Origin of the sequence: Goodfellowiella coeruleoviolacea (genome assembly GCF_024171785.1) — a bacterium.
GTDB lineage: Bacteria > Actinomycetota > Actinomycetes > Mycobacteriales > Pseudonocardiaceae > Goodfellowiella > Goodfellowiella coeruleoviolacea.
In genome coordinates this window covers 455,295-511,169 of the sequence record NZ_JAMTCK010000004.1, presented here as the reverse complement: position 1 = coordinate 511,169, position 55,875 = coordinate 455,295, and the positions used below count along the sequence as shown (strand labels likewise).

Below are 55,875 nucleotides of genomic sequence, written 5' to 3'. Positions count from 1 at the left end.
CGGTTCGGGCACCAGCGTCAGGGTGGGCCCCATGCCGGCCAGCCGGGCGGCGGACAGCAGCACGTTGCGCCGCACCGGCCCCCACTGCGCCGGGTGGGTCAGCCGCACCTCGTCCAGTGGCGCGCCGCCCAACTGCCTGGCGGTCTCCTCGTGCACCCTGGTCAGCACCGCGGCCAGGGCGTCGGTGACCGGGACGACCTTGTCGCCGAGCAGCAGCGCGCCCTCGTCCACGCGGCGCTTCGGGTTGGGCTCGAACCGGGCCGGGTCCAGCCGGGCCCTGCGCTCGGCGTCCCGGCCGACCACGATGGTGGTGTCCTCGGCAGCGAACACGGCGGACGGCATGGTGGCCGAACCGTCGACCTCGATCACCCTCGGCGGCCGACCGTGTGCGGACAGCACCGCGACGGTGTTGGAAGTGCCCAGGTCAACCGATAGGACGCGCAACGTTCTCCCCTTGTCCCGCGCGCCGCGCCCGCGACGCCGCGTCGATGCTGCCATGCGTAGCCCGATCGGGGGAGGCCATCCCCTGAATTCCGCTGCTCGCAGCCGTTCGACGGGTATTCGACAGTGCTTTCCGAGACGTTGCGGTGAGGTTACGACCAACGGGGCATTGAGCCGGCCGGAAACGCGCTCTATGAAAAGAGTATGACAACGTTTTCATTTCTTTCATCACGGAGCAGGGCGGCCGCGGCCACGGCCGCGCTCGGCCTCGTCCTCGCGGGCGCCACCGCGGCGACCGCCGCCAGTCCCGCCGACTCGCCGTTCGCCGACGCCAAGCCGGTGGGCTACGCCGCGGTCAACGCCTCCGGCCAGAACGGCACCACCGGCGGGGCCGGCGGCACCACGGTGACCGTCAGCAACGCCAGCGACCTGCTCAAGTACGCCCAGAGTTCAAGTGCCTACGTCATCAACGTCTCCGGCACGATCACGCTGAGCGGCATGAACAAGGTCGCGTCCAACAAGACGATCGTGGGCGTGGGCTCGAACGCCACGATCACCGGCGGCGGGCTGAACCTCAGCACCGTGCAGAACGTGATCATCCGCAACCTCACGTTCACCAACGCCGCCGACGACTCGATCAACCTGCAGGAGTCCACCCACCACGTCTGGATCGACCACAACAACTTCACCAACGGCCACGACGGCCTGGTCGACATCAAGCGCGGTTCCGACTACGTGACCGTTTCCTGGAACCGTTTCTACAACCACGACAAGACCATGCTGCTGGGGCACAGCGACGACAACTCGTCGCAGGACCTGGGCCACCTGCGGGTCAGCTACCACCACAACTGGTTCCAGGGCACCACCCAGCGCCACCCCAGGGTGCGCTTCGCCGACCCGGTGCACGTGTACAACAACTACTACGACGGCGTCGGCTCGTACGGGGTCGCGTCCACGATGAACGCGGGCGTGCTCGTCGAGGGCAACTACTTCAAGAACGTCAAGAACCCGACCGTGATCCAGACCGGCGACAGCGACGAGGGCCGCCTGGTCGAGCGCAACAACGTCTACTCGGGCTCCGGCTCCCCGCAGACCAAGGGCAGCGTGGGCAACCCTGGCAGCTACTACTCGTACACACTGGACAGTGCGGCGAACATCCCGTCGATCGTCTCGGCGGGCGCCGGCGTTGGCAAGCTCTGACTCCGACCCCACCCACGCACGGCCCTGCCGGGCCCGACAACGCGCGGCAGGGCCGTGGCACGCGCCCGGTCAGTCACCCAGCGCGGTGACGAGTTCGCTGATCTGGCGGACCAGCCCGGCGGTGTCGGCTCCGGCCAGGGTCACCCAGTCGCCGCCCCCACTGGGCCGCCGGGTGAACAGGTACCGCCCCTCGGGGTTGTCGTAGAAGCTCACCACGTGGCCGGCGCGGGCCCGCGCCCCCGGCCGTGCCGTGCGCGCCACCCCGAACTGCCCGAACCGCACCACGTTGCCGAGCACCGCCGCCACCCGCTGAGCGTCCGCAGTGGACAGTCCGGTGCTCACCAGGTTGGCCGCGAGCCGAACCCGGTCCGACCCGGCCTGGGCCGCGGCCCGGTCGAGCTGCTCGGCCGGCATGGTCACCGACTTGCCCGGCCCGACCCGGTGCTCCGGCAACAGCGACACCGCCGCCCCGGCCAGCCCACTGGCCGCCACCGGCCGCAGTGTCAGCGCCTGCGCGTCCAACCTGGCCAGCACGCCGAACAGCCCGGCGGACGCTGCCAGCCCGGACACCCGGGGGCCGTGCGCGTCCAGGTGCAGCCGGGCGTCCACCTCCCACTCGGGCCGCGCCAGCGTGACCAGACACCGCTCCAACTCGGGCCGCCAGTCACCGGGCTGCCCAAACCCCTTGTCCCGCAGGGAACTCCACGCCTGGGCGCGCAACTGGGCGCGTTCGTCCCGGGTGTAGCCGTGCCCGTCGATGGCCAGCACGGTCGGCTTCGCGCCGAGGCCCAGGTTCTCCCAGAGAAAGTCGTACTCCAGCCAGGACAGCGTGAACTGACTGCTCATCGCTGCGGCTGCTCCCCGATCACCGGGGGCGCCACGCGCGTGTCGTCCAGCCAGAAGTCGTCGTGGCTGTCCTGCAGGTAGGCGGCCGAGCGGTGTTCCTTGTCCTCCTCGCCCTTGCCGCCGCGACCACCGGCGGCACCACCCATGGCACCGGCACCAGCCGCGCCCCTGGCACCCGCCGCCGCCCCGGTCGAGCCCGAGCCGGCCGCACCCGGCCGCGCCCCAGCCGCCTCGCCCAGTGCCCCGGCGACCGCCCCCGGCCCCCGCGTGCCAAGGCCACCACGCGCGTTCGACCCACCCTCCGGGCCAAGCCCAGCACCGAACCGACCGCCACCAACGCCAGTGCCCGCACCCGCTCGGCCGCCACCCACACCCGCACCGGCCCGACCACCGCCGATCCCGGCACCCGACCGACCGTCACCAACACCGCTCCCGCCGCGCACCGAACCACCAGTTCCGCCCGGGCCACCCACCGGGGACACCCCACCCGGCGGCAGGAACCCCGGCGGCACGGTCGGCGGTGGGGTGCCGACCGGAGGCACCACCGGTCCCGGCCGGTACGCCGGGTGGTCGATCAGCCCCGGCCGCACCGTGGACTGCTGCCAGTCGGACTGGTTGGTCTGGTCGGTACGCCCCGTGCCGGACCGCTGGGTGTCGCCGCCGTCCTGGTTCCCGCCCACCTGCGGCGGCTGGGCGATCCCGTCCGGCCGCCCGTCGTTGGGCTGGCCGGTGATGACCTTCTTCTGCTGCTCCCACTGCCGGGCGTAGTTCTCCCGCTCGGCGGAGAGCTGGTCCACGGTGCCGGTCCGCTGCCTGACCTCGTTGTGCTCCGGCTGCTGCGCACCACCGACCTCGGCAACGACCGTGGGCGGCGCGACGAACTGCCCCAGACCGGACGCGGCCGAGGCGGAGTTCGCCTGGTAGTCGTTGAGCACCCGCACGGCCTCGGCCTTGGCCTGCTGCGCGGCCCGCTCCTGCACGTCCTGGTCGGTCTGCCCACCGAGCAGGTGCGTGAACCCGGCCGGGATGCCGAAGAAGTCCGAGTTCGCCGTGGAGTCCACCGCCACCGGCTCCGGCACCGAGTTCTTCGCCGACGCGTAGTAGTCCACCAGCGCACTGTGCCCACTCTGGGTCGCACTACCAGCGGTGGCGGCGTCCGCCGCCCACTGCGCCAACGGGTTCATTCCCGACGCCATCGCGTCAGCCGCGGCCCCCTCCCACGAGGCCCCAGCCCGGGCGATCGCGGCCTTGGTCCGCTCCTCAGCACTGGCCATCAGCTCGGTGAACCGACGCCACGCGTCCGACGTCGCGACCGACCCCTGAACCCCCTTGGCATTCAGATTCGGCCTGCTGAGCGACCTGGTCGTGCCCTCACCATCGGTGCTCTCCGAGACGGTCCGCCCGTTGATCATGCCGTGCAACTGGGCGTGCGACCACGCGTCCCAGTTGTACTCCCCCACAGCCATGATTGCCCCCTTCTCTTGCTCAGTTTCCGTTCATCAGAGTGGTGACAGCGACCTCAGCCAGCTGATGCGCCAGCTCGCATCGCGGTGGAACTTGTGACTCGCGTCCCTTGTCGATGGATGCCACGGTCCGCAAATACTGACCATCGGCAACATCCACGATGACGTCACAACGCCCAGGATCCCGAGTATCTCCACGCTCAACAGCGGGAAACCCTTTTACGGGATCGACGTACTCAATCTTTTCCGAGGTTTCCGCCTCGGTCCAGTATTCAATCCCCTGCGAGGGATTCAAGTGGAGATCGAAGTAGCCGACATCATTGCTGTAGTAGCACTCAGGTCCACCGAAGTTCTCGTTTTCGCGAGCCTTGCCCTGCTTCTCAATGAAGAACTTTGCCCATTCCTGCTGCGGCAGCAGTTCACAGGGCTGCTTGCCGGAAAGCTTCAACTCCTGCGGCCGATTGGGTTTCGCCGAAGTAGCACTGGTCTTGGTAGTCGCACCAGTCGGCGTCGTCGCCGCACCGGGCGCCCCTCCACTGCATCCAGCCAGAGCAACGGCACCAAGCAGACTAACGCCAACTGCAAGAAATTTCTGCATACTCACGCCCCCTGAGTCCGGAAAGCGTTGGTATTGGCGTCCTCAACCAGGGCGTACTGCTTGGCCTGCTGCTCCAGCGAGTCGATCACGCCGTTCAACTGCGCCACATAATTACGCGCACATTCGACGGCCGTTTCCGCATTCTGCCCCACCGTGTCAGCCACGTCATAACTAACAGGATCGGCCCCCATCGGCTTCGCCGCCAAGTTTTCGCTCTCATCAAAAAGAAAATCACGCACCTCATCACGGAGCGTCTCGAACTCTTGTTTGAGCGTCAACACCTGATCGGGCGAGACCACCAGCTTGACCTGGCCACCGTAGGGCGCTGGACCCGCCGGCTGGCCCACATCCTGCCGCTGGCCCAGCCCGAGCAGCTGGTCGGCCGCGTTCTCGAAGAACGGCATGCATCCCCTCCGTAGTCACGTGGTCACGGGCACGGTAGTGCAACGGGGCGACGGTCCGGCCGGGGTTCCGGGGTAGTGCGATCACCATCACCCGGTGGGAGTAATCGCGTTCACCAGCGCGTTGATGGCGATCTCGGCCAGTTGACGCGCTACCACACACTTGGGTGGGAGCTTCGACTCAGCATCCGGCAGAGTACTCGCAGTGGCCAGCAGGAATTGGCCATCCGCAACATCCACGATGATGTCGCAACGCCCCTGGTCCCAACTTTCCGGGCGCTCCAACGCAGGAAATCCCTCAACCGGATCGGTGTAATATATTTTCTCCGCGGTGTCGGCTTGAGTCCAGTAGTTGATACCGTGCGCAACACTCAAGATGAAGCCGAATCCCCCAACATTCGTGTTGTACAGGCACTGCTCCGCGTTGAGCACATCCGTGTGGCTAAGCTTCCCGCCCTTTTCGATGAAGAACCTCGGCCAGTCCTGCCGCGACAGCAGGTCGCACGGCTGTTTGCCGTCGAGCGTGAGTTCCTGAGGCCTGGCCGGCTTCGGTGGCGCGCTGCTGAGCTTGGCGGTCACCTTCGGGATTACTGGGTTTCGGAGATCAGCGGTGGCACTACCGCAGGCGGTCAGGGTGGTGGTCGCGAGAACGATTGCGAAGAGGACAAGAACGCTTCGTCGATCGCTGGTGGGCAAGGGTCCCCCGGTGTGGGTTAGGGCATTAGAGGCCGAAAGTAGAAAAACCACGTGGCACCGGCGCATGTGGTCCAGCTTTTGGGGGAAACATGCGGACAGGCCATTGCCAGGAAGTGCGGGATCTCTACCGTCTCCCGCGTGGTCCACACGTGGAAGGGGGACGTCATGGGTGATGTGGCGTCAACGGTTCGGGGTCGGGAACTCGGTGCGGAACTGCGGGCATGTCGGAAGGCGCAGAAGCTCACCGGACCAACTATGGCCCACTTGCTCGGCTGGGACCCGAGCAAGGTGTCCCGGATGGAGTCGGGCAAGCTCGGGTTCAACGCACTGGACGTCAGCGCCTATCTGGCGGTGTGCCGGGTCACCGGCGAGCACCGGAAGCGGATTCTTGAGATGGTCACCCGGGCGAACGACGCCGATCTCCTGCGCACGCACCGAGGACGACTTCCCGATCAGCTGAAGGTGCTCATTCGGCACGAGTGGGACGCTGACGCCATCTTCAACTATGAGCCCTTTTATGTGCCCGGCTTGTTGCAGACGCCTGAGTACACCCGCGAACTGATGCGTGGTTCAGGAAGAGTGCGGGATGAGGACATCGAGCCGCGAGTCGCTGCCAGAATGGCCCAGAAGGAGATCATGCGCGGCGAGTTTCCCACGCCGTGCGCCTTTCTGATCCACGAGAATGCGCTGCGCTGCCAGACCGAGAACCCTGAGATCATGCGTGGCCAGTTGTTTCACCTGATCTTCATGGCCACCCGGCCCTGCGCCAACATTCGAGTGGTGACAACTGCGGTTGGCATGGGTGCCGCTCCGGACGCGTTCATGATTATGGATCTCCCGGACCGCAGGAGCGTGGTGCACCTCGAAGCGCTTGGGGCCAGCGTGTTCTTGGAGCAGAAGACTGACATCGCGTTCTACCGGAGTGAGTGGAAGCGGCTCGCCGGACTGGCATTGGACGAGGCAGAATCCAGGGTGTTTCTGGCCGCGCTGGCCAATGAGCTGGGCGCCCCCGGGAGGACTGAGGATGACCTGCCAGATTTTCTGGAGGAAGAGTAGCTACAGCGGCACCGAGACGAACTGCGTTGAGGTGGCGTTAGGCCCGGTCACGGTGTTGGTGCGGGACTCCAAGAACGTGGCCGGGCCGGTGCTGGGTTTCGCGTCGACCAGGTGGGGCGCGTTCCTCGCCTCGGTGAAGGAGGAACAGCACGCCGGGTGATCAGACGCGCAGGGCGGTGATGAGGCGGCGGAGTTCAGGGGCGGACAGGTCGTGGCGGATCTCGGTGCCGTGCAGGTCCAGCCACAGGTACCTGTCGCCTTCGTCGGTGGACAGGGCGTTGAGCAGGCGGTGGCCGGCGTGGACGTGCTGGATCGGCACGGCGCAGTGGTTGCCCTCCTCCAGGGTGGTGGCCAGGACCTGGGCGGCGCCGCGGTCGATGATCAGGGCGTGCCCGGACACGTGCAGCACCAGGTTGGCGCCGGTCGGGGAGGGTTCGACGTGGACCATGCGCGGGACGCTCGAACATGCGGCGTGGCCAAGCACACCCCGCGGGGGCGGAGATTGTCGGTGGGGTGGGTGAGTATGGGCGTGTGGACGTGCTCGACCTGTTCTCGCCGGCGACCAGACAGTGGTTCACCGGCGCTTTCGCCGCGCCGACCGACGCACAGGCCGGGGCGTGGCAGGCGGCCGCCCAGGGTGAGCACGCGCTGGTCATCGCGCCCACCGGGTCGGGCAAGACGCTGGCCGCGTTCCTGTGGGCACTGGACCAGCTGGCCAGCCAACCACCCCCGGACCAGCCGAAGCACCGCTGCCGCGTGCTGTACGTGTCGCCGCTGAAGGCGTTGGCGGTGGACGTGCAGCGCAACCTGCGGGCCCCGTTGGCCGGTATCCGCCAGGCCGCGCACCGGCTGGGCGTGGCCGAGCCGGACATCACCGTGGGCATGCGCACCGGCGACACCCCGGCTGACGAGCGCCGCTCGTTCGCCCGCCGGCCGCCGGACGTGCTGGTGACCACGCCCGAGTCGTTGTTCCTGCTGCTCACCTCGGCCGCGCGGGAGTCGCTGCGGGGCGTGCGGACCGTCATCGTCGACGAGGTGCACGCGGTGGCCGGCAGCAAGCGGGGCGCCCACCTGGCCCTGTCCCTGGACCGGTTGGACGCGCTGCTGGACCAGCCGGCGCAGCGCATCGGGCTGTCCGCCACGGTTCGGCCGGTGGAGGAGGTCAGCACGTTCCTGGCCGGGGGCCGGCCGGTGCGGGTGGTGCAGCCGGCCATCCCGAAGACGGTCGAGGTGCGGGTCGAGGTGCCGGTGCAGGACATGGCCGAGCTGGGTGGCGGCTCCGCTGCCCCGCCGCCCGCGGCCACGAGCTGGGCGGACCGGTTCGACGCGGCGGCCGAGCCGGATCCGGACGCGGAACTGGACCTCGGGGGCCCGCTGCCGGACCGGCAGGCGCGGCCGTCGATCTGGCCGTCGGTGGAGCGCCGGGTGCTCGACCTGGTCCAGGCGCACCGGTCCACGATCGTGTTCGCCAACTCGCGGCGGCTGGCCGAGAAGCTGACCGCGCGGCTGAACGAACTGGCGTTGGAGGACCAGGAGGCGGCCGGGCTGGTCGACACCGGCACGGGCGAGTCGCGGGAGCGGTTCCCGGCCGAGGCGATCGGTGAGTCCGGGGTGGCCAGGGGCGTGGCGCCGGTCGTGGCCAGGGCGCACCACGGGTCCATGTCCCGGGAGCAGCGCACCCAGGTGGAGGAGGAGCTGAAGTCCGGGCGGCTGCCGTGTGTGGTGGCCACCTCCTCGCTGGAGCTGGGCATCGACATGGGCGCGGTCGACCTGGTGGTGCAGGTGGAGGCGCCGCCCACGGTGGCGTCCGGGTTGCAGCGGGTCGGCCGGGCCGGCCACCAGGTGGGCGCGGTGTCGCGGGGCGTGATGTTCCCGAAGTTCCGGGGCGACCTGGTGTCCTGCGCGGTGGTGGCCGAGCGGATGCGCGACGGGGCGATCGAGGCGCTGCGGTATCCGCGCAACCCGCTGGACGTGCTGGCCCAGCACGTGGTGGCGATGGTGTCGGTCGAGCCGTGGGACGTGACCGAGCTGGCCAGCCTGGTGCGGCGGTCGGCGCCGTTCGCCGCGCTGCCCGACTCCGCGCTGCACGCGGTGCTGGACATGCTGGCCGGCCGGTACCCGAGCGAGGAGTTCGGCGAGCTGCGGGCCCGGATCACCTGGGACCGGATCACCGGCCAGCTGCGTGGCCGGCCCGGTGCCCAGCGGCTGGCGGTGACCTCGGGCGGCACCATCCCGGACCGGGGGCTGTTCACGGTGACCACCCCACCGGGTGAGAACGGCTCGGGTTCGCGCGTGGGCGAGTTGGACGAGGAGATGGTCTACGAGTCGCGGGTGGGCGACGTGTTCCTGCTGGGCACCTCGTCGTGGCGGGTGCAGGACATCACCCACGACCGCGTTGTCGTCGTGCCGGCCCCGGGGCAGCCGGCCCGGATGCCGTTCTGGAAGGGCGACGCGCCCGGTCGGCCGCTGGAGCTGGGCCGGGCGCTGGGTGCCTTCCTGCGGGAACTGGTCAGCCTGGACGGCGACCGGGCCAGGCAGCGGGCCGAGCAGGCGGGGCTGGACGAGTGGGCGTGCGACAACCTGCTCGCCTACCTGGCCGACCAGCAGGCCGCGACCAGGCACGTGCCCGACGACCGGACGATCCTGGTGGAGCGGTTCCGCGACGAGCTGGGCGACTGGCGGCTGGTGGTGCACTCGCCGTTCGGCGCGCAGGTCAACGCGCCGTGGGCGCTGGCCATCGCGGCCCGGCTGCGCGAGCAGCGGGGGGTGCAGGCGCAGGTCGCGCACTCCGACGACGGCATCGTGCTGCGGCTGCCCGACGCGGTGGACGCCGAGGGCGCCGAGGTGGTGGCGGGTGCCTCCGACGTGCTGCTGGACCCGGAGGAGGTCGAGCAGGTGGTGGTGGCCGAGGTGAGCGGATCCGCCCTGTTCGCGGCCAGGTTCCGGGAGTGCGCGGCCCGGTCGCTGCTGCTGCCCCGGCGCGATCCGAGGCGGCGCACCCCGCTGTGGCAGCAGCGCCAGCGCGCGGCGCAGCTGCTGTCGGTGGCCGCCCAGTACGAGCGGTTCCCGGTGGTGCTGGAGGCCATGCGGGAGTGCCTGCAGGACGTCTACGACGTGCCGGGGCTGCGCGAGCTGATGGCGGACGTGCGGGCGCGGCGGGTGCGGGTGGTGGAGGTGGAGACACCCACACCGTCGCCGTTCGCGCGCAGCCTGCTGTTCGGCTACGTCGGCATGTTCCTCTACGAGGCGGACGCGCCGCTGGCCGAGCGGCGGGCGGCGGCGCTGTCGCTGGACTCCACGCTGCTGGCCGAGTTGCTGGGCGCGGAGGCGATCCGGGAGCTGCTGGACCCGGAGGTGGTGGCCGAGGTCGAGGCGTCGCTGCAGCGGCTGACACCGGAGCGGCGGGTGCGCGACCTGGAGGGCGCGGCCGACCTGCTGCGGTTCGTGGGTGACCTGTCCGTGGCCGAGGCCGAGCAGCGCGGGGTCGACCCGGCGTGGCTGGACGAGCTGGTGGCGCAGCGCCGGGCGATCCGGGTGCGCGTCGCCGGCGAGCAGCGGGTGATCGCGATCGAGGACGCCGGCCGGGTGCGCGACGCGTTGGGGGTGGCCCTGCCGGTGGGTGTGCCCGAGGTGTTCACCGAGCCGGTCGCCGACCCCCTGGGTGAGCTGCTGTTCCGGTACGCGCGCACGCACGGGCCGTTCCCGGCGCTGGCCGCGGCCGAGCGGTTCGGGCTGGGCGTGGCCGTGGTCACCGCCGTGCTGGACCGGATGGTCGGCTCGGGTCGGCTGGTGCGGGGTGAGCTGCGGCCGGGCGGCACGCACACCGAGTACTGCGAGGCCGAGGTGCTGCGGCGGCTGCGGCGGGCCTCGCTGGCGCGGCTGCGGGCCGAGGTGGAGCCGGTGGAGCCGGCCGCGCTGGGCCGGTTCCTGCCCGGCTGGCACGGGGTGGGCCGGCGCCGGTCGCTGCGCTCGGTGCCCGGCGTGGACGACGTGCTGGCGGTGATCGAGCAGCTGGCGGGCGCGCCGCTGCCGGCCAGCGCGGTGGAGTCGCTGATCCTGCCGGCGCGGCTGCCCGGGTACTCGCCGGCGCTGCTGGACGAGCTGACCGCGTCCGGTGAGGTGACCTGGACCGGGTGCGGTGCGCTGGCCGGCGGCGACGGCTGGGTGGCGTTCGCGCCCACGGACGTGGCCGACCTGCTGCTGCCCGAGGTGGCCGAGTCCGCACCGGACACACCGCTGCACCGCGCGGTGCTGGCCGCGCTGGACGGCGGCGCGCTGTTCTTCCGCCAGGTCGTCGACCGGGCCGGCGCCGTGCTGCTGGCCGAGGACCCGGCCGCGGCCGCACCCGCCGACCAGGACGTGGTGGCGGCGCTGTGGGACCTGGTGTGGGCGGGGCTGGTCACCAACGACACGCTGGCGCCGCTGCGCGCGGTGGTGTCCGGTCGGGGTGCCACGCACAAGCCGCGGCGGAGCGCGCCCCGCGGCCGGTACGCGCGGCTGCGCGCGGGCCGACCGGCCATGCCCAGCCGCACCGGGCCGCCCACGGTGGCCGGCCGCTGGTCGCTGGCGGTGGATCGGGAGCTGGACGCGACACGGCGGGCGCACGCGCGCACCGAGGCGTTCCTGGAGCGGCACGGGGTGCTCACCAGGGGCGCGTTGGACACCGAGCGGGTCACCGGCGGGTTCAGCGGGGTGTACCGGGTGCTGCGGGCCATGGAGGAGTCCGGCCAGGTGGTCCGGGGTTACGTGGTGGAGGGGCTGGGCGCGGCCCAGTTCGCGGCGCGGGGCGCGGTGGACCGGCTGCGGGCGGTGAGCCGGGCCGCCGGCCAGGAGCGGCCCGAGTCGGTCGAGGCCGTGGTGTTGGCCGCGGCCGACCCGGCCCAGCCGTACGGCGCGGCCCTGCCGTGGCCGGCGCCGGTGGGTGGGACCAAGCACCGGCCGGCGCGCAAGGCCGGGGCGCTGGCCGTGCTGGTGGACGGGCTGGCCGTGCTGTACGTGGAGCGGGGCGGCCGGTCGCTGCTGTCGTTCACCGAGGACGAGCCCGCGCTGCGGGTCGCGGCCGAGGCGTTGACCGGTGCGGTGCGGGACGGCTGGCTGGGCCAGTTGGCGGTGCAGCGGGCCGACGGGGCGGAGGCGCTGACCTCCCGACTGGCCCAGGTGCTGCGGGACGCCGGGTTCCGGGCCACCCCCAAGGGGCTGCGGCTGCGCGCCTGACCGGGCGGGCCGGCTGGAGCGCGCCGCCCTGCTCAGCGAGCGACTGGCGGTTGCCGGTCGGGGTGTGCCGGTAAAGTCTCTGAGGATGCCCCAGGACCTGCCAGAAACCCGCGACGAGCAGGCGGCCCCCACGCACCCGATTCGGACCGCCCTGCTGGAACTGCTGCGCGACCGGGAAACGCTCACCTCGACCGAGGCGGCCCGCGAGTTGGGGTACAGCTCTGGGCTGTGCTCGTTCCACCTGCGCCAACTCGCCAGGTACGGCTACCTGGAGGAGGCCACGGGTGGGCGCGGCCGGGTGCGCCCGTGGCGGCTGCGCCAGGGGATGGCTGACCAGGTGGCCGCGGAGCTGGCCAGGGCCGACGCCGCGGCCGGCGGGACGGTCGCTGCCAAGGCGATGGACCCGGACGAGTTCGGCTCGCTGGCCAGGGAGCTGGAGGACGAGGGCTACCAGCGGTGGCTGCGCCACCGCGATCGCGCGCCGGACGAGTGGCGGCACGACGAGGCGTTCAGCGCGGTGCTGTTCCTCACCCCCGAGGAACTGGGCGAGGTGGCCGACCAGGTCCGCGCGATCTACGCCCGCTACGCCGACCGGGAGCACGACCCGGCGGCCAGGCCGGAGCGGGCTCGGCCGGTGGGCGCGGTGAGCCGCCTGTTCCCGCTGCTGCCGGCCGACGACACCGCCTGATCGGGGTGCGCCGGCCGGTGCGCTCGACCGCGTCGGCTGTGCGGGCTGGCCGAGGATCGTCAAGAGGGTCGGCGTTTTCCGGCCCGACCGCGCGGTCCAGGACGCGGATGACGGCCAGCGGGGTGGCCCGGGGCCCGGCGACGTAGCACGGTCAGCCCCAGGCCGACGCCGTGCCGTGCCGGCGGTGCGCGCGAGCAACCAGGATCGAGGCCAGCCCTCCGGATCCGGGCTCGACACCGTCACCGGAGCCGTTGGCGTGGGGCCAGTCCGGGGGGTCGCCCCGACGTCGATGCCTGGTGTTCCGGGTCGCGCTGATCCAGCAGCCGGCCACGGGCGGTGGCGGCGCCTGTCGTGGGCGCGGGTGCCTGCGGAAAGCACCGGTGGACAATCCGAAGATCATCTCCATATATTAATCGGAGACATACTCCGATTCATTCCCGCGTCTGCCCGTCGGGGTGGTCACCACTCGGGGCGGGTGACGTGTCAGCCACCCGAACTGACCCACCGTGGTCGATGGATTTCGGCACGACCGGCACCGACACCGTGAGGAGACACCCGCGTGAGCATTGGCATCTGGACCTTCGGACTGGACACCCAGCCGATCAACGAGGTCCGCGAGGCCGCCGCCGAGATCGAGGAACTCGGCTTCGCCATGCTGTGGTTCGGCGAGTACCCCGGTCGGGAGGCGATGACCCAGGCGGCCCTGCTGCTGGCCGCGACCCAGCGCCTGACGATCGCGACCGGAATCGCGCGAATGGACCGCCGCGACCCGGTGGGCGCCGCCGCGGCGCACCGCACGCTGTCCGAGGCGTACCCGGGCCGGTTCCTGCTCGGCCTTGGCGGACAAGCGATCGGCAACCGGCCGGTGGCGACGGTGCGCGACTACCTCGACGCGATGGACGAGGCCCCACTCGTCAACCCCGCTCCCGAGCAGCCCGCCCGCCGAGTGCTGGCCGCGCTCGGTCCGGGGATGCTCCGGCTGGCGGCGGAGCGGGCCGACGGCGCGCACACCTACTTCGTGCCGGTCGACCACACCGCGCGAGCGCGGGAGATCATGGGTTCCTCGGCGTTTTTGGGCGTGGAGCAGGCCGTGGTGCTGGAGCCGGACCCCGCGCGGGCCAGGCAGATCGCCCGGGAGCACGTCGGGGTCTACCTCCGGTTGGCCCCGCACCAGCAGGCCAACCTGCGCCGGCTCGGATTCACCGACGCCGATCTCGCCGACGGCGGCAGCGACCGGCTGGTCGAGTCCATTGTGGCCTTCGGTGGCGAGGAGGCGATCGCCGACCGTGTGCGCCAGCACCACCAGGCTGGCGCGGACCACGTCTGCCTGCAGGTGCTCGACGGGGCCGACGAGCGGTTGCCCCGGGCCGAGTGGCGGCGACTCGCCGACATCCTGCGGTGACGACCGGAGCCGGGCCGACAGCGCCAGCCGGGTTCGCCGGCCACGGCTCGGGAGTCGCGGTCTCGTCCATGTCCTTCGGCCCGGCGGTGAACGTCGGGCCGAGGCGGCGGACACCTCGCGGACGCTGTCCGGGAACCAGCGGTAGACAAGCGGAGTGTGCCTCCATATATTAACCGGAGAGACACTCCGAATCTTTCGGCACGGCTTCTCCGGGGGTTGTTCATGCGGCTTGACGTGGTGCGGTTGACCAGGCAGCGCCTTGGTCCGGTGGGTGTGTGGCTGTTCGGGGGCGACCCCACGCCGGTGCGGGAGGAACGCGAGGCTCTCGGCCGGCTGGAACGACTCGGCTACGGGTCGGCGTGGATGGGCGAGAGCCTGGGCGGCCGGGACGCGTTCGCCCGGTCCGGGGTCTTCCTCGCGGCCACCGAGCGCCTCGCGGTCGGCACCGGCATCGCCAACGTGTGGGCACGCCACCCGGTGACCGCGCAGGCGGCCGGCCGGACCCTGGCCGAGGCGCACCCGGGCCGGTTCGTGCTCGGCCTCGGCGTGGGGCACGCGTTCCAGGCCCAGCAGGTGGGCGAGAGCTTCCAGCGCCCACTGAGCCGCCTGCGCGACTACCTGTCCACAATGGACGAGGAGGCCGCGGCCAACCCACCGGCCGAGCCGTTCGCCCGGGTGCTGGCCGCCATCGGTCCGAAGATGCTGGAGCTGTCCCGGACGCACGCGGACGGCGCCCACCCGTTCTTCGCGCCGCTGGAGCACACCGCGTTCGCCCGCCAGATCCTCGGGCCGGACCGGTTGCTCATCCCGCACCAGGCGGTGCTGCTGGAATCCGACCCGGTCCGAGCGCGCGCCATCGCCCGGGAATCCGTGCGGCTCGCCATCACCCGGGGCGCGCCCGCCTACGCGCGGGCCTGGCAGCGGTTCGGCTACGCCGACGACATCGCCGACACCACCGACCGCCTGGTGGACGCGGCGGTCGCCTGGGGTGACGAGGAGGCGATCGCGCGGCGGGTGCGCGCGCAGCTCGACGCCGGCGCCGACCACGTGCTGGTCTCCCCCACCGGAACCGATCTGTCCGGTGTGGTCGACCAGCTCACCCGGCTGGCGCCGGCGCTGCGTGAGATCAGCCGCGACGACGCCGGCTGAGGCCACGCGGGCCGCGTGCGGTCACGCCGGCCCGGTGGCCGCGCCCCGGCGGTGCGGGGTGAGGGTCAGGCTGAGCAGCGCGCTGACCACCAGCGCCGCCGCCACGGTGAGCACGCTGACGGTGAACGCGCTGGCATAGCCACTGGCGTCCACGCCGGCGAAGAACACCGCGCCGAGCACGGCCACGCCCACCGACGCGCCGAACTGCTGCGCGGTGTTGTAGATGCCCGAGGCCGAGCCGGCGAACTCCGGTGGCGCGGCGGACAGGTACAGGGTGGCCAGGGCCGGGAACACCAGGTTGATCCCGGCCCCGGCGACGAGCAGCCCGGGCACCAGCGACCACACGCCGGCCGCGCCCTCGGCCTGGGCCGGGCCGAGCAGGCCGAGCGTGCCCACCGCGACGAGCAGGCAGCCGACCAGCACGGTGCCGCGACCGAACCGGGTGGTGAGGCGCCCCACGACGATCGCGGTGACCAGGCTGCCCGCGCAGAACACGATGGTGATCAGCCCGGCGGCCAGCGGGCCGTGACCCTGCCCGTCCTGCAGCCACAGCGAGAACACCAGCAGGAACCCGTTGAAGCCGGCGAAGGACAGCAGCATCACGGCCAGCCCGGCGACGATGTTCCTGCGCCGCAGCAGCCCCAGTGGCAGCAGCGCGCCGGCCCGCCAGGACGGTCGGCGGTGCTCGGCCGCGGCCAGCCCCACCACCGCGAGCACCCCGGCGGCCAGGCAGGCCCACGTCCACGCCGGCCACCCGTAGGCGCGGCCCTCCAGCAGCGGGAACACGATCGCGACCAGTCCGGCGGTGAGCGTGCCGGCCGCCAGCCAGCGCGGGCGGACCGCGTCGGCGACCCGGCTCTCCGGCACCAGCCAGCTCCCCAGCACCACCAGCACCGCGGTGACCGGCACGCTGACCAGGAACACGCTCCGCCAGCCGAGCGCGCCGAGGTCGGCGGTGACCAGTCCCCCGCCCAGGACCAGGCCGGCCGACTGGGCGAACGGGCCGGCGATGCCGAACACGCCGAAGACGGTGGCCCGCTCCCGGCCGTGGAAGATGCCGTGCAGGATGCTGATCACCTGCGGCGCGATCAGCGCGGCGCCCAGCCCCTGCACGGCGCGCGCCGCGATCAGCGCGGTCGGGTCGGGCGCGAGGCCGGCCGCCAGCGCGGCCAACCCGAGCACGGCGGTGCCGACCAGGAAGACGCGCTTGCGGCCGCACAGGTCGCCCAGCCGGGCGGCGGTGATCAGCGCGGCGGCGAAGGCCAGCAGGTAGGCGGCGGAGAACCACTCCACCTGGGTGGGGCTGGCGGTCAGCCCGCGCTGGACGGCGGGCAGGGCGACGGTGACGATGGTGGCGTTGAGCAGGTCCAGCATGAAGGCCGCGGTCAGCACGGCCATCGCGGCCCACCTGCGGGGATGCTCAGCGCGCTGTCCGGAGTGGACAGAATCGGCGGCAGTGGTGCCGGTACCCGCCGGGGGCGCCTGGTCGGTGGTCATGGCCGGGTGCCCTCGACCACGAGCAGGCGCAGCTCGATCGCGCCCTGCCGGGCCACCCTGGCCCGCTCGTACTCGGGCGAGGCGTACCACGCGTGGGCCCGGTCGCGGTCGGGGAACTCCAGCACGGTGATCACCCGGGGCGCGGGCCACGCGCCCTCGACCACCTCGGGCACCTGGCCCCGCACCAGGTAGCGGCCACCGTGGGCGGCGATGGACGCCTCGGCGAGCACCCGGTACTCGCGGGCGCGCTCCTCGTCCAGCACCTCGGAATCAACGAACACGTAGGCAGGCATGTCTGCTCCGGTGGGGATCGACCACAAGGGATTGTCTTCGGCGTGTAAATCGGAAACGCCGTGTACTTCTGACACGCTGGAGAGTAGTGCAACGGGGTAGAGTGTCAAGGGTGTCGTCAGCGACAGCGAGTCAGCCGGTGAGCCGGCGGGAGCGACTTCGGGCCGAGACCACCCGGGAGATCACCGCGATCGCCCTGAAGCAGCTGGCCACCGAGGGACCGGGCGGTCTCTCACTGCGCGGGATCGCCCGCGAGATGGGCATGACCGCGCGCGCCATCTACAGCTACTTCGCCACCCGCGACGAGCTGGTCACCGCGTTGATCCGGGACGTGAGCACCTCGCTGGCCAACGCGCTGGAGACCGCCGTCCATGCCGTGCCGGCCGGTGATCCGGGCGCCGGGCTGCTGGCCTGGGGCGAGGCCCTGCGGGAGTGGGCCCTGGCCAACCCCGAGGGCTTCCGGCTGATCTACGGCGACGCGGTGCCCGGCTACCAGCCACCCGAGGACGGGCCGGCCGACCAGGCCGCGCGGCGCATCTGCGGCGGGCTCAACCGGCTGGTCGCCGCGGCCTGCCCACCCGCGGCCGCGAGCGCTGACAGCGCGCGGGCCGGCACCGCCGACTGGTCGCCGTTCCCGCCGAGCTACGTCGCCAAGGTGCGGGCAGAGGTCCCGGACCTCGCACCGGAGGTGGCCGCGCTCGCCCTGCGGGTCTGGGGCCGGATGCACGGCCTGGTGGGCCTGGAGATCCACGGCCACCTGCGTCCGGTGTACACCGACCCGGCCGCGCTCTACCGCGCCGAGCTGCGCGAACTCGTCCGGTCCCTGACCACGCCGACCGGCTGAGCACAGCGCCCCTGGCCAGCGCGGGCTGATGCGGTCAGCGCGGGGTGAGCCGGTCAGCGCGGGGTGAGCACGCAGAACTCGTTGCCCTCCGGGTCGGCCAGCACCCGCCAGGACACCGCACCCTGGCCGATGTCCACCGGCACCGCGCCCAGCGCGCACAACCGGTCCACCTCGGCGGCCAGATCACCGCCGGGGGTGGGGGCGAGGTCGAGGTGCACCCGGTTCTTGCCGCGCTTGGCGCCGCTGTCGGCCACGAACTCCAGCCACGGCCCCACCCCGGAACTCGGCCGCACCGAGGCGAACTCGGCCTGGCTGTCCACCACGGCCCACCCGGTGGCCCCGGCCCAGAACTCCGCGAGCGCGCCGGGCCGCACCGCGTCGACCACCACGGCGGCGAGCGCGCCGGTGTGCTGGTAGACCGGGCGCGGCTCCAGCACGCAGAACTCGTTGCCCTGCGGGTCGGCCAACACCACCCAGGGCAGCTCCCGGCGCTGGCCGATGTCGGCCGGCTCGGCACCCAGCCGCCCGGCCCGCTCGACCAGGTCGCGCTGGTGCGCCGCGGACGTGCTGGCCAGGTCGAGGTGGACGCGGTTCTTGCCCGCCTTGGCGTCGGCCACCGGCACGAAGGTCAACTTCAGCGTCGAGCCGGGGATGTCGGTGGCGCGCACGGTCACCTGGTCCTCGGCGACGTGCTCCACCCGCCAGCCCAGCAGGTCGGCCCAGAACCGGGCGAGCGGCACGGGGTCGGCCGCGTCGACCACGATGTCCACCAGTCGGGTAGCCATGACCGGACGATACCGCCGGGTGCCCGGACCGGGCCCCCGAAATATCGCGCCCGCCCACGCGACCAGCGGGCGGGCGGTCAGCGGGTGGCCAGCCGGAGCAGGGCCCACAGCTGGGCCACGGCGTCGTCGTCGCCGGTGACGTGGACCGCCCGGTTGGGCAACCGGCCCCACAGCCACAGGTACACGTCCATCGGCGAACCCGAGACCTCGGCGTCCACCCACTCCCCCGCGCCCGACCCAGGACCCTGACCGTCCACATCGGATCGGTCCACATCGGACTGATCGGTGCCACCGGGCCGATCGGCGCCGCCGCCGACGCGGACCTGGCCGGCCTCGGGCGCGGCGCGCCAGCCCGCGGTGCCGTCCGGACCGCCCCGCGCCACCCACACCCGGCCGCCGGTGCGCACGGCCACCGAACCGCGCCGCGGCCCGGTCACGCCCAGCACCGCCAGCCGGTGGGTGAACCACAGCGACAGCACCTCGTCCACCCCGTCCAGCGCCACGTCGTCGGCCACCGGCGCCAGCGGCTGGCCGAGCGCGGACTGCACGTCCACCCGGTGCACCGTGGTCTCGTGCACCAGGCGCCGCCGCCAGAAGCCGTAGTTCGCCTCGGTCGGCCACCACGTCGGGCACGGCTCGTCCGGTTCGTGCGCGGCCAGTTCGGCCAGCAGCCGCCTGGCTCCCGAGCGCAGGAAGTCGGTGAGGCTCTCGTCCGGGCGCGGGTCCTCCCGCCAGGTGCGCGGCCGGTAGCCGTCGCGCAGCCAGGCCAGCACCATCCGGTAGGAGCTGGCCACGTGGCGGACGGTCTCGCCGACGGTCAGGCCGGGGCAGCTGGGCACGGCCAGGTCCGGGTCCTGGTCGTGCGCGCACGCGGCCAGCAGTTCGCTCTCGACGCCCAGCACGTCCAGCAGGCGCCCGGGGTCGACCAGCGCGTGACCGCGGGCAGCGCCACTACCGTTGTTCATGGCCGGGACCTCCGGGCAACGCTGGGTCTGCTCGCTCGCTGTGGCCGGCGGTGTTCCCCTCGGCCCCGTTCCCGCTGGTCTCGCCTCCCACCCTCGCGCCCGTCACCCGGACTGGCGAGCCTGGTGGTGGGGTGCTTCCCCCACCCCACCACCAGGCCCAGTGATCGAACTAATGTTCGAACACCTTCAGATTTACCATGCTCACGGGCATCTCTCAACCTGCTGTGGGGGCTGTCGCACGGGTGGGTGACCACACGTGGTCTGATGAGCCGCGCCCCTCCCTGATCAGCCGGACGGGCGAAGATGCGGTACAAGGAGTTCCCGTGAGTCCACTCAACCACGCCGGGATGCAGAAGGTGGTCGCGGCACTGACCGAAGCCGGGCACGACCGGTCCGCCGCCGGGGTCCGCGTGCTCGACGACGACGTGCGCACCGCCGCCGACGCCGCCGCCGCACTGGGCGTGCCCGTCGGCGCGATCGCCAACAGCCTGGTGTTCACCGCGGTCCTCGACGGCGTCGAGCGCCCACTGCTCGCGCTCACCTCGGGCCGGCACCGCGCGGACACCACCCGGCTGGCCGAGCTGGTCGGGGCCACCGAGGTCGGCAAGGCCTCGCCCGCCTTCGTCCGCACCCACACCGGGCAGGTCATCGGCGGGGTCGCCCCGGTCGGCCACCCCGAGCCGATCCGCACCCTGGTGGACACCGCACTGGCCGACCACCCGGTGGTCTGGGCCGCGGCGGGACACCCCAAGTCCGTCTTCCCCACCACCTTCGCCGACCTGGTCGACCTGACCGGCGGCACCCCGGCGTGGCTCGCCGACCAACCCGAGCCAGCCGCCCCGTCCCGTCCCGCCCCGGCCGGCTCGCCCGACCAGGCACCCCGACCCGCATCGGACACGCCCTCGTGACCACAGCACCCTCGCCGCACGACGAACGACTGGTCGAACTGTCCGCCACCGACCTGCAGAACCGGCTCGGCGAAGCCCTGGAGCTGTACGTGGCGGCCATGGGCTACCCACCCGGCACGGTGGAGCAGCGCGCACCCATGTGGCTGGCGCACATGATGCGCGAGGACTGGCGGTGCGTGGCCGTGCTGGACGCGAACGACGCCCTGCTGGGCATCTGCTACGGCTACCGCGGCGCCCCCGGCCAGTGGTGGCACGAGCAGGTCCGGCGCGGCCTGGTCTCGGTGGCCGGGCCGGTGGCCGCCGACGAGTGGCTGCGCGACTACTTCGAACTGACCGAACTGCACGTGCGGCCGGACGCCCAGGGCCACGGCCTCGGCGGCGACCTGTTACGGGGCCTGCTGCGCGAGGTGTCCTCGGCCAGGGTGCTGCTGTCCACCCCGGAGGGGCCGACCAGGGCGTGGCGGCTCTACCGCCGGCTGGGCTTCACCGACGTGCTGCGCCACTACCGGTTCACCGGCGACCCCCGGCCGTTCGCGGTGCTCGGCCGCACCCTGCCGGTGTAGCCGCCGCCGGGGAGAACCCACCGGGCACCGGAGAACGGGCGGAGCAACGGGCGACAGCGGTGGAGCCACCCGCGTCGGGTGGCCCCACCGTGCTGTTCAAAGGCTCTCGGCCGCACTGTGCTCACCACAGCTCCCGGCCGAGCGACCCCGGCCGAACTGTGCGCGCCGCAGCTCGCCAGCAGCTCAGAGCGCGGCCAGCCGGTCGCGCAGCGTGTCCAGGCCCATCGCGCCCAGCTCCAGGGCCTGCTGGTGGAACGCGCGCAGGTCGAAGTCGGCGCCCTTGCGCTGCCTGGCCTCGTCCCGGGCGGCCAGCCACAGCCGCTCGCCCAGCTTGTAGGACGGGGCCTGGCCGGGCCAGCCCAGGTAGCGGTCGATCTCGTCGCGCACGTGCGCCGGGTCGGTGATCGTGCGGGTGAGCATGAACTCCAACCCCAGCTCCGGGGTCCACCGCTCGCCCTCGTGGAACCCGGTGCCGGCGGGGATCTCCAGCTCCAGGTGCATGCCGATGTCCACGATCACCCGGGCGGCGCGGAACAGGTGCGCGTCCAGCATGCCCAGCAGGTCGCCGTTGTCCTCCAGGTAGCCCAGCTCGCGCATGAGCCGCTCGGCGTAGAGGGCCCAGCCCTCGCCGTACCCGGACACCCAGCACATCAGCCGCTGGAACCGGTTGAGCTTGCCCGCCTGGTGCACGGCCGTGGCCACCTGCAGGTGGTGCCCTGGCACGCCCTCGTGGTAGACGGTGCTGACCTCGCGCCAGGTGGAGAACTCCTCCCGGTCGGCCGGCACCGACCACCACATCCGCCCCGGCCGGGCGAAGTCGTCGGTGGGAGCGGTGTAGTAGGCGCCGACACCACCGCCGGGCGGGGCGATCCGGCACTCCAGCCGCATCAGCTCGTCCGGGATCTCGAAGTGCACCCCGCGCAGCTCGACCAGGGCCCGGTCGGACAGCCGCTGCATCCACTCCTGGAACGCGGGCTGGCCGTGCACCCGGTAGCGGGGGTCGGCGTCCAGGGCGGCGGCGGCCTCGGCCAGGGTGGCGCCCGGCTTGATCCGGTCGGCCACCTGCTTCATCTCGGTCTCGATGCGGGTGAACTCCTGCCAGCCCCACTCGTAGGCCTCGTCCAGGTCCAGCTGGGCGCCGGTGAAGTAGCGGGACCACAGCTGGTAGGTCTCCCGACCGACCGCGTCCTTGGTCGGGGCCTTCGGGGCCAGCTCGTCGCGCAGGAACCCGGCCAGCTCGGCGTAGGCCTGGCTGGCCGCCGCGGCACCGGCGGCCAGGTCGGCGTGCGGCGCGCCGGCCACCTCGTCGGCCTGGGCGGCCAGGTTCGCGAAGAACGACCGGCCGCCGCGCAGCCCGGCCCAGGTCTCGCACTGCTCGATCACCCTGGTGACCTGGCGCAACGCCGAGACCCGGCCGTCGGCCGCGGCGTGCGACAGCGCGGCCCGCAGGTTGGCAACGGCCTGCGGCATGTTGGCCAGCCGCTTGGCGATCACCGCCCACTGCTCGGCGGTGTCCGTGGGCATCAGGTCGAACACCTCGCGCAGCCCCTGCACCGGGCTGTCGATCACGTTCAGCGCGGAGTCCACCAGGCCGGCGTGGTAGATCTCGGTGGACAGGCCCACCCGCTCCAGGAACACCTCCTTGGCGGCCCGCTCCGAGTCGTCGGCCGGTTCGGCCGCCTCGACGTCCCGCAGCGCCCGCTCGGCCAACGCGTTGCGGGCCGCCAGCGCGTCCGGCGAGAAGTCGGTCAGTTCCTCGTCGTGGCCGGGCACCCCGAGATCGGTGGCGAGGTTCGGGTTCAGTTCGGCGTAGTCCGCGACATACTGATCACTGATCTCGTGCACGCTGGTGCGGGATGAAGACATGCGCCGCACGCTACCTGCTCGACCGGGGTGGTCGGCACCGTGTTCCGCCACGCCACCGGCGCACTGTCGGTAGCCACGCCGCACCTTCGGTGCACGCGGTGTGGTTCGACCGGTCGGTTTCCGCGTGGACTGGCAGGATGATCACGTGTTCCAGGGCTTGCTCCGGCGTCCTCGCGCGACAGTGTTGCCTCAGGCTCTCGGCCGAGGTCTCGGCCGATCCGCGCTGCCTCAGGCTCTCGGCCGAGGTCTCGGCCGATCCGCGCTGCCTCAGGCTCTCGGCCGAGGTCTCGGCCGATCCGCGCTGCCTCAGGCTCTCGGCCGAGGTCTCGGCCGATCCGCGCTGCCTCAGGCTCTCGGCCGAGGAGGCCTCGGCCGATCCGCGGCCCTGCTGCCGCTGTTCCTGCTCGTCACCCTGCTGACCACCACGGGGTGCGTGCGGGTGCACGCCGCCATGGCGGTGTCCTCGGACGACCTCGTCTCCGGTGACATCGTGGCCGCCGTGCCCCCGGCGCAGGAGAGCGATCCCGGCCCCCAGTTCAAGATCCCGGACCAGTTGGCCGGCCGGGCCAGCACCGAACCGTACAAACAGGACGGTTACGTGGGCAGCCGGCTGCGCTTCACCGGCCTGAGCTTCGACGAACTCCACGACCTGGCGGCCACCTCCGGCGGCTCGGAGAGCCGCTACCAGCTCAGCTTCCGCCGTTCCGGCGAACTGGTGACCATGTCCGGCTCGGCCGACCTGAGCAGCGTGCGACAGGAGCGGGCGGACATCCAGGTCAAGATCAGCTTCCCCGGTGCGGTGACCGACACCAACGGCATCGACGAGGCGAGCAACACCGTCGCCTGGACCCTCAAACCCGGCGAGGCCACGATGATCTCGGCGGTGACCCGGTACGCCGGCCAGGGGAGCATGTCCTGGATGGCCTGGTCCCTGGTGGTGGGCGCGCTGGCCGTGGGCGCCGCCCTGGTGGTCGGGGCGCTGGCCCTGGTCGCGCACAGACGGGCCGTCCGGGTGTCGGACCTCACCTGAGGCCGGCCGACCAACGGGCCACAACGGGCCACATCGACGCCGGGTCTGACGGCGCCCGGCCGGCTCGGCCGCCAGGAGTTCGGGCGCCCGCCTCAGCGCACGTGCGCCGGCAGCAGCCCGAGTCGGCCGATCACCTCCTTGGTGGCCTTGGACCGGTTGAACGTGTAGAAGTGCAGCCCGGGCACGCCCTCGGCGAGCAGCCGGTCGCACAGCTCGGTGACCAGGTCGATACCGGCGGCGCGGAACGCCTTGGCGTCGCCGGCCAGCGGCTCCAACCGGGCCGCCAGCTCGCGCGGCAGTTCGGCGCCGGACAGCTCCACGGTCTTGGCCAGGGTGCGCGGGGTGGTCAGCGGCATCACCCCGGGCAGCAGGGTGGTGTCGCAGCCGGCCGCCGCGACCCGGTCGCGCAGCCGCAGGAAGTCGTCCGGGTGGAAGAACAGCTGGGCGATGGCGAAGTCCGCCCCGGCCCGCAGCTTGCTCACCAGGTGCCGGGTGTCGGTGTCCAGGTCGGCCGAGCGCGGGTGGCCGTACGGGAACGCGGCCACGCCCACGCAGAAGTCCCCGAGCGAGCGCACCAGCGCGACCAGCTCCTCGGCGTAGGTCAGCCCCTGGGGGTGGGCGATCCACTCGCCCATCGGGTCGCCCGGCGGGTCGCCGCGCACCGCGAGCACGTTGCGCACGCCGATGGCCGCGTACCAGCCGATCACGTTGCGCAACTCGGCGACCGAGTGGTTGACCGCGGTGAGGTGCGCCATGGGGGTGAGCGTGGTCTCCTGGGCCACCCGGCTGGTGGTGCTGATGGTGCGGTCCCGGCTGGACCCGCCGGCACCGTAGGTGACCGACACGAAGGCCGGGTCGAGCGCTTCCAGCTCCCGGATCGCCCGCCACAGCCGCCGCTCGTCCTCGTCGTCCCTGGGCGGCATGAACTCCACGGACACGGCCGGGTTCCTGCTCCGCAGCCGCTCAACCACCGACGTCATGCTACCCAGGGTAGAGGTACTCCCGGCGAATGGAAGGTGACGTTCGGTCATTGGGACGGGCCCCGGTGGCGGGCCGTGTTCGCGCAGGCCGGACCATAGACGTGTGTCCGCACCACACCAGCTCCACCCGCTCGACGTCGAGCTGCCCAAGCACGTCGAAGAGGCATTGGCCCACTACCTGTCCGCGCACCTGGCCACGATCGCCCGCACCGAGGAGAGTTTCGTCGGCGCGGTGGACGCGCTCACCGGGTTCGTGCTCGGCGGCGGCAAGCGCATCCGGCCGACCTTCGCGTGGTGGGGCTGGCGCGCCGGCGGCGGTGACCCGGACGGTCCGGACACGCCCGCGGTGCTCACCGCGATCAGCTCGCTCGAACTGGTCCAGGCGTGTGCCCTGGTCCACGACGACCTGATGGACGCGTCCGCGACCCGGCGCGGCGCGCCCACCGTGCACGTGGCCTTCGCCGGCCAGCACCGCGCGCACGGCTGGCTGGGCCAGCCGGAGCGGTTCGGGCTGGCCGCCGCCCTGCTCATCGGTGACCTGGCGCTGGCCTGGGCCGACGACATGCTCCAGGGCTCCGGGCTGCCCGCCGCCGCACTGGAGCGGCTGCGCGACCCCTGGCACGGGATGCGCACCGAGATGCTGGCCGGGCAGTACCTGGACATGCTCACCCAGGCCCGCGGCGAGTCCGCCGCCGAGGTGGCGCTGCGCATCGCCAGGCACAAGACCGCCGCCTACACCGTGGAGCGCCCGCTGCAGTTGGGCGCGGCCATGGCCGGCGGCTCCGCCGAACTGGTGGCCGGGCTGCGCCGGTTCGGCGCCGACCTCGGCGTGGCCTTCCAGCTGCGGGACGACCTGCTCGGCGTGTTCGGCGACCCGGCGATCACCGGCAAGCCGGCCGGCGACGACCTGCGCGAGGGCAAGCGCACCCTGCTGGTGGCGCTGGGCCTGGACCGGGCGGGCGCGGCCGAGGCGGCGCGGCTGCGCGGCGCGATCGGCCGGGCCGACCTGACCGAGTCGGACGTGGCAGGCGTGCGGGCGCTGCTGGTCGAGGTCGGCGCGGTCGACGCGGTCGAGCAGCGGATCACCGAGCTGACCGACTCGGCCATGGACGCGCTGCACGCCACCCCCGTGGCGGAGCCGGCCGCGACCAGGCTGGCCGAGCTGGCGGTCAGCGTGACGAAGCGGACCCACTGACCATGCGCACCGTCACCGGACCCACCGATCACGTCGTGGTCGTCGGCGCCGGCCTCGCCGGCCTGTCCGCCGCACTGCACCTGCTGGGCGCCGGCCGGCGGGTCACCGTGGTGGAGCGGGCGGACGGCCCCGGCGGCCGGGCCGGCCGGCTCGACCTGGGCGGCTACCGGATCGACACCGGCCCGACCGTGCTGACCATGCCGGAGCTGGTCGAGGAGGCGCTGGCCGCGGTCGGCGAGTCGCTGACCGACCGGCTCGACCTGCTGCCGGTGCACCCGGCCTACCGGGCCCGGTTCGCCGACGGCAGCCGGATCGACGTGCACAGCGACGCCGAGGCCATGGAGGCCGAGGTGCGCCGGGTGGCCGGCCCCCGCGACGCCGAGGGCTACCGCCGGCTGCGCCGCTGGCTGACCGAGCTGTACGAGGTGGAGCGGGACCGGTTCATCGGCGCGAACTTCGACTCGCCGCTGGACCTGCTCGGCCCGTCGCTGGCCCGGCTGGCCGCGCTGCGCGGGTTCGGCCGGCTCGGCCCGGCCATCGCCCGGTTCTTCGCCGACGAGCGGCTGCGCCGGCTGTTCTCCTTCCAGGCGCTCTACGCGGGCGTGCCGCCGAGGCAGGCGCTGGGCGCGTACGGCGTGATCCCCTACATGGACACCGTCGCCGGGGTGTACTTCCCCCGGGGCGGCATGCGCGCGCTGCCGGACGCGCTGGCCGGCGCGGCCGAGCGGGCCGGTGCCGAGTTCCGCTACCGGACGTCCGTGGCCTGGCTGGAGCGGATCGGCAGCCGGGTGACCGCGGTGCGCACCAGCCAGGGCGAGCGCATCCCGTGTGACGCGGTGGTGCTCACCCCGGACCTGCCCACCGCCTACCGGCTGCTCGGCCACGCGCCCCGCCGCCCGGTGCCGGTGCGCTGGTCGCCGTCGGCGGTGGTGCTGCACCTGGGCAGCGACCGGACCTGGCCGGACCTGGCCCACCACACCGTGCTGTTCGGCCGGGAGTGGGACCGCACCTTCACCGAGATCATCCACGACGGCCGGTTGATGAGCGACCCGTCGCTGCTGGTCACCCGGCCGACCGCGACCGACCCGACGCTGGCGCCGGAGGGCAGGCAGCTCTACTACGTGCTCGCGCCCTGCCCGAACCTGGCCACCGGCCCGCTGGACTGGCCGCGCGTCGGCCCGGCCTACCGGGACGAGCTGATGCGCGTGCTGGAAGCACGCGGCCTGGCCGGGCTGGACGCGTCGGTGGAGCTGGAGCACCTGGTCACCCCGGCCGACTGGGCGCGGATGGGCCTGGCCGCCGGCACCCCGTTCTCGGCCGCGCACACCGTCGCCCAGACCGGCCCGTTCCGGCCCCGCAACCTGCTGCGCGGGGTGGACAACGCCGTGCTGGCCGGGTGCGGCACCACCCCGGGCGTCGGCGTGCCCCCGGTGCTGATCTCGGGCCGGCTGGCCGCCCAGCGCGTCGTCGGCACCACCCTGCCCCGGCGCAGCACCCCCACCACCCGCTCCCGTCCCGTGCCCACCAGCCCCTGACCACCACCCGTGTTCACCCCGCGCAGGGCCGTTCGGGTGATCGGGGCGTGCCCGGGGTGTCCGCGACAGGGGGGGCGCGGCGGGCCGCCGGCCCCGGTGGACGCGCTCACCGCCGCGCCGCGGTCGCCGCGGCACGGCGGAACGGGGTGTGCCGCGGGGCGGGCGCGGCCACGTGAACGGGAATACGGCAAACGGACGCGGGGCCACGCGGCCGATTCGGCCTCGACGGGGCCTGCTGTTCGTGCGAGGATCAGTCCGGTCATTACGAGCGGATCACGCCACCCCGCCGTTCTATGCCCCCGCGCGCACGCGTTGTGCAACTATGTTTCCCGCGATGCCCGCGACCCCTTCCCTTCCCCGCTCCGGCACCGAGTCGGCCGACCCGGTGCCGTCCTCCGCTGTCGGTTCCCCCACCAGCGACGATACTGGCCGCCGTGCCGTCCGCACGGCTGTGACCAGGCAGGATGATGCCGCTGACCAGGCCAGGGGGTTGCCTCTGGGCACCATCCTGCTCGGCCTGTTCGGCGTCGCGTTGATCGCGCTGGGCGGCACCGGAGCCGGCGGCACCCTGATCCACGACCCGCTGCTGGCCGACACCGCGCTGAGCTGGATCCGCTACGGCCACGGCAAGGACCTGGCCACCGCCGTGCTCTACGGCGGCCTCGGCCTGCTGGTGTGGGCGTGGATCCGGCTGGGCCGGGGGGTGCGCGCCGAGCTGGTCGGCCGCAAGGCCATGCTGCTGACCATCGGCGTGTGGATGCTGCCGCTGCTGGTGGCACCACCGCTGTTCAGCCGGGACGTCTACAGCTACCTGGCGCAGGGCCAGCTGGCGCTGGAGGGGTTCGACCCCTACCAGGCCGGTCCCTCGGTGCTGCCCGGGCCGCTCACCGAGAACGTCAGCTGGGTGTGGCAGAACACCCCGGCACCGTACGGACCGCTGTTCATGCTGGTCGCCAAGGGTGTGGTCGCGGTGACCGGCACCAGCCTGATCGGCGGGGTGGTGCTGATCCGGCTGATGATGGGGCTGGGCGTGGTGCTGCTGTGCTGGTCGCTGCCTGGCCTGGCCAGGCACCTGGGTGGGCGGCCGGCGGTGGCGCTGTGGCTGGGTGTGGCCAACCCGCTGATGCTGGTGCACCTGGTGGGTGGCGCGCACAACGACATGCTCATGGTCGGCCTGCTCGCCACCGGCGTGCTGCTGGTGCTGGAGCGCCGGCACGTCAGCGGCGTCGCCGTGGTCACCCTGGCCACCGCGGTCAAGGCGACCGCCGTGGTCGCGCTGCCGTTCCTGGTGTGGGTGTGGGCGGCCCGGCTGGTCGGCTCGCGCCGGTCCCGGTTCGTCCGGGCCGCCGGCTGGGGCGTGGCGATCTTCGTGACCGTGTTCACCCTGTGCACGCTGGTCGCCGAGGTGAGCCTGGGCTGGATCCCGGCACTGCGCACCTCCTCCACGATCGTGAACTGGCTGTCCCTGCCCACCGCGCTCGGCCAGTTCGTGCACCTGGTCGTCAACTGGGTCGTGCACGTCGACGAGGGCATCTTCCTCGGCATCACCCGTGGCCTTGGCATGCTGCTGCTGGCCTGGCTGGCGATCAAGCAGTGGTGGGCGGCCAGGGACGGCGGGCCGGAGGCGGTGCGGCGCGCGGCGGTCACCCTGCTGGCCGTGGGGCTGCTCTCGCCGGCGACGCTGCCCTGGTACTTCAGCTGGCCGCTGGTGGTGGGCGCGGGGCTGGCCTGGGGCAGCACCGGGCTGGTGCTGGTGGCCCTGGGGTCGGTGTGGATGCTGCTGGTCACCTTCCCCAGCGGGGACACCGCGCTCTACTCGTGGGGCTACCTGTTCCTCACCCTGCTGGCGGCGCTGCTGGCCGCGGTCTCGCTGGTGCGCCCCGACCCGCTGCGGCTGTCCAGCCGCCCGGTCGAGGACTTCCTGCTGCCCCGGATGACCCGGTGAGCCGCCCGCCTATGAGCAGCCCCGGTATGAGCAGCAGAGAACTCGACGCCGCCGGTATCACCGATCCGGTGGTCCGGGCCGCCTACGCGCGCTGCCGGCGGATCAACGCCACCTACGGCCGTTCCTTCTTCCTGGCCACCCGACTGCTGCCGCCGGCGCAGCGTCCCGCGATCCACGCCCTGTACGGCTTCGCCCGGTGGGCGGACGAGATCGTGGACAGCGCGGACGGCCACCCGGCGGGGCCGGCGGGTCAGGGGACGGGCCGGACGGTCGAGCAGCGGGCCGCCGAACTGGACCGGCTGGCCGAGCAGTTGGCGGCCGGGCTGGCCGGCCAACCCTGCCGGCACCCGGTGCTGGCCGCGCTGGTGGACACCGTGCTGCGGCACGACATCGACCCGGCGCTGTTCCCCGAGTTCTTCGCGGCCATGCGGGCCGACCTGCGGGTCGGCGAGTACCCGGACCTGGCCGCGCTGCGCGACTACATGCGGGGCTCGGCCGTGGCGCTGGGCCTGCAGATGCTGGCGGTGTTCGGCACGGTCGGGCCCAGGGACGAGGCGGAGCGGTCCGTGCGCGCCCTGGGTGAGGGGCTGCAGCTGACCAACATCATCCGGGACGTGGCCGAGGATCTGGACCGGGGGCGGGTGTACCTGCCGGCCGCGGACATGGCCGCGTTCGGCGTGGACCGGGCCCTGCTGGCGCACTGCCGCGCCACCGGCCGCACCGAACCCCGGGTGCGGCGGCTGCTGGCGCACCTGGGCGCGCTGGCGCGCGCCGCGTACCGGCAGGCCGAGCAGGGCCTGCCACTGCTGGCGCCCACCGCCCGGCCGTGCGTGCGCACCGCGCTGGTGCTCTACCGGGCGATCCTGGACCGGGTCGCGGCCGTGGACCACGAGGTGTTCGCCGGCCGCGTGGTGGTGTCCACGCCGCGCCGGCTGGCCGTGGCGCTGCCCGGGGTCGGTCAGGCGCTGTGGGCCCGGCTGACCGCGCCGGCGACCGGTTCCCCGGCCACCAGTCCCCCGGCCACCAACCCACCGGCCGGCACCGCCTCGGCACCGGGCCGGTGAGGACATGAACCGCCAGCACCGCCGCCCGACACCGGGCACCGCCGTCGCGGGAGCGTCCTGGCCGGGCAGCCGGTCAACCGCCGGACGCGCGCTGACCGGCTGCCCGCCGTCTCACAGGGCCAGTGCCTGGGCCCGGCGCTTCACCTCCCGCCCGCGGTTGGACCGCAGCGCCTCGATCGGCGTGCCGGGCAGTGAGTCGTCAGCGGTGAACAACCAGCGCAGCATCTCGTCGGTGGAGAAGCCGGCGTCGCGGAGCACGGTGATCGTGCCGGTCAGCCCCTTCACCACCCCTCCCGCGGCGAGGAACTGCTCGGGAACGACGAGCACGCCGTTCCGCCGTTCGGCGATCAAAGCTCCGTCCCGCAACATCTGGTGCACCCGGGTGACGGGCAGGCCGAGTCGGTCGGCCACCTCGGGCAGGGTCAGTACCTCAAGCTCAGGGGCCAGCACGTCAGCAGCAGCAGGAATTGCACTCACGCCGCCACCATGCCACACCATCAGTACTCACGCCCTGCGCCAGACGGGGCATCCTCGTCCGTACGATCGACGGCTGTGGGCGGTGCTGGCATGAGCGTGGTCGGGGGGCTGCTGGAGCGGCGGTACCGGGTGGACGGCCCGCTCGCCCGGGGCGGCATGTCCACCGTGTACCGGGGGGTGGACACCCGGCTGGACCGGCCGGTGGCCATCAAGGTCATGGACCCCCGGTTCTCCGCCGACCGGTCCTTCGTCGACCGGTTCGAGCGGGAGGCGCGCGCCGCGGCCCGGCTGCACCACCCCAACGTGGTGGCCGTGCACGACCAGGGCGTGGAGCACACGCCCGAGGCGGACCACGTGTTCCTGGTGATGGAACTCGTCGACGGCGGCACCCTGCGCGACCTGCTGCGCCACCGCGGGCCGCTGCCCGTGCCGCTGGCCTTCAGCGTGCTGGAGCCGGTGCTGTCCGCGCTGGCCGCCGCGCACCAGGCCGGCCTGGTGCACCGGGACATCAAGCCGGAGAACGTGCTGATCGGCCCGGGCCGCGTGGACGCATCGGGGGTGGCCGGCGCGGGCGCGGTGGTCAAGGTCGGCGACTTCGGCCTGGTGCGCGCGGTGGCCAGCGCCGGCACCACCGGGGCCGACATGATCCTGGGCACGGTGGCCTACCTGTCACCGGAGCAGGTCGCCACGGGCGCGTCCGACGAGCGCGGTGACGTGTACTCGGCCGGGATCGTGCTCTACGAGATGCTCACCGGCCAGCCGCCCTACCTGGGCGACACCGCGATCTCCGTGGCCTACCGCCACGTCAACGACGACGTGCCGCCGCCGAGTGAACTGGTCGCGGGGTTGCCGCCGGCCGTGGACGACCTGGTGCTGCGGGCCACCCGGCGGGAGCCGGCGCAGCGCCCGGCCAACGCCGCGGCCTTCCTGGCCGAGTTACGGCGGGTGCGGGACTCGCTGGAGATCCGGCCGGTCCCGGTGCCGCTGCCGGTGCCCGGCCACGACGAGGCGACCCTGCGCGTCCAGCTCCCGCCGGCCCGGCCGGACGCCGGCGGCGCCGCCGGGGCACCCGGCTCGGCCGCGGCCCTTCCCCGGGCCGCGGCGGACCGCACCGTGCCGATGCTGCCGGCGGTGCGCCGGCCGGCCGCTCCGCTGGGGCCGGACAGCCCGCCCCGGGGTGGGCCGGTGCTGCCGCCGGGCGGGCCGGTGGGGCCGCAGGGCACCAGGGCGCTGTCGCGGTCCGCGCCGGCACGCGCGCACGGGCACGGCATGGCGGCGCCGGCCGAGGAGTACACCAGCCAGCGCCGGCGCAGCCGGCGCGCGTTCGTGCTGTGGACGGCGGTCGTGCTGGTGCTGGCCACGCTGCTCGGGGTGGCGGCGTGGTGGCTGGGCAGTGGTCGGTGGACGGCGGTGCCCAAGGTCACCGGCCTGGACGAGGCCGCCGCCCAGCAGGTGGTGCGCGACGCCGACCTCACGCCCCAGGTGGACCGGCGCTTCGACAACACCGTGCCGGCCGGCACGGTGCTCAGCATCAGCCCGCCCGAGGGGCAGGACCAGGTGCGCGGCAGCCGGGTGAACCTGGTGGTCTCCCGGGGCCGGCCGGTCGTGCCCAAGCTCAGCGCCGGGCTGGGCGTCACCGAGGCGGAGCGGTTCATCACCGAGGCCGGGTTGAAGCCGAGCCGCGACGACAACGCCAACACCTACAGCGACCAGGTGGAGAAGGGCAAGCTGGTGACCACCAACCCGGGGCCGGGCACCGAACTGCAGGTGGGCTCCCCGGTGGTGCTGGTGTTGAGCAAGGGGCCGGCGCCCAAGCCGGTGCCCGACGTCACCGGCAAGACCAAGGACGAGGCGTTCCAGCTGCTGCAACAGCAGGGGCTGCAGCCGGTGGAGGGGCCGCAGGAGTTCTCGCCGCAGGTGGACGCCGGCCGCGTGGTGCGCACCGACCCGCCCGCCGGGTCGGTGATCCCGGCCGGGGACAGCACGCAGGTCAGCGTGGTGCTGTCGAACGCGGTCACCGTGCCCGAGGTGCGCGGCATGCCCGTGTCCGCGGCCCGCGGCGCCCTGCAGGGGCTGGGTCTTCAGGTCGAGGTGCAGCAGTTCTTCCAGGGGCAGGACACCCCGGTGCTGGACCAGTCGGTGCCAGCGGGCAGCCGGGTGCAGCCGGGCAGCAAGGTCGTCATCACCGCGTTCTGACCCGGTTCGCCCACGGGTGGCCGGTGGTTCCGGCGGCGCTCCGACACGCCCAGTCCCGACTGGGACAACGGGTGGCTCAGCGCTGCCCTCCTCCGGCCGATGCGCGCGGGCCAATTGGCCTACTGCGAGTGTGTGTTGAGTCCGTCGCTCATCCCCCGGAGGGCTAAAACAATTACTCGATGGGGTCAGACGGCGTTTTTGCTGCCTGACCGCCAATACCGTGTCTGAAATGGATCTCGTGCACATGACGCGGGTGACCGTCCGCGACCTGTCCCGCAACACAGCAGAGGTACTGGAACGCGTGTCCGGTGGGGAGCGGATCGAGGTCACCCGCAACGGCAAGCCCGTCGCCATCCTCAGCCCGCCCAACCCGGTGGACGTGGTGATGAGCGGCCTGGTCAAGGCCGGTGTCATGCCGTCGGACTGGCGGGACGAGCAGGCCGACCTGCACCAGTGGCTGCGGGACAACCCGCCGGGCGCGGACCAGGACGGCGCTGACCCGTCGGCCCCGGCAGTCCCGCCGGTCCCCTCGGTCCCGTCCCCGGCCGCGCCGGCGGACGGCCGCCCGCTCAGCGAGGTGCTGATCGACATGCGAGCAGAGGAGAGAACGTGATCTATCTCGACTCAAGCGCACTGGTGAAGCTGATCCACCCCGAGGAGCACAGCACCGCGCTCAACCGGCACCTGGCCGCTGCCTCGGCACCCCTGGTCAGCAGCGAGTACACCCGGATCGAGGTGAGCCTGGCGCTGCGCCGGCACGGCGACGGCGCGGCCCGCCTGAAGAAGACCGAACACCTGCTGGACAAGATCGCCCGGCTGCCGGTCGCCGAGGTGCTGCGCAGGGCCGCTCAGGTGGCCGGCCCGCCCCGGCACGGCCCCGGGCCGCTGGACGCCGAGGCTCACCCCGGGGCGGTGCCCCGCGTGTCCGACGCGCTGCACGTGGCCACCGCGGTCGCGCTGGGCCCGGCGCTGAGCGAGTTCATCACCTACGACGCGGCGCTGGCCAGGGTCGCGGCCGACGCCGGGCTCCCGGTGGTCTCCCCCGGCCTGCTGGCCGGCGCGGCCAACGGCCACGGGAGCACGGGCCTGCTGCGCGGCCAGGGCGGGTCAACCGGCCAGGACAGTCCGCTGCCGGTCTGACCGGGGCGGCCGCGCGGAACCGACCGCACGCGACGGGGCCGGTGCCTGGTGGGCACCGGCCCCGTCGAGGTGTGACAACCGCGGGACGCGGGTCAGGACCGCAGCATCTCCGCGACCAGGAAGGCCAGCTCCAGCGACTGCTGGGTGTTCAGCCTCGGGTCGCAGGCGGTCTCGTAGCGGCCGGCCAGGTCGGTGTCGGAGATGTCCTGGGCGCCGCCCAGGCACTCGGTGACGTCCTCGCCGGTCAGCTCGATGTGGATGCCGCCGGGGTGGGTGCCCAGTCGGCGGTGCACCTCGAAGAAGCCCTGCACCTCGTCCACGATCCGGTCGAAGTGACGGGTCTTGTAGCCGGTGCTGGACTCGTGGGTGTTGCCGTGCATCGGGTCGCACTGCCAGATGACCTGGTGGCCCGAGGCGGTGACCTTCTCGATGATCGGCGGCAGCACCTCGCGCACCTTGCCGTTGCCCATCCGGCTGATCAGGGTCAGCCGGCCGGGCGTGTTGTGCGGGTCGAGCCGCTTGACGTACTCCACGGCCTGCTCCGGGCTGGTGCCGGGGCCGATCTTCAGGCCGATCGGGTTGGCCAGCAGCTCGGCGAAGGCGATGTGCGCGCCGTCGAGCTGCCTGGTGCGCTCGCCGACCCACAGGAAGTGCGCGGACAGGTCGTACAGCGCCGGCTCGTCCGAGCCGCTGTCCAGCCGCAGCAGGGCGCGCTCGTAGTCCAGCAGCAGGGCCTCGTGGCTGGCGAAGATCTCGGTGCTGTGCAGTGAACTGTCCTGCACGCCGCAGGCGGCCATGAACCGCAGGCCCCGGTCGATCTCCGCGGCCAGCGCCTCGTAGCGCTCCCCGGCCGGTGAGGTCCGCACGAAGTCCTTGTTCCAGTCGTGCACCCGGTTCAGGTCGGCGGCGCCCGCGCTGGTCGTGGCGCGCAGCAGGTTCATCGCCGCGCCCGCGTTGGCGTAGGCCCGGATCATCCGGGACGGGTCGGGGACGCGCGCCTCGGGTGTGGCCACCAGGGAGTTGATGATGTCGCCCCGGTAGGAGGGCAGGCCCAGCGCGTCCACGTCGGCGGAGCGCGGCTTGGCGTACTGGCCGGCGATCCGGCCGACCTTGACCACGGGCATGCTCGCGCCGTAGGTCAGCACCACCGCCATCTGCAGCAGCGTCCGCAGGTTGGCGCGGATGTGCGGCTCGGTGTTGTCGGCGAAGGTCTCGGCGCAGTCGCCGCCCTGGAGCAGGAACGCCTCACCGCGGGCGACCTGGGCGAGCTGCGAGCGCAGCCGGTCCACCTCGCGCGGCACGGTGATCGGCGGAACGCTCTCCAGCACGGTGCGCACCTGCCGCACCTGGTCGGGGTTGGGCCACGTCGGCTGCTGGGCGGCCGGGCGGGCGAGCGCGGCGTCGAGCTTGGCACGCAGCTCGGGGGGAAGCGGAGGAAGCTCGGGAAGCGTGTCCACGGGCACGTCCACGGTCCAGTTCACGGCGACCAGCGTAGCCTTTGCTCGGCCCCGGACATCACCAGGAGGTCACAGCGGTGGTGCGTGCATTATCACGCGCCGCTGGTCAGCCGGGGCGCGGGTGGTCTGACAGCCGGACGAGTCCGCTGGTCAGAGCGACGAGCATCACCACCACCGTCCACCACGTGGAACAACGCCTGATCGAGGCCCGCCCGCCGCGCCCGCCGGGCAGTGCCCGCACGGCCAGCCGGGTTGGCCCGTTCGACCGGTGACGTCACCGGTGCGGGTGAGAAGACGAGCCAGGGCGCCGCCCTCGGCTGGGCGACGCCCTGGACGTTGGTGCGCGCGGTCCGCGGCGGGCGGATCAGCCGAAGAAGACCTCGGCCTCGGCGTAGCGCTCCGCCGGCACCGTCTTCAGCTCGGCCGTGGCCTCGGACAGCTTGACCCGGACGATGTCGGTGCCGCGCAGCGCCACCATCACGCCGAAGTCACCCTCGTGCACGGCGTCCACCGCGTGCAGGCCGAAGCGGGTGGCCAGCACCCGGTCGTAGGCGGTCGGGGTGCCGCCGCGCTGGACGTGCCCCAGCACCACGGCCCGGGACTCCTTGCCGGTGCGCTGCGCGATCTCGTCGGCCAGCCAGGTGCCGACGCCCCCCAGCCGCACGTGGCCGAACGCGTCCTTCTCGCCGGTGGCCAGCACCTCGGCGCCGCCCTCGGGCATGGCGCCCTCAGCGACCACGATGATCGGTGCGTACTCGCGCTCGAACCGGCTGCGCACCCAGTCGACCACCCGGTCGATGGAGAACGGCTTCTCCGGCACCAGGATCACGTTGGCGCCGCCGGCCAGGCCGGAGTGCAGCGCGATCCACCCGGCGTGCCGGCCCATCACCTCGACGACCAGCGCCCGGTGGTGCGACTCGGCCGTGGTGCGCAGCCGGTCGATGGCCTCGGTGGCGATGTGCACGGCGGTGTCGAAGCCGAACGTGTAGTCGGTGGCGCCCAGGTCGTTGTCGATGGTCTTGGGCACGCCGACCACGCCGATGCCGTCGTCGGTGAGCCGCTTGGCCACGCCGAGGGTGTCCTCGCCGCCGATCGCCACCAGCGCGTCGATCTGGTGCTCGGCCAGGGTCTGGCGGATGCGGTCGACGCCGCCGTCGATCTTGTAGGGGTTGGTTCGCGAGGAACCGAGGATTGTGCCGCCCCTGGTGAGAATGTCCTCGACATCGTCGAGGCCGATCGGCTTGACCAGTCCCTCGACCGGCCCCTGCCAGCCGTTGCGGAACCCGATGACCTCCCAGCCGTGGGCCTCGATGCCCTTGCGGACAACGGCACGGATCACCGCGTTGAGCCCCGGGCAGTCGCCACCGCCGGTGAGCACACCGATGCGCATTTGCTTGCCTCGTCCTTCTCGTCGCCTCAGCCGGCAGTAACCGGCATCACTCCTCGCGGCTTCAGCGTGTCATGCCCTGGATCGGTGCAGCAACACCCGGGTCACGTCCCGGCGACTGGGCTGGCACGAACGGAGCAGCCGGCCCCCTGATCGGCCCAGCACCGCCCGGTCCACGCGCAGCGCAGCGAAATCCGGCGGCCGTGCACCGCGGCCCAGCGCGGTGGGCCGGCTCGGCACGCCGGCTCAGCGCAGGGGGAAGCCCAGGCGGCGGCGCTCCGCCTCGATCACCTTCCACCGGGCCAGGTTGTGCCTGGCGTCGGCGAGCGCGTCGTGCGCGTCGTCCGGCGGCGCGGGCAGCCGGGGCCGGCCCACGTCCTCCCAGCGCTGGCGCAGGTCCCGGGTGAACCGGGGCAGCGCCCGGGGCAGCGCGGGCATCGGGCCCCACAGCTGGGCCAGTGCCACGTGGTCGTAGGCGGCGAACCAGGCCCACAACTCGATGTCGTCGCGCTCGCCGCCGGGCGCGGTGAGGAAGTCCAGCAGGTCGGCGCGGATGCGGGCGCGGCTGCGCCAGGCCGGGTCAGCGGGCGGGGGCAGCTTGGGCAGCACGTTCTGGCGCACCCACGGGCCGGCCCGGTCCGGGTCGAACTCGGTGGACACGGCGTAGAACTCGCGGCCCTCCTCGTCGACCACCCCGATCGACACCAGGTCGATCGTCACCCCGTCCTCGATGAACTCACAGTCGTAGAAAGCCCGCATTCGAGTGAGGGTAGAAGCAAACCGTCAAGCCCCCATTGGCGGGATCTCTCCCGGCTGGGTGACACCCGGTACGGCGGTCCGACGTGACGCTCCGGTGCGGCGGTACCGGGTGGCAGCGCGGTGTGCCAGTGCGGTGTGCCAGCGCGGTGTGCCAGCGGTGCGGGTCAGCCCGCCTTGCTCTCCGGCAGCCGGTCGGCGTCCGCCGGCTGACCCGGCTGGCGGACCACCTCGGCGCGCCGGCCCGCGTCCTGGTCCTGCTTGGCCTTGGCCGCGTACACGTCCACGTACTCCTGGCCGGACAGTTCCATCAGCGCGTACATGATCTCGTCGGTGATCGAGCGCAGCACGAACCGGTCACCGGACAGGCCCTCGTAGCGGGAGAAGTCCAGCGGCTTGCCGATCTTGATCCGGATCCGGTGCGGCCGCCACATCTTCGACCCGATCGGATTGGCCTTGTCCGTGCCGAACATGGCCACCGGGATCACTGGGACGCCGGCCTCCAGCGCCATCCAGGCCACGCCCACCTTGCCCTTGTACAGCCGGCCGTCCGGCGAGCGGGTGCCCTCCGGGTAGATGCCGAGCAGCTTGCCCTCGCGCAGCAGCCGGACCCCGGTGTCCAGGGCGGCCTGCGCGGCCGAGGCGCTGGAGCGGTCGATGGGCACCTGGCCGACGCCGGACATGAACCACTTCTGCAGCTTGCCCTTGACGCCCTTGCCGGTGAAGTACTCGATCTTGGCCGGGAAGGTGACCCGCCGGGACAGCTTGAGCGGCAGGAAGAAGGAGTCGGACACGGCGAGGTGGTTGCTGGCCAGGATGGCCCCGCCGGTCTTGGGCACGTTCTCCGCGCCCGCCACGATGCGTGGCCGGAAGAACACGTTGAGCAGTGGCCCAAGCAGCACGTACTTCAGCACCCAGTACAGCACCGCGCGCAGCGCCTCCCCTTACCCCAACCCCGCCTGGTGGCGGCCTTCTCACCAGGGTACGGAGCAGCGGGCAGAAGGCACAACGCAACGCGATCCGGCGGAAGCGGACAGGGGTGCCCCGTGCGGCGCGCGCCCGGCTTCGGCGGCGGTGCCCGGAATCGGTGCCGGAATTGGTCGACCGCCGACCGTGCAACGGTGTGCGGCCGTGCGACGATGGCAGGATCAGAGGAGACGTCAACGCTTCCGGCCACCGAGGTGGTGGCCGATCCGCAGTCACCAGGGTTCTCGGCCACCGGGCCGGGGCCGATCCGCTCCGCGCGCAAGGGAGGGCTGGGGTGCCCGTGCTGGCCGGCGCGGAACCATTCGCGCATCAAGGGTCCGACGAGGTCGGGGTGCTGCTGTGCCACGGCTTCACCGGCTCGCCGCAGTCCATGCGGCCGTGGGGTGAACACCTCGCGGCCGAGGGTTTCACGGTGTCCTGTCCCCGTCTGCCCGGCCACGGCACCACCTGGCAGGAGATGAACCGCACCCGGTGGCCGGAGTGGTACGGCCGGGTGGAGGAGGAGTTCCTCGGGTTGACCCGCAGGTGCGCCTCGGTGTTCGTGTTCGGCCTGTCCATGGGCGGCACGCTGACGCTGCGCCTGGCCCAGCGGCACGGCGCGGCCGTGGCCGGCATCGCCCTGGTGAACCCGTCGGTGACCAGCCTGCGCCGGGAAATGGTGGTCTTACCGGTGTTGTCCCGCCTGGTGCCGTCGGTCGCGCCGATCGGCGGGGCCATCGCCAAGCCGGGCGTGCGGGAGCTGGCCTACCCGCGCACGCCGTTACGCGCGCTGGCCAGCCTGCGCGAGCTGTGGGGGCTGGTGCGGGCCGACCTGGACCGGGTCACCCAGCCGCTGGCGCTGTTCCACTCCGTTGTGGACAGTGTGGTCGAGCCGGTCAACTCCAGGATCGTGCTGGACGGGGTGCGCAGCACCGACGTGACCGAGGTGGTTCTGCCGAACAGCGATCACGTCGCCACCCTTGACCACGACGCGCCGACAATCTTCGCTGGGAGCGTGGAGTTCGTCAGGCGGGTGCACCGCGAACGCCTCGGGGAGCCGGCGTGACCGGGCGCGGCCCGGACGGGCCGGAGGACATCGACGCCGCCTTCGCCGAGATCGTCGCCGGCCTGGAGCGGGACGGCCTGCACGCCCGCTGGCCCGACCAGGGTGAGCTGGAGGCGCTCGGCCCGGACGCGGTGGGGCTGTTCGGTGAGGACGATCCGAACCAGCCCGGCACCCGCCGGGCCGGGTCCACGCCCACCGGGACAACGCCACCCGGGTCCGCGCCGGCTGGGTCAACGCCGGCTGGCGCCATTCCGCCCGGGCCGGCCGGACCGGCGGGCCCGACCGGCACCGACGTCCCGGACATCAGGCCGTTCCGCGCGTTCGAGCCCAGCGACTACGGGCCGGACCCGGCCACCGGTCCGGACACCGCCGCCCGCTCCGGCCCACCCCGCGGCCCGGACGGTGACCGGCGCGAGTCCCGGCCGACCCAGCAGCCCGGCCGGCACCGGGCCCCGGACGAGGGGACCGGCACGTCCGAGGACCGGGCGGACCAGACCGCCGAGGCCGACGACGAGCACTTCGTGCCGCCGGACCCGCCCCCGCTGCCGCCGATGCGGACCGGCACCATCGCGGCGCTGGCCCTGGTCGCGTTGGGCATCCTGCTGCTGGTCGCGCCCAGCCTGCTCGGGCTGGCCAGCAGCGCGGCCACGCCGCTCGCGCTGATCTCGATGAGCGCCGGCATCGGCCTGCTGGTGCTGCGCATGCGCCAGGGCCCGCCGCCCGACTCCGGCTGGGACGACGGCGCCCAGGTCTGACCGACCCCGCCAGCACCGGCGCGCCCCGGACCCGGTCCGGCCGACGCGCTGAGCCACGCCTGACATCGTCCGTCACCCGTTCGGCCGCTCGGTTGTGCACAGGCCCGGCGAGTTGTCCACAGGCACTGTCGTCCCCTGTTCTCGCTGGTGGGGGGTGGATAGGCTGGTCCAGGGGACGCCCCCCTGGGAGGGCGGGGGCTGGCCGCAGGCATCGCGGCGGAGCTGGCCGCGCACACCGTGCCGCGCTGGCCCCACACCGCACCGTCCCGCGCTGGCCCCACACCGCACCGTCCCGGGCCGGCCGCACCGCACCGGTTCGCGGCGGGTGCGGTCAGATCACCACCTTCTCGGTGGTGACCATGGTCCGGACCGAGGTCATGTCGATGAACCTCGCCTCGTCCGGGTTCACCAGTGTCCGGTAGTTGTCGGACGCGAAGAACGCGTCGTGGTCCGCCCAGCTCTCGAACCAGATCTCGGTGAGGCCGTCGTAGTCGGGACTGGGGTAACCGGGCGCGGGCACCGGGTGCGAGACGGTGTACTTGCGCACGTACTGGCGCGCCTCGGGGATCGAGGTGAACAGCGGGGCGTGGTGGTCGCGGTGGTAGGTGACGAACTGCTCGAAGGACATGCCTTCGACGCGCTTGACCAGGTAAGCGAACTTGATCACGGGTTCCTCCTGCTCGCGTGGGCGTGCCGGGGGTGCGGGCGGGGCCTGGTCGTCCAGGGCCGGGGATGCCCGCGGCACGCGAGCTACGCTAAGAGTTCACATACGTGTGAGGGGCAAGCCGGAGTGATCCAGACCACCGGAGGAGCTGGGTGCGCATCGGGGAGCTGTCCGCCCGGACCGGGGTGAGCCGGCGGCTGCTGCGCTACTACGAGGACCAGGGGCTGTTGGCCAGTGCGCGGGCCCCCAGTGGTCAGCGGCACTACACCGACGAGCACGTCCGGCGGGTTGAACTCATCCGGGCCTTCCTGGCCGCGGGACTGTCCACCCGCACCATCGCCGAGATGGTGCCGTGCATGGCCGAGCCCAGCGTCCACGAAGCGCGGCGCGCCCTGGTGACGCTGGAACGCGAGCGGAACCGGCTGTGCTCGACGATCGACAGCCTCGCCGCCGCGCGGACCGCGCTCGACGACCTGATCGAGGTCAACAGGAACTACCTCGCCGAGCACGACGGCGACGCGGCGGCGCGCTGAGCGGACCGCCCTCGTCTGTCCACAGTGGCCGCTTCCCGACGCGCCCCGGGCCCGGCGGCGGTGGTCAGCGTGCCTCGCTCGGCCCGATGCGGGCCAGCTTCGCCTTGTCCAGCCTGCCGCGCACGTGCTCCCAGAAGGGCGTCTCCGGCCAGCCCTCCCCGTCGTCCACGAGCAGCAGCAGGTCGAAGTGCGCGTTCCAGTCCGCGTAGCCGATCGGGCGCATCGCGGCGAACTGGGACTCCGGGTGGACGTGCACGGGCGTGCGCCCCACCCGCAGGTACTCCACCACCAGCGGCAGCAGGGCGTCCTCGGCTGTCAGCTCCGGCACCGGGGTCAACTCGGCGTCGGACGACTCGGCCGCCGCCGCGGCGACCAGTTCGAGCCGCCCGTACCCGTCGCCGTCCGGCCGGTGCCTGAACCGGAGTTCGCAGCGGGCCGGCACGTCGTCCAGCCCCATCCACCGACACTCGACCACGACCCGCGCGTGGGGCGCGTCCAGGTCGAGGCGCACCCGCTCGGTACCGCTGCCGGTCCGCAGGAACTGCTCGTAGGTGGCGTGATCAGACACGTCGCCTCCTCAGCCGGCGCCGGGCGCCAGGTCGGTGCGGGACTCGGCCAGGGTCGTGGCCAGGTCCCTGGCCAGGGCGGCGGAGCCGACGATGCCGGCCTGGTCACCCAGTTGGGCGGTGCGGATGCGGGCCAGCGGGCGGTGGCCGGTGCCGGTGATCACGGACGCGTAGTGCTCCCGCGCGTCGTCCAGGAACAGCGGGGCCGACTCGGACACCCCACCGCCGATCACCACCACCTCGGGGTCGTAGACGTCGGCGACCAGCGCCAGCCCCTCCCCCAGCCACCTGGCCAGTTCGGCCATGGCCTGCAGGGCGATCGGGTCGCCGTCCCGGGCGGCGCCGGCCACCCGCTGACCGGTCACCCAGCCGGGGTCCCGGCTGCTCTCCCTGGCCAGCAGGCTGGCCCGGCCGGGGTTGCGGGCCAGCAGCTCCACCGCGGTGGTGCTCAACGCGGTGCCGCTGCAGTAGCGCTCCCAGCAGCCGTACTTGCCGCACGGGCAGGGCCGGCCGCCCGGCACCAGCCGCAGGTGGCCCAGTTCCGGCGCGACCCCGTGGGCGCCGCGGAACACCTGGCCGTCGATGAGCAGCGCCCCGCCGATCCCGGTGCCCAGCGCCACCAGCACGGCCACCCGGGCGCCCCGGGCCGCGCCGAACCGGTACTCGGCCAGTGCCGCGGCGTTGGCGTCGTGTTCCAGCACCACCGGCATGCCCAGCACCTCGGTCATCCGGTCGGCCACCGGGGTGCCGCGCCAGGCCAGGTGCGGGGCGAAGCGCACCGAACGCCGGTCGGAGGTGACGAACCCGGCCACGGCCAGGCCGACCGCGCTGACCGGGTGGCGCCGGGCCAGCTGCCCCACGGTGGCGGCGATGGCCTGCTCCAGCGGTGCCACCCCGCTGGGGGTCGGCGTGCGCGCGGTGTCCAGCACCGAGCCGGCGGCGTCGACCACGCCGGCCCGCACGCTGGTGCCCCCGATGTCGACACCCACGGTCAGCACAGCGGCTCCCTGTTCGCTCCGGTGGTCCGCGCGCCAGCGGTCCGGGGTCCGGTGCTCCCGGCGGCGGGCGCGGTCCTGCGCACCGGGATGCGCTGCACCCGGGGTGGACGCGGCGGTTCGTCCGCGTCCACCGGCGGGCCAGCACCATCCGGAGTGGACGGCCCAGTCTCGTCCGAAGTGGACGGTTCAGCAGCGTCCGAAGTGGACGACGAGGCCGGCGCTGGCCCGGCCGCCGGGCCGGGGTGCGGCTCGGTCATGGCGTCGCGCAGCACCGCGAGCAGGCCGGCCACGTGTTCGGCGGCGCGCGCGGTCAGCTCCGGCCGCTCCCCCCTGGCCAGGGCCAGGCCCGCGCACACCGGACACCACGCGCAGCCGCCGGCCTGGTGCTCGCCGGCCCGCCGCGCACCGGCCGGGCCCTGGTCGGCACGCGGGTCGGCACGGGGGTCGGCGGCCAGCCGGTGCAGCCACGGCTGGGCCCGCTCGGCCAGGCCGGTCACCAGCAGTCGCAGCTCCTCGCCGAGGCCGTGCCCGGACCGCTCGCTTCGATCAGTCACGCGTTCATCCCATCCACAGCGCGGGATCGGGGCGGAAGCGCACCACCAATCCGGTCTGGTCCAGCTCCGCGCCGGTCACCACGCACCGGCGCAACACCGGCGGCAGCGCGACCAGGCGGCGCCCGCCGGCCACGGTGACCACCAGCTCGTCGTCGACCCTGGCCAGGTCGAGGTCGTCGTCCCCGGCCAGGGGCAGCGCCAGGTGCAGCAGGTACTCGGGCGCACCGGCCGCGTCCGCGCCCCTGCTCACCCGGGGCGGTGCGGGCGCGGCGGCGCCGCCCGACCCGTCGGCCGGGGCGGTGACCCGGTGCACCCGGCCGGCCAGTGCCACCAGCGCGGGCACGCCCACCGGCTCGGCGGCCAGGTGCTCAACCACGCGCACGTCCGGGACGCCGGCCGCGCGCAGCTCGGCCAGGACCGCGTCCTGTTCGGCGCGGCGGGCGCGCAGCCAGTCGTGGGCCGGGCCGCCCATGCCGCCGGGCGGGTCGGTGAAGTCGGGCACCACGCGGTTGGCGATCAGCCCGTCGACCCGGATGCCGTGCAGGGCCAGCGCGGTGAGGGTGCGCCGGGTCTCGGCCGCCACCACCCGCTCGGGCGTGCACACCAGGCGCACCCGGGTGGTGGCCGGGTCGGTCAGCCAGGCGCGCAGCGCGGCCAGGTGGTCGGCGAGCCGGCCGAGCGCGTCGGCGGTGTCGTCCCAACGCCGCACCGCGCTGCTGCCGGCCAGTCCGGCGAGCAGGCCGCGCACCACCCGGCGGTGGGTGGGGAACAGCCGCTCCAGGTAGCCGGCGAACGCCTCGGGCAGGGCCAGCAACCGCAGCGTCTCCGCGGTCGGGCCGCAGTCCACCACGACCAGGTCCCACGGGCCGGCCCCGGCCAGCCGGTGCACCTCGGTGAGGGCCAGCAGCTCCTCCACCCCGGGCAGCGCGGTCAGCTCCTCGGCGGCCAGCTCGTCGACGCCGGCGCCAGCCAGCACGGTGCCCAGGTGGGTGCGCAGCCGGTGCCAGGAGCGGTCGACCAGGGCCCTGGGGTCCAGTTGCGCGGCCCACAGGCCGGACACGGCGTCGCAGTCCACTTCGGACACCTCCGGGCCGAGCCGGGTGGCCAGCGCGTCGGCCAGGGAGTGCGCCGGGTCGGTGGACACCACCAGGACCTTGCGCCCGCGCGCGGCCAGGTGGGCGGCGGTGGCCGCGGCCACGGTGGTCTTGCCCACGCCGCCCTTGCCGGTGAACAGCAGGACGCGCCCGTACTCGTCGTCGCAGATCACTGGTGCTTCCAGCCGCTGTCGGTCCGGCTCAGCCGGCGTTCTCCACCCGGCGCTTGAGTTCGCGCAGCGCGGTGTCCATGATCATCTTCTCGGCCTTGCGGCGGAACAGGCCGATCATCGGGATGGCCAGCTGCACGGACAGGGTGTAGGTGACCTCGGTGCCCGATCCGGTCGGCACCAGCCGGTAGCTGCCCTCCTGGGACTTCTGCATCTGGCCCCGGACCAGCGACCAGTGCACCGACAGGCCGTCCTCGGCCCAGGTGTAGGCGAGCACGTACTCGTCCTTGACCGGCCCCTGGTCCAGGGTGAACCGCACCTGCCGGGCGCGGCCGCGCTCGTCGGTGTCGAGCACCTCGATCTGCCTGACCCCGTTGGTCCACTCCGGGTACGCGGCGAAGTCCGCGATCACCGCCATGATCGCCGCGGCGGGCGCGTCGATGACGATCGACTGGGTGGACTCATCGGCCATGCCGGGCAGGTTACCCGCTGTTCGCCCGCGCTTCGCCACAGCCGGCGGCTACCAGGCCAGCACGTGCGGCCGGGCGGTGCGCTGGAAGTGGCCGACGTTGACGCACTCGGTCCAGCCCACCCGCATCCGCCGGGCCAGCGGCTGGTGCACGTGGCCGAACACCGACCAGCGGGGCCGGTCCCGCTCGATCAGCTTGAGCAGGCTGGTCGAGCCGTACTCGGGCCGGCGGGCCACCACGTCGTAGACCAGCTCGGGCAGGGCGGGCGGCACGTGCGTGCACAGCACGTCCACCTCGTCCAGGCCGGCCAGGGCGGCGCCCAGTTCCTCCTCGGTGCGCAGGTAGGGCCGCCACACCGCGTCGCGGCGCAGCACCCCGCCGGGCGGCAGCAGCGCGCCCCCGGCGAACCCGAACCGCAGGCCGCCGATCTCGACGACCTCGCCGTCCAGCACGCGCACGCCGGCCCCGGCGAACTCCGGCCACAGCTCGGGCGCGTCCACGTTGCCCGGGGTGGCGTAGGTGGGCGCGGTCATGCTGGCGAACAGCGTGGCGTACTGCTCGCGCACGGCGTCGCGGATCACCGCGGCCGGGTCGGCCAGGCTGTCCCACAGGCCGCGGATGTAGCGACCGGCCTCGGCGGTGTGCCGGCCCCGGCGCAGCTCGGCGAAGGTGGCCACCTTGTCCGGCCCGAACACCGCGCCCAGGATGCCCCGGGAGTGGTCGTGGTAGTCGACGAAGTCGAGCAGGTCGCCGAGCACCACCAGGGCATCGGCCCCGTCACCGGCACGGGCCAACGCCTCGGCGTTGCCGTGCACGTCAGACACCACATGGACCCGCACGCCCACCGACATTACCGGGCGGGCGGCGGTGGTGGGCTCCCCCGAGTGGTCGTCTCGGCCGCCCGGCTCAGTCGGCCGCCGGCCAGTCCCAGCCCAGCTGCAGGAACATGCCGAGCCGGTCGCTGACCGCGCGGATCTCGCTGATCACGCCGTCGGCCACGGTGAACACGTAGATCGCCGCGTTGCTGAACTCCCGCCCGGTGGGCTCGGGCATCCGGGGGTGGGTGCCCACGTGCCGGCCGCTCTGGGTGACCCTGGCGACCACCTTGTCGCCCTCGGCGAGCAGCTCGTCCACGCGCAGGCGCAGCGGGTCGAAGGCGACGGTCTGCTGGCGGATGCCCTCGAACGCGGCGCCCGGCTCGTCCGGCTCGCCGTAGATCATCTTGTTGTGGTCGACCACGTCCGGTGCGACGCAGTCGTGCAGCGCGGCCAGATCACGGGCGTTGATGGCCGCGAAGAAGTCCAGCACCGGCTGCTTGACCTGGTCTGACGCCCGGCCCGTCGGGATGCGGCTGGTCATGGCGAGAACCCTTTCTAACAGCGTTAGACAAACCCGGGCGCTAGTCTGCGTCTAACAGCGTTAGAGAGTCAAGGGAGGACCGCGATGCCCCGCACCGACCGGCCAGGGCTGTCCAGGGACCAGGTGCTCGCCGCCGCGCTGCGCCTGGTGGACCGGGACGGGGTGGCCGGACTGACCATGCGCCGGCTGGGCGCGGAACTCGGGGTCGAGGCGGCCACGCTCTACTACCACGTGCCCAACAAGGCGGACGTGCTCAACGCCCTGGTGGACCGGGCGGTGGTCGCGGCGCTGGCCGCGGCCCCGCCGGGCCGGCCGGCCGACTGGCCGGTCTGGTTGCGCGAGCTGGCCGTGGCGCTGCGCGCCGAACTGCTGCGCCACCCCAACCTGCTGCCGCTGGCCGCCACCCGGCCGGTGGTCGCCCCGGCCGGGCTGGCCTCGGTCGAACGCGTGGCCGCCGCCCTGTGCGCGGCCGGCTTCAGCCCGCGCCGGGCACTGCACCTGATCAACATCGTGGCCACGACCGTGCTCGGCCACACCCTGGCCGAGGCCGGGCACACCCCCGGCCACGAGGACGTCTCCCCGGACACCGAGGAGCTGGCCACGCGGATCGACCGGTCCGGGCACCCGGTCCTGCGCGCGGCCGTCGCCGCCGGGCTCGGCCGGCCCGACGACGACCAGGCGCGCTTCGAACTGGCGATGGACGCCCTGTTCACCGGGCTGGTGGCGCGGGCGCGGCCGGACGCCTGACCCCGCCGGGGCGTCAGGCGGTGGCCACTGGCGGGTGCCCGGGCGGGCGGTCGCCCTCCAGCCTGCGCTTGAGGTGGAACGCGACCCGCTTGGCCGCCAGCTGCCGGCGCCGCCGCTCCGCGGCCAGCACCCTGGCCGGCACCGACCCGGCCGCGGCGGCCCGGCCGTCCGGTCCGGCCGGGTCGGCGCGCAGGAAGTAGTGCAGCAGGGTGCCGTCCAGCACCGGCTCCAGCCACACCTCCATGGTGCCCACCAGCGCGCCCCGCACGGTCCAGCGCAGCCCCTGCGCGCCCCGGTCGGCGTAGACGGACAGCACCAGGTCCGGCCAGAACCGGGGCCAGGCCCCGGCGTCGGCGAACACCGCGGCCACCACCGGCGGCGGCACCGCCAGGAAGGTCTCGTCCACCACGTCGACCGTCGCGCTCACCACGGCTCCCCTCGTCTCGACCCGGTCAGCGCCGCCAACAGGGCCGCCACACAGGGTGACATGGCCGTACCGTGAGGCAGGCCACTCTTCTTGATTGGTTCTTTCTGGCAGGTAAACGCCGCATCGCCCTATCGTGCGAGCGGCACGACACGCTAAGTTGCCTCACCGGTAACAAAGCAACCACACCCGGAGGTTGACGTGCGCGAGTTCAGCGTCCCGGCCACCGCCACGGTGACCGCAGAGGAGAACCTCACCGACATGGTGTGGGCGAACGCGGAGCGCTTCGGCAACGCCGTCAGCTTCCGCCGCCGCATCAACGGGTCCTGGATCGACGTCACCGCGCGCGAGTTCGCCGACCAGGTGCTCGGCGTGGCCAAGGGGCTGATCGCCAGCGGCGTGTCCGCCGGCGACCGGATCGCCCTGATGGCCAAGACCCGCTACGAGTGGTCGCTGCTGGACTACGCGATCTGGGCGGCCGGCGGGGTGAGCGTGCCGGTCTACGAGACCTCCTCGGCCGAGCAGGTGCAGTGGATCCTGTCCAACTCCGGGGCCAGGGCGGTCATCGTGGAGACCGACGCCCACCGGGCACTCGTGGACGAGGTCGCCGACCAGCTGCCCGAGCTGGACCGGGTCTGGCAGATCGACGGCGGGCAACCGGTCGTTGCCGAGCTGACCGCGCTCGGCGCCGACGTGTCCGACCAGGACGTGCACACCCGCCGCCGGTCGCTGCGCGCCGACGACGTGGCCACCCTCATCTACACCTCGGGCACCACCGGCCGCCCCAAGGGCTGCGCGCTGTCCCACCGCAACATGCTGGCCGAGGCGCGCGCCGAGGTGGCGGCGTTCCCGCAGCTGATGCAGCCGGGCAAGTCGCTGCTGATGTTCCTGCCCATGGCGCACGTGCTGGCCAGGGCGGTGTCGGTGTCCGCGGTGTACGCGCGCACCTGCCTGGGCCACACCGGCGACGTGAAGAACCTGGTCGCCGACCTCGGCTCGTTCCGGCCCAGCTTCGTGCTGGCCGTGCCCCGGGTGTTCGAGAAGGTCTACAACACCGCCAAGCAGCGCGCCCACGGTGAGGGCAAGGGCAGGATCTTCGACCTGGCCGAGGCCACCGCCGTGGCCTACAGCCAGTCGCTGGACCACGGCCGCACCGGGCTGGGCCTGCGCATCAAGCACGCCGTGTTCGACAAGCTGGTCTACACCAGGCTGCGCGCCGCGCTGGGCGGCCGGTGCATCGCCGCGGTCTCCGGCGGCGCGCCGCTCGGCGACCGGCTGGCCCACTTCTTCCGCGGTGTCGGCGTTCCCGTGCTGGAGGGCTACGGCCTCACCGAGACCACCGCGGCGGCCTGCGTGAACACCGAGAACGCCTTCAAGGTCGGCACGGTCGGCCGCCCGGTCGCCGGCACCGCCGTGCGCATCGGCGAGGACGGCGAGGTGCTGGTCAAGGGCGACATCGTGTTCCAGCGCTACTGGGAGAACGCGCAGGCCAGCCAGGAGGCGCTGGAGGACGGCTGGTTCCACACCGGCGACCTCGGCGAACTGGACGACGAGGGCTTCCTGCGGATCACCGGCCGCAAGAAGGAGATCATCGTCACCGCGGGCGGCAAGAACGTGTCGCCGGCCGTGCTGGAGGACCGGCTGCGGGCGCACCCGCTGATCAGCCAGTGCATGGTGGTCGGCGACCAGCAGCCGTTCATCGGCGCGCTGATCACCATCGACCCCGAGTTCTTCCCCACCTGGAAGCAGCAGCACCACAAGCCGGCCGACGCCGAGGTGGCCGACCTCACCGACGACCCCGACCTGCGCGCCGAGATCCAGGCGGCCGTCGACGACGCCAACCGGGCGGTGTCCCGCGCCGAGTCCATCAAGAAGTTCCGCATCCTGCCGGTCGACTTCACCGAGGCCGGCGGCGAGATCACGCCGAGCATGAAGCTGCGCAGGGCCGTGGTGGCCAAGACCTACGCGGGTGACATCGCCTCGATCTACTCGGGGTGAGCCGCCCCGGGCGGGCCCGCACAGACGGATGGCCCGCACCGGCGCGCGGTGCGGGCCATCCGACCCCCAGTGCTCACAGGCCTGTCAGACCGGTGTCCGTTAGACCCGAGTAGTACGAGTCCTGCCCCCCCGTTCAGGACTTTTCCAGATTGCCTCAGCCCGCTGTCGTATCGCTGACGCGGCGGTCACACTTGCGCTCTGGGCGCGAATAGGGTGGACCCGACCTTTCGCGCCCGGGCGTGGTCGGCGACGCGGCCCCAGCACCCAGGGTGGCGGTGTTCGGCACGGCGAGGACGAGGCAAGGGGACGCGCATGGGTTCGAGTCCGGAGTTCCGGCTTCTCGGGCCGCTGGAGGTGTGGGTCGGGCAGCGGGCCACCCCGGTGCGCGCCGGCAAGCACCGGGTGCTGCTCGCCTCGCTGCTGTTGCGCGCCAACCGGACCGTGGGCGTGGACGAACTGGTCGAGCGGCTGTGGGAGGGCGCGCCGCCGGCCCGGACCAGGGGCACCCTGCAGACCTACGTGATGCGGCTGCGGCAGACCCTGGGCGACCCGGCGATCATCCGCACGGTCGCCGACGGCTACCAGATCCAGGTGCCCACCGAGCGCGTCGACGTGTTCCTGTTCACCGACCTGGCCGCGCGCGCCGAGCGGGCGCGGACCGCCGGCAACCTGGTGGAGGCCGCCGCCACCTACACCGAGGCGCTGGACCTGTGGCGCGGCCCCGCCCTGGCCGACGTGCCCAGCGAGCTGCTGCACCGCGAGGAGGTGCCTCGGCTGACCGAGCAGCGGCTGCGCGTGCTCGAACAGCGCATCGACGTGGAGCTGGTGATGGGCCGGCACGCGTTCCTGGTGAGCGAGCTGCGCGCGCTGACCGGCGAGTACCCGCTGCGCGAGCGGTTCTGGGGCCAGCTGATGCTGGCGTTGTACCGGTCCAGCCGCCAAGCCGAGGCGCTGGACGCGTTCCGGCAGGTCAACCGGCTGCTGGACGAGCAGCTGGGCACGCCGCCCAGCGCCGAGCTGCGCGCGCTGCACCAGGCGATCCTGCTCGGCGACCCGGACCTGGCCGGGCCGCCGCCGGCCGAGCCGGTCAGCGTGAGCCAGCCCAGCGCCGAGGTGCCCGCCCAGCTGCCCGCCGACATCGCCGACTTCGTCGGCCGCGCCGACCTGGTCGAGCGGATCACCGAGCTGGTGGCGCCGCGCGAGCCGAGCACGGCCGTGCCGATCGTCACCCTGTCCGGGCCACCGGGCGTTGGCAAGACCGCGCTCGCCGTGCACGTGGCCCACCTGCTGCGCGACCGGTTCCCGGACGGGCAGCTCTACGTGGACCTGCGCGGCTACGCGCCCGGCCCGGCACCGTCCTCGGTGGACGTGCTGGCCCGGTTCCTGCGCGCGCTGGGCGTGGCCGCCGAGCAGATCCCGCTGGACACCGACGAGCAGAGCACCATGTTCCGCTCGCTGCTGTCCGGCCGGCGGCTGCTGCTGGTGCTGGACAACGCGGCCGCGCCGGACCAGGTCCGGCCGCTGCTGCCGGGCGATCCCAGCTGTCCGGTGCTGGTCACCAGCCGCGACGACCTGCGCGGCCTGACCGCGATGAACGGGGCCCGCCGGGTGGCGCTCACCGCGCTGGCCGCCGACGAGTCGGTGGCCCTGCTCTCCGGTGTCCTCAACGGACGGTCCGCCGCGCTGGACCGGACCGAGCTGGCCGAGTTGGCCGAGCTGTGCGCGCACCTGCCGCTGGCGCTGCGGATCGCCGCGGCCCACCTGGCCGGCGCCGCCGGCGACACCCTGGCCGGCTACCGCGGCGCGCTGCGCGCCCAGGGCCGGCTCGGCGGGGTGACCGCCACCGTCGCCCAGGCCTACGCGGCCCTGCCCGCCGCGTCACGCCGACTGTTCCTGCTGCTCAGCCTGGTGCCCGGGCCGGACTTCACCGCGTACGCCGCGGCCAACCTGGCCGAGGCGCCGCTGGCCGAGACCGAGCGGCAGCTGGCCCGGCTGGTCGCGGCCAGCCTGGTCCGCGAGGTGGAGCCGGGCCGGTTCCAGTTCCACGACCTGCTGCGCTCGTTCGCGGCCGAGCGGCTGGCCGCCGAGTCCAGCGCCGAGGACCGGGAGGCCGCGCGGGTGCGGCTGCTCGACTTCTACCTGCGGACCGTGGAGCGCTGCGCCGAGGTGCTCTACCCGGACATGCAGCGGCTGCCCCCGGCGCGCCGGGCCGCGCCGGTGCGGCTGCCCACGATCAGCGGCCACCAGCAGGCGCTGCACTGGCTGGACACCGAGCGGGCCAACCTCACCGCGGCCATCCAGCACACCGCCCACTCCGGACCGGCCGCGGCGGCCTGGCAGCTGGCCGACGCCATGCGCGGCTACCTGTGGCTGGGCAAGCACGTGACCGAGTGGCTGACCACCGCCCGGCTCGGCCTGCACGCCGCGCACGCCAAGGGCCACCAGCTGGCCGAGGCGGCCATGCACCAGAACCTGGGCACCCTGCACTGGACGCTCGGCGACTACCAGACCTCGCTGGAGCACTACAACCACAGCCTGCGGCTGTACCGGCTGCTGCACAACACCGACGCCGAGGCCGGCATCCACAACAACCTCGGCATCGTCTACCTGGAACTGGGCAACCTGGCCGAGGCCAAGGAGCACTTCACCCGGTGCCTGGACGCCAAGCGGGCCGGCGGGCCCACCGACGGCGGCGAGGCCACCGTGCTGCTCAACCTGGGTCTGCTGGCCGCGCACACCGGTGAGCTGACCGAGGCGCTTGACCTGCTCGACGAGGCCCTGCGCACCAGCGCCGCGCACGGGTTCCGGGCCAGCCAGGCGGGCAGCCACAACAGCATCGGCATGACCCTGCGGCTGCGCGGGGAACTGGACCGGGCGCTGGAGCACCACACCCGGGCGCTGCGGATCAGCCAGGAGCTGGGCTACCGGGAGACCACCGCGCAGGTGCTGGAGGGCATCGCCTGGGTGTACCTGGAGGTGGGCCGCTACACCGAGGCGATCGAGCACGCCCGCAAGGCCGAGGCCGAGCTGGCCGACGGCGGCGACCAGCAGATCACCACCACGGTGCGGCTCGCCCTGGCCGAGGCGCACCTGCGGCTGGGCGAGCACGGCCACGCCGACGAGCAGTACCGGCGGGCCCTGGCCACCGCCCGGCGGATCCACTTCCGGCTGGCCGAGGCGTGGACCCTGCTCGGCCTGGCCAGGACCAGGCTGGCCGCTGGCCGCCCGGACGAGGTGCCCGAGCTGTGCCGGCAGGTGCTGCTGATCACCCGGTCCGCCGGCATGCGCATCACCGAGGGCTCGGCGCACGCGGAACTGGCCGCCGCCCACCTCGACCTGGGCAGCCCCGCCGAGGCGGTCGAGTCGGCCAGGACGGCCGTGGCCATCCACCGGCAGACCGGCCACCGCCCCGGCGAGGCGCGGGCCCTGCACGTGTTCGGCCTGGCCCTGGACGCGCTGGGCCGCCGGGCCGAGGCGCGCGCGGCCTGGCGCGACGCCCTGGCCCTCTTCGCCCAGGCCGGCATGCCCGAGGCCACCACCCTGCGCGAACTGCTCTTCGAGACCTGAGCCGGGGCCCTGACCCCGCTCAGGCCGCGCGCAGCTGGTCGGCCACGCGCTCGATCTCGGCGGGCGTGCCGGCCATGATCGTGCGCAGGTGCTCGGTGACCACGGCCACCGGCCAGTCCCACCACGCCGCGCGCAGCAGCCGGTCCACGTCCTCGTCGGCGAAGCGGCGCCGGATCGGCCTGGCCGGGTTGCCGCCCACGATGGTGTACGGCGGCACGTCGGCGGTGACCACGCTGCCGGTGGCGATGATCGCGCCGTGGCCGATGGTGACGCCCGGCATGATCGTGCACCCGTGGCCGAACCACACGTCGTGGCCGACCACGGTGTCGCCCCGGCTGGGCATGCCCCGCACCAGGTCGAGGGTGCGCTCGGCCCACTGGCCGCCGAACATGGTGAACGGGAACGTGGACACGCCCATCGTCGGGTGGTTGGCGCCGGCCATGAGGAACCGGGTGCCGGTGGCGATCGCGCAGTACTTGCCGATCACCAGCCGCTCCGGCCCGTAGGCGTAGAGCACGTTGCGCCGCTCGAACTCGGTGGCCCCGTCCGGGTCGTCGAAGTAGGTGTACTCGCCGACCTCGATCCGCGGATCGGTGACCAGCGGCTTGAGCAGCACCACCCGCTCCTGGCCGGCCAGCGGGTGCAGGGTCGCGGGGTTGGGGATGTCAGCCATGGCACTCCTCCGGGGATACTCATGCAACTGGAGTCGCATTAGCATCGACTCTGGCACACCCATCCGCCGAACGCAAATGCGACTGGAGTCGACTTTGTCCGCAGCGAGCAGCGACCCGCACCCACCGCACGGCAGCGTGCGACCCGGCGGCCGGACCGCGCGCACCCGCGCCGCCGTCATCGAGGCCACCCTGGACGAACTGGTGCGGCGCGGCTACGACGACCTGACCGTGGAGGCGGTGGCGGCCCGCTCCGGCGTGCACAAGGCCACCCTGTACCGCCGCTGGTCCACTGTGGACGGTCTGGTCAGCGACGCGCTGGACCAGGCGGCCGAGCAGCCGTGGCAGGTTCCCGACACCGGCGGTCTCGCCAGCGACCTGCGCGCGCTCGCCCAGCAGATCGCCACCGGCTTCACCGACCCCGACCACGGTGCCCGCCCCACCGCGCTGATCACCGCCGCGCTGCGCTCCGACCAGGCCGCCGCCGCCCTCGGCCGGTTCCTGCGCGGCCGGCTCGCCCAGGCCACCCCCCTCGTGCACCGCGCCATCGACCGGGGCGAGCTGCCCGAGCACACCGACGCCGACGCCCTGCTGCGCGCGCTCGCCGCGCCCCTGTACTACCGGCTGTTCCTCACCCGTGAGCCGATCAGCGCCGACCTGGCCGACCAGGCCGCCCTGGCCACCCTCGCCGCCGCCACCGCCGGGGTCTTCACCACCCGCTGACGCGGCCCGCCTCAGCCGATCTCCACCGACTCCCCGGGGGGAATCCGCCGGTAGTCGCCACCGCCCTCGCCGCGCGCCGCCCGCACCACGTTGTCCACCACGATCAGGCCCAGCTCGTTGGCCATGCCGTCGTGCGTCGAGTACAGCCGGGTCGGCCGCACCCGCCGGACGTAGTCGAGCAGCTCCACCGACTTCAGCCACGGCGCCAGCGTCGGCGCCAGCAGCGTGCCCACCGGCCGGTCCGGCACGGTCAGCGCGTCACCGGGGTAGAACACCTCGTCGGCGACGAAGAACCCCACGTTGACCGGGTCCGGCGGCAGGTGGGTCGGCGCGTGCCACTCGCCGTGGCCGCGCACCAGCACCCCGCCGACCTCGACGCTGTCCCCGTGCGCCAGCACCAGCACCCGCTCGCCCAACTCCCCCAGCTGGCCGGCGACCGCCCGGTTGGTCACCACCACCAGGTCGGTGTTGGCCCGCGCCGCCGCGAGCAGCGCGGCCCGGTCCAGGTGGTCGAA

General features: G+C 73.3%; 54 protein-coding genes (2 of these 54 running past the window's edge). 25 read left to right on the top strand and 29 right to left on the bottom strand.

All coding sequences use genetic code 11. From position 1 onward, the window contains the following. Positions 1-444, bottom strand: the 5' end (the start) of a protein-coding gene (locus tag LX83_RS11150; protein WP_253770044.1) for an Hsp70 family protein. It extends 1,521 nt beyond the left edge of the window; 444 of the gene's 1,965 nt are visible here — the first part of the coding sequence; the start codon lies at positions 442-444; its stop codon lies beyond the left edge, outside the window. Between the two features lie 201 nt (positions 445-645). On the opposite strand from LX83_RS11150, the gene LX83_RS11145 reads away from it, so the two are divergent. Beyond that, on the top strand, positions 646-1,641 hold the full coding sequence (locus LX83_RS11145) for a pectate lyase family protein (protein ID WP_253770042.1): 996 nt from the start codon (positions 646-648) through the stop codon (positions 1,639-1,641). A 69-nt stretch (positions 1,642-1,710) separates the two neighbouring features. Here the strand turns inward: LX83_RS11145 and LX83_RS11140 are convergent, their stop codons facing one another. The 5 genes from LX83_RS11140 to LX83_RS11120 all read right to left on the bottom strand — a co-directional run bounded on the left by LX83_RS11140 (position 1,711) and on the right by LX83_RS11120 (position 5,711). Next, positions 1,711-2,487, bottom strand: a complete 777-nt coding sequence (locus LX83_RS11140) for an ESX secretion-associated protein EspG (protein WP_253770040.1) — start codon at positions 2,485-2,487, stop codon at positions 1,711-1,713. After that, positions 2,484-3,953 carry a PPE domain-containing protein gene (locus tag LX83_RS11135; RefSeq protein ID WP_253770037.1) on the bottom strand — a complete coding sequence of 490 codons (1,470 nt, stop codon included), beginning with the start codon at positions 3,951-3,953 and terminating at the stop codon, positions 2,484-2,486. The genes LX83_RS11140 and LX83_RS11135 overlap by 4 nt, the downstream gene beginning before the upstream one ends. A gap of 19 nt (positions 3,954-3,972) precedes the next feature. After that, positions 3,973-4,548: a DUF3558 domain-containing protein gene (locus tag LX83_RS11130; RefSeq protein ID WP_253770187.1), complete on the bottom strand. Its 576-nt coding sequence runs from the start codon at positions 4,546-4,548 to the stop codon at positions 3,973-3,975. A gap of 2 nt (positions 4,549-4,550) precedes the next feature. Further along, positions 4,551-4,952 carry a PE domain-containing protein gene (locus LX83_RS11125; RefSeq protein WP_253770035.1) on the bottom strand — a complete coding sequence of 134 codons (402 nt, stop codon included), beginning with the start codon at positions 4,950-4,952 and terminating at the stop codon, positions 4,551-4,553. Between the two features lie 87 nt (positions 4,953-5,039). Then, complete coding sequence (locus LX83_RS11120; protein ID WP_301327930.1) at positions 5,040-5,711, bottom strand: DUF3558 domain-containing protein; 672 nt, start codon at positions 5,709-5,711, stop codon at positions 5,040-5,042. Between the two features lie 99 nt (positions 5,712-5,810). On the opposite strand from LX83_RS11120, the gene LX83_RS11115 reads away from it, so the two are divergent. Together LX83_RS11115 and LX83_RS11110 are read left to right on the top strand one after the other, a co-directional pair. Continuing rightward, on the top strand, positions 5,811-6,701 hold the full coding sequence (locus LX83_RS11115; RefSeq protein ID WP_301327929.1) for a helix-turn-helix domain-containing protein: 891 nt from the start codon (positions 5,811-5,813) through the stop codon (positions 6,699-6,701). Beyond that, positions 6,670-6,861: a DUF397 domain-containing protein gene (locus tag LX83_RS11110; RefSeq protein WP_253770031.1), complete on the top strand. Its 192-nt coding sequence runs from the start codon at positions 6,670-6,672 to the stop codon at positions 6,859-6,861. The genes LX83_RS11115 and LX83_RS11110 overlap by 32 nt, the downstream gene beginning before the upstream one ends. On the opposite strand, the gene LX83_RS11105 is transcribed toward LX83_RS11110, so the two are convergent. Continuing rightward, positions 6,862-7,149, bottom strand: coding sequence for a hypothetical protein (locus LX83_RS11105; protein WP_253770029.1), 288 nt, complete (start codon positions 7,147-7,149; stop codon positions 6,862-6,864). A gap of 83 nt (positions 7,150-7,232) precedes the next feature. Here LX83_RS11105 and LX83_RS11100 point away from each other — a divergent pair, with 83 nt between their 5' ends. The 4 genes from LX83_RS11100 to LX83_RS11085 all read left to right on the top strand — a co-directional run bounded on the left by LX83_RS11100 (position 7,233) and on the right by LX83_RS11085 (position 15,154). Then, on the top strand, positions 7,233-11,915 hold the full coding sequence (locus LX83_RS11100) for an ATP-dependent helicase (protein WP_456356009.1): 4,683 nt from the start codon (positions 7,233-7,235) through the stop codon (positions 11,913-11,915). 85 nt (positions 11,916-12,000) lie between these two features. Then, positions 12,001-12,603: a winged helix-turn-helix domain-containing protein gene (locus LX83_RS11095; RefSeq protein WP_253770025.1), complete on the top strand. Its 603-nt coding sequence runs from the start codon at positions 12,001-12,003 to the stop codon at positions 12,601-12,603. A 559-nt stretch (positions 12,604-13,162) separates the two neighbouring features. Beyond that, the gene (locus LX83_RS11090; RefSeq protein WP_253770023.1) at positions 13,163-14,005 is read left to right on the top strand and encodes a TIGR03620 family F420-dependent LLM class oxidoreductase; all 843 of its coding nucleotides are present in this window, start codon (positions 13,163-13,165) and stop codon (positions 14,003-14,005) included. A 222-nt stretch (positions 14,006-14,227) separates the two neighbouring features. After that, on the top strand, positions 14,228-15,154 hold the full coding sequence (locus LX83_RS11085; RefSeq protein WP_253770021.1) for a TIGR03620 family F420-dependent LLM class oxidoreductase: 927 nt from the start codon (positions 14,228-14,230) through the stop codon (positions 15,152-15,154). A 21-nt stretch (positions 15,155-15,175) separates the two neighbouring features. Here the strand turns inward: LX83_RS11085 and LX83_RS11080 are convergent, their stop codons facing one another. Next, positions 15,176-16,552 (bottom strand): MFS transporter, encoded by a 1,377-nt coding sequence (locus tag LX83_RS11080; protein ID WP_253770020.1) that lies wholly within the window; start codon positions 16,550-16,552, stop codon positions 15,176-15,178. Between the two features lie 95 nt (positions 16,553-16,647). Continuing rightward, entirely contained in the window at positions 16,648-16,944 is a 297-nt protein-coding gene (locus tag LX83_RS11075) for a DUF1330 domain-containing protein (RefSeq protein ID WP_253770018.1), read from the bottom strand. Positions 16,945-17,054: 110 nt separating this feature from the next. Between LX83_RS11075 and LX83_RS11070 the strand changes: the two genes are divergently transcribed. Further along, positions 17,055-17,786 carry a TetR/AcrR family transcriptional regulator gene (locus LX83_RS11070; RefSeq protein WP_253770015.1) on the top strand — a complete coding sequence of 244 codons (732 nt, stop codon included), beginning with the start codon at positions 17,055-17,057 and terminating at the stop codon, positions 17,784-17,786. A 53-nt stretch (positions 17,787-17,839) separates the two neighbouring features. Here the strand turns inward: LX83_RS11070 and LX83_RS11065 are convergent, their stop codons facing one another. Together LX83_RS11065 and LX83_RS11060 are read right to left on the bottom strand one after the other, a co-directional pair. Further along, positions 17,840-18,571, bottom strand: a complete 732-nt coding sequence (locus tag LX83_RS11065; RefSeq protein ID WP_253770013.1) for a VOC family protein — start codon at positions 18,569-18,571, stop codon at positions 17,840-17,842. 77 nt (positions 18,572-18,648) lie between these two features. Beyond that, positions 18,649-19,536 (bottom strand): maleylpyruvate isomerase family mycothiol-dependent enzyme, encoded by an 888-nt coding sequence (locus tag LX83_RS11060; RefSeq protein WP_253770011.1) that lies wholly within the window; start codon positions 19,534-19,536, stop codon positions 18,649-18,651. Between the two features lie 323 nt (positions 19,537-19,859). On the opposite strand from LX83_RS11060, the gene LX83_RS11055 reads away from it, so the two are divergent. Next, a complete protein-coding gene (locus tag LX83_RS11055) occupies positions 19,860-20,444 on the top strand; it encodes a YbaK/EbsC family protein (protein WP_253770009.1) in 585 nt (194 codons plus the stop codon). Next, on the top strand, positions 20,441-21,007 hold the full coding sequence (locus LX83_RS11050) for a GNAT family N-acetyltransferase (protein ID WP_253770007.1): 567 nt from the start codon (positions 20,441-20,443) through the stop codon (positions 21,005-21,007). Before LX83_RS11055 ends, LX83_RS11050 begins: the two co-directional genes overlap by 4 nt. Before the next feature lie 183 nt (positions 21,008-21,190). Here LX83_RS11050 and LX83_RS11045 read toward each other — a convergent pair whose 3' ends face one another. After that, positions 21,191-22,873, bottom strand: coding sequence for a DUF885 domain-containing protein (locus tag LX83_RS11045; RefSeq protein WP_253770005.1), 1,683 nt, complete (start codon positions 22,871-22,873; stop codon positions 21,191-21,193). A gap of 433 nt (positions 22,874-23,306) precedes the next feature. Between LX83_RS11045 and LX83_RS11040 the strand changes: the two genes are divergently transcribed. Continuing rightward, the gene (locus LX83_RS11040) at positions 23,307-23,903 is read left to right on the top strand and encodes a DUF3153 domain-containing protein (protein ID WP_253770002.1); all 597 of its coding nucleotides are present in this window, start codon (positions 23,307-23,309) and stop codon (positions 23,901-23,903) included. Positions 23,904-23,995: 92 nt separating this feature from the next. Here LX83_RS11040 and metF read toward each other — a convergent pair whose 3' ends face one another. Further along, entirely contained in the window at positions 23,996-24,883 is an 888-nt protein-coding gene (metF, locus tag LX83_RS11035) for a methylenetetrahydrofolate reductase [NAD(P)H] (RefSeq protein WP_253770000.1), read from the bottom strand. 103 nt (positions 24,884-24,986) lie between these two features. On the opposite strand from metF, the gene LX83_RS11030 reads away from it, so the two are divergent. The 4 genes from LX83_RS11030 to LX83_RS11015 all read left to right on the top strand — a co-directional run bounded on the left by LX83_RS11030 (position 24,987) and on the right by LX83_RS11015 (position 30,622). Further along, a complete protein-coding gene (locus LX83_RS11030) occupies positions 24,987-26,078 on the top strand; it encodes a polyprenyl synthetase family protein (protein ID WP_253769998.1) in 1,092 nt (363 codons plus the stop codon). 2 nt (positions 26,079-26,080) lie between these two features. Beyond that, a complete protein-coding gene (gene crtI, locus LX83_RS11025; RefSeq protein ID WP_253769996.1) occupies positions 26,081-27,613 on the top strand; it encodes a phytoene desaturase family protein in 1,533 nt (510 codons plus the stop codon). 334 nt (positions 27,614-27,947) lie between these two features. Next, complete coding sequence (mptB, locus tag LX83_RS11020; protein WP_253769994.1) at positions 27,948-29,558, top strand: polyprenol phosphomannose-dependent alpha 1,6 mannosyltransferase MptB; 1,611 nt, start codon at positions 27,948-27,950, stop codon at positions 29,556-29,558. 26 nt (positions 29,559-29,584) lie between these two features. Then, positions 29,585-30,622 carry a phytoene/squalene synthase family protein gene (locus tag LX83_RS11015; RefSeq protein WP_253769992.1) on the top strand — a complete coding sequence of 346 codons (1,038 nt, stop codon included), beginning with the start codon at positions 29,585-29,587 and terminating at the stop codon, positions 30,620-30,622. 111 nt (positions 30,623-30,733) lie between these two features. Here LX83_RS11015 and LX83_RS11010 read toward each other — a convergent pair whose 3' ends face one another. Further along, positions 30,734-31,099 (bottom strand): Rv2175c family DNA-binding protein, encoded by a 366-nt coding sequence (locus LX83_RS11010; RefSeq protein ID WP_253769990.1) that lies wholly within the window; start codon positions 31,097-31,099, stop codon positions 30,734-30,736. 90 nt (positions 31,100-31,189) lie between these two features. Here LX83_RS11010 and LX83_RS11005 point away from each other — a divergent pair, with 90 nt between their 5' ends. The 3 genes from LX83_RS11005 to LX83_RS10995 all read left to right on the top strand — a co-directional run bounded on the left by LX83_RS11005 (position 31,190) and on the right by LX83_RS10995 (position 34,435). Then, positions 31,190-33,295: a Stk1 family PASTA domain-containing Ser/Thr kinase gene (locus LX83_RS11005; RefSeq protein ID WP_253769988.1), complete on the top strand. Its 2,106-nt coding sequence runs from the start codon at positions 31,190-31,192 to the stop codon at positions 33,293-33,295. A gap of 229 nt (positions 33,296-33,524) precedes the next feature. Continuing rightward, complete coding sequence (locus tag LX83_RS11000) at positions 33,525-33,908, top strand: type II toxin-antitoxin system Phd/YefM family antitoxin (RefSeq protein ID WP_253769986.1); 384 nt, start codon at positions 33,525-33,527, stop codon at positions 33,906-33,908. Beyond that, positions 33,905-34,435, top strand: coding sequence for a type II toxin-antitoxin system VapC family toxin (locus tag LX83_RS10995; protein ID WP_253769984.1), 531 nt, complete (start codon positions 33,905-33,907; stop codon positions 34,433-34,435). The genes LX83_RS11000 and LX83_RS10995 overlap by 4 nt, the downstream gene beginning before the upstream one ends. 92 nt (positions 34,436-34,527) lie before the next feature. Here LX83_RS10995 and LX83_RS10990 read toward each other — a convergent pair whose 3' ends face one another. The 4 genes from LX83_RS10990 to LX83_RS10975 form a co-directional block, all read right to left on the bottom strand. Next, the gene (locus LX83_RS10990) at positions 34,528-35,916 is read right to left on the bottom strand and encodes a class II 3-deoxy-7-phosphoheptulonate synthase (RefSeq protein ID WP_253769982.1); all 1,389 of its coding nucleotides are present in this window, start codon (positions 35,914-35,916) and stop codon (positions 34,528-34,530) included. Between the two features lie 340 nt (positions 35,917-36,256). Beyond that, complete coding sequence (locus LX83_RS10985; RefSeq protein ID WP_253769980.1) at positions 36,257-37,282, bottom strand: 6-phosphofructokinase; 1,026 nt, start codon at positions 37,280-37,282, stop codon at positions 36,257-36,259. Between the two features lie 243 nt (positions 37,283-37,525). Continuing rightward, a complete protein-coding gene (locus tag LX83_RS10980; protein ID WP_253769978.1) occupies positions 37,526-38,038 on the bottom strand; it encodes a polyadenylate-specific 3'-exoribonuclease AS in 513 nt (170 codons plus the stop codon). 164 nt (positions 38,039-38,202) lie between these two features. Next, on the bottom strand, positions 38,203-38,961 hold the full coding sequence (locus LX83_RS10975; protein WP_253769976.1) for a lysophospholipid acyltransferase family protein: 759 nt from the start codon (positions 38,959-38,961) through the stop codon (positions 38,203-38,205). Between the two features lie 335 nt (positions 38,962-39,296). Between LX83_RS10975 and LX83_RS10970 the strand changes: the two genes are divergently transcribed. Together LX83_RS10970 and LX83_RS37785 are read left to right on the top strand one after the other, a co-directional pair. Beyond that, the gene (locus LX83_RS10970; RefSeq protein WP_253769974.1) at positions 39,297-40,067 is read left to right on the top strand and encodes an alpha/beta hydrolase; all 771 of its coding nucleotides are present in this window, start codon (positions 39,297-39,299) and stop codon (positions 40,065-40,067) included. Then, the gene (locus LX83_RS37785) at positions 40,064-40,822 is read left to right on the top strand and encodes a hypothetical protein (RefSeq protein WP_301327928.1); all 759 of its coding nucleotides are present in this window, start codon (positions 40,064-40,066) and stop codon (positions 40,820-40,822) included. Before LX83_RS10970 ends, LX83_RS37785 begins: the two co-directional genes overlap by 4 nt. Before the next feature lie 331 nt (positions 40,823-41,153). Here LX83_RS37785 and LX83_RS10960 read toward each other — a convergent pair whose 3' ends face one another. Beyond that, entirely contained in the window at positions 41,154-41,489 is a 336-nt protein-coding gene (locus LX83_RS10960; RefSeq protein ID WP_253769972.1) for an EthD domain-containing protein, read from the bottom strand. Between the two features lie 149 nt (positions 41,490-41,638). Here LX83_RS10960 and LX83_RS10955 point away from each other — a divergent pair, with 149 nt between their 5' ends. Beyond that, positions 41,639-42,019 carry a MerR family transcriptional regulator gene (locus tag LX83_RS10955; RefSeq protein ID WP_253769969.1) on the top strand — a complete coding sequence of 127 codons (381 nt, stop codon included), beginning with the start codon at positions 41,639-41,641 and terminating at the stop codon, positions 42,017-42,019. 64 nt (positions 42,020-42,083) lie between these two features. On the opposite strand, the gene LX83_RS10950 is transcribed toward LX83_RS10955, so the two are convergent. The 7 genes from LX83_RS10950 to LX83_RS10920 all read right to left on the bottom strand — a co-directional run bounded on the left by LX83_RS10950 (position 42,084) and on the right by LX83_RS10920 (position 47,230). Next, the gene (locus tag LX83_RS10950; protein WP_253769967.1) at positions 42,084-42,587 is read right to left on the bottom strand and encodes a hypothetical protein; all 504 of its coding nucleotides are present in this window, start codon (positions 42,585-42,587) and stop codon (positions 42,084-42,086) included. Positions 42,588-42,596: 9 nt separating this feature from the next. Continuing rightward, positions 42,597-43,583: an ROK family glucokinase gene (locus LX83_RS10945; RefSeq protein WP_253769965.1), complete on the bottom strand. Its 987-nt coding sequence runs from the start codon at positions 43,581-43,583 to the stop codon at positions 42,597-42,599. Continuing rightward, positions 43,577-44,137 (bottom strand): hypothetical protein, encoded by a 561-nt coding sequence (locus LX83_RS10940; protein WP_253769963.1) that lies wholly within the window; start codon positions 44,135-44,137, stop codon positions 43,577-43,579. The genes LX83_RS10945 and LX83_RS10940 overlap by 7 nt, the downstream gene beginning before the upstream one ends. 4 nt (positions 44,138-44,141) lie before the next feature. Continuing rightward, complete coding sequence (locus tag LX83_RS10935) at positions 44,142-45,404, bottom strand: ArsA family ATPase (RefSeq protein WP_253769961.1); 1,263 nt, start codon at positions 45,402-45,404, stop codon at positions 44,142-44,144. A gap of 28 nt (positions 45,405-45,432) precedes the next feature. After that, on the bottom strand, positions 45,433-45,873 hold the full coding sequence (locus LX83_RS10930; RefSeq protein ID WP_253769959.1) for an SRPBCC family protein: 441 nt from the start codon (positions 45,871-45,873) through the stop codon (positions 45,433-45,435). A 48-nt stretch (positions 45,874-45,921) separates the two neighbouring features. Beyond that, positions 45,922-46,710 carry a metallophosphoesterase family protein gene (locus tag LX83_RS10925; RefSeq protein WP_253769958.1) on the bottom strand — a complete coding sequence of 263 codons (789 nt, stop codon included), beginning with the start codon at positions 46,708-46,710 and terminating at the stop codon, positions 45,922-45,924. 67 nt (positions 46,711-46,777) lie between these two features. After that, entirely contained in the window at positions 46,778-47,230 is a 453-nt protein-coding gene (locus tag LX83_RS10920; RefSeq protein ID WP_253769956.1) for an ester cyclase, read from the bottom strand. An 84-nt stretch (positions 47,231-47,314) separates the two neighbouring features. Between LX83_RS10920 and LX83_RS10915 the strand changes: the two genes are divergently transcribed. Next, a complete protein-coding gene (locus LX83_RS10915; protein ID WP_253769954.1) occupies positions 47,315-47,977 on the top strand; it encodes a TetR/AcrR family transcriptional regulator C-terminal domain-containing protein in 663 nt (220 codons plus the stop codon). A 13-nt stretch (positions 47,978-47,990) separates the two neighbouring features. Here the strand turns inward: LX83_RS10915 and LX83_RS10910 are convergent, their stop codons facing one another. Further along, positions 47,991-48,407 (bottom strand): polyketide cyclase / dehydrase and lipid transport, encoded by a 417-nt coding sequence (locus LX83_RS10910; RefSeq protein ID WP_407649520.1) that lies wholly within the window; start codon positions 48,405-48,407, stop codon positions 47,991-47,993. Between the two features lie 195 nt (positions 48,408-48,602). On the opposite strand from LX83_RS10910, the gene LX83_RS10905 reads away from it, so the two are divergent. Continuing rightward, entirely contained in the window at positions 48,603-50,399 is a 1,797-nt protein-coding gene (locus LX83_RS10905; protein ID WP_253769950.1) for an AMP-dependent synthetase/ligase, read from the top strand. 312 nt (positions 50,400-50,711) lie between these two features. Further along, positions 50,712-53,966, top strand: coding sequence for an AfsR/SARP family transcriptional regulator (locus LX83_RS10900; RefSeq protein WP_253769948.1), 3,255 nt, complete (start codon positions 50,712-50,714; stop codon positions 53,964-53,966). A gap of 19 nt (positions 53,967-53,985) precedes the next feature. On the opposite strand, the gene LX83_RS10895 is transcribed toward LX83_RS10900, so the two are convergent. Next, complete coding sequence (locus LX83_RS10895) at positions 53,986-54,639, bottom strand: CatB-related O-acetyltransferase (protein ID WP_253769946.1); 654 nt, start codon at positions 54,637-54,639, stop codon at positions 53,986-53,988. Positions 54,640-54,733: 94 nt separating this feature from the next. On the opposite strand from LX83_RS10895, the gene LX83_RS10890 reads away from it, so the two are divergent. Then, positions 54,734-55,360, top strand: coding sequence for a TetR/AcrR family transcriptional regulator (locus LX83_RS10890; RefSeq protein ID WP_253769944.1), 627 nt, complete (start codon positions 54,734-54,736; stop codon positions 55,358-55,360). An 11-nt stretch (positions 55,361-55,371) separates the two neighbouring features. On the opposite strand, the gene LX83_RS10885 is transcribed toward LX83_RS10890, so the two are convergent. After that, positions 55,372-55,875, bottom strand: partial view of an MBL fold metallo-hydrolase gene (locus LX83_RS10885; protein WP_253769941.1) — the 3' portion only. It continues 135 nt past the right edge of the window; 504 of the gene's 639 nt are visible here — the last part of the coding sequence; its start codon lies beyond the right edge, outside the window; the stop codon is at positions 55,372-55,374.

Excerpts from the sequence above, each read along its gene's own strand:
- LX83_RS11080 (WP_253770020.1), bottom strand. The coding sequence starts at position 16,552 with ATGGCCGTGCTGACCGCGGCCTTCATGCTGGACCTGCTCAACGCCACC.
- metF (WP_253770000.1), bottom strand. The coding sequence starts at position 24,883 with ATGACGTCGGTGGTTGAGCGGCTGCGGAGCAGGAACCCGGCCGTGTCC.
- LX83_RS11095 (WP_253770025.1), top strand. The coding sequence starts at position 12,001 with ATGCCCCAGGACCTGCCAGAAACCCGCGACGAGCAGGCGGCCCCCACG.
- crtI (WP_253769996.1), top strand. The coding sequence starts at position 26,081 with ATGCGCACCGTCACCGGACCCACCGATCACGTCGTGGTCGTCGGCGCC.
- LX83_RS10915 (WP_253769954.1), top strand. The coding sequence starts at position 47,315 with ATGCCCCGCACCGACCGGCCAGGGCTGTCCAGGGACCAGGTGCTCGCC.
- LX83_RS11140 (WP_253770040.1), bottom strand. The coding sequence starts at position 2,487 with ATGAGCAGTCAGTTCACGCTGTCCTGGCTGGAGTACGACTTTCTCTGG.
- LX83_RS11085 (WP_253770021.1), top strand. The coding sequence starts at position 14,228 with ATGCGGCTTGACGTGGTGCGGTTGACCAGGCAGCGCCTTGGTCCGGTG.
- LX83_RS11125 (WP_253770035.1), bottom strand. The coding sequence starts at position 4,952 with ATGCCGTTCTTCGAGAACGCGGCCGACCAGCTGCTCGGGCTGGGCCAG.
- LX83_RS11115 (WP_301327929.1), top strand. The coding sequence starts at position 5,811 with ATGGGTGATGTGGCGTCAACGGTTCGGGGTCGGGAACTCGGTGCGGAA.
- LX83_RS10980 (WP_253769978.1), bottom strand. The coding sequence starts at position 38,038 with ATGCGGGCTTTCTACGACTGTGAGTTCATCGAGGACGGGGTGACGATC.
- LX83_RS11135 (WP_253770037.1), bottom strand. The coding sequence starts at position 3,953 with ATGGCTGTGGGGGAGTACAACTGGGACGCGTGGTCGCACGCCCAGTTG.
- LX83_RS11130 (WP_253770187.1), bottom strand. The coding sequence starts at position 4,548 with ATGCAGAAATTTCTTGCAGTTGGCGTTAGTCTGCTTGGTGCCGTTGCT.
- LX83_RS11015 (WP_253769992.1), top strand. The coding sequence starts at position 29,585 with ATGAGCAGCAGAGAACTCGACGCCGCCGGTATCACCGATCCGGTGGTC.
- LX83_RS10985 (WP_253769980.1), bottom strand. The coding sequence starts at position 37,282 with ATGCGCATCGGTGTGCTCACCGGCGGTGGCGACTGCCCGGGGCTCAAC.
- LX83_RS11105 (WP_253770029.1), bottom strand. The coding sequence starts at position 7,149 with ATGGTCCACGTCGAACCCTCCCCGACCGGCGCCAACCTGGTGCTGCAC.
- LX83_RS11065 (WP_253770013.1), bottom strand. The coding sequence starts at position 18,571 with ATGGCTACCCGACTGGTGGACATCGTGGTCGACGCGGCCGACCCCGTG.
- LX83_RS10900 (WP_253769948.1), top strand. The coding sequence starts at position 50,712 with ATGGGTTCGAGTCCGGAGTTCCGGCTTCTCGGGCCGCTGGAGGTGTGG.
- mptB (WP_253769994.1), top strand. The coding sequence starts at position 27,948 with ATGCCCGCGACCCCTTCCCTTCCCCGCTCCGGCACCGAGTCGGCCGAC.
- LX83_RS11005 (WP_253769988.1), top strand. The coding sequence starts at position 31,190 with ATGAGCGTGGTCGGGGGGCTGCTGGAGCGGCGGTACCGGGTGGACGGC.
- LX83_RS11145 (WP_253770042.1), top strand. The coding sequence starts at position 646 with ATGACAACGTTTTCATTTCTTTCATCACGGAGCAGGGCGGCCGCGGCC.
- LX83_RS11075 (WP_253770018.1), bottom strand. The coding sequence starts at position 16,944 with ATGCCTGCCTACGTGTTCGTTGATTCCGAGGTGCTGGACGAGGAGCGC.
- LX83_RS11110 (WP_253770031.1), top strand. The coding sequence starts at position 6,670 with ATGACCTGCCAGATTTTCTGGAGGAAGAGTAGCTACAGCGGCACCGAG.
- LX83_RS10895 (WP_253769946.1), bottom strand. The coding sequence starts at position 54,639 with ATGGCTGACATCCCCAACCCCGCGACCCTGCACCCGCTGGCCGGCCAG.
- LX83_RS10930 (WP_253769959.1), bottom strand. The coding sequence starts at position 45,873 with ATGGCCGATGAGTCCACCCAGTCGATCGTCATCGACGCGCCCGCCGCG.
- LX83_RS11000 (WP_253769986.1), top strand. The coding sequence starts at position 33,525 with ATGGATCTCGTGCACATGACGCGGGTGACCGTCCGCGACCTGTCCCGC.
- LX83_RS11120 (WP_301327930.1), bottom strand. The coding sequence starts at position 5,711 with ATGCGCCGGTGCCACGTGGTTTTTCTACTTTCGGCCTCTAATGCCCTA.
- LX83_RS11060 (WP_253770011.1), bottom strand. The coding sequence starts at position 19,536 with ATGAACAACGGTAGTGGCGCTGCCCGCGGTCACGCGCTGGTCGACCCC.
- LX83_RS10920 (WP_253769956.1), bottom strand. The coding sequence starts at position 47,230 with ATGACCAGCCGCATCCCGACGGGCCGGGCGTCAGACCAGGTCAAGCAG.
- LX83_RS11045 (WP_253770005.1), bottom strand. The coding sequence starts at position 22,873 with ATGTCTTCATCCCGCACCAGCGTGCACGAGATCAGTGATCAGTATGTC.